Annotated in this window: 40 protein-coding genes, 9 tRNA genes, 6 rRNA genes, 1 pseudogene and 2 other annotated features (2 of these 58 running past the window's edge); of the genes and pseudogenes, 55 read left to right on the top strand and 1 reads right to left on the bottom strand. The window is 45.2% G+C overall.

What is annotated here, in order from left to right:
- From spoIIE to rplA, 50 genes and pseudogenes are all read left to right on the top strand, one after another.
- Nucleotides 1–1696 carry the 3' portion of a stage II sporulation protein E gene (spoIIE, locus tag Len3610_RS16155; protein ID WP_176448862.1) on the top strand. 767 nt of this gene lie to the left of the window's left edge, so the window shows 1696 of its 2463 coding nt (coding positions 768–2463); its start codon lies off the left edge, out of view; the stop codon is at nucleotides 1694–1696.
- A gap of 229 nt (nucleotides 1697–1925) precedes the next feature.
- Nucleotides 1926–2666 (top strand): VWA domain-containing protein, encoded by a 741-nt coding sequence (locus Len3610_RS16160; protein WP_176448863.1) that lies wholly within the window; start codon nucleotides 1926–1928, stop codon nucleotides 2664–2666.
- Nucleotides 2635–3567 (top strand): serine/threonine protein kinase, encoded by a 933-nt coding sequence (locus tag Len3610_RS16165; RefSeq protein WP_369693596.1) that lies wholly within the window; start codon nucleotides 2635–2637, stop codon nucleotides 3565–3567. Before Len3610_RS16160 ends, Len3610_RS16165 begins: the two co-directional genes overlap by 32 nt.
- A gap of 101 nt (nucleotides 3568–3668) precedes the next feature.
- Entirely contained in the window at nucleotides 3669–5072 is a 1404-nt protein-coding gene (gene tilS, locus Len3610_RS16170) for a tRNA lysidine(34) synthetase TilS (RefSeq protein WP_176448865.1), read from the top strand.
- Nucleotides 5065–5613, top strand: a complete 549-nt coding sequence (gene hpt, locus Len3610_RS16175; RefSeq protein WP_176448866.1) for a hypoxanthine phosphoribosyltransferase — start codon at nucleotides 5065–5067, stop codon at nucleotides 5611–5613. Before tilS ends, hpt begins: the two co-directional genes overlap by 8 nt.
- Nucleotides 5614–5797: 184 nt before the next feature.
- On the top strand, nucleotides 5798–7867 hold the full coding sequence (gene ftsH / locus Len3610_RS16180) for an ATP-dependent zinc metalloprotease FtsH (RefSeq protein WP_176448867.1): 2070 nt from the start codon (nucleotides 5798–5800) through the stop codon (nucleotides 7865–7867).
- A gap of 645 nt (nucleotides 7868–8512) precedes the next feature.
- Nucleotides 8513–9283: a type III pantothenate kinase gene (locus Len3610_RS16185; protein WP_176448868.1), complete on the top strand. Its 771-nt coding sequence runs from the start codon at nucleotides 8513–8515 to the stop codon at nucleotides 9281–9283.
- 47 nt (nucleotides 9284–9330) lie between these two features.
- Complete coding sequence (gene hslO / locus Len3610_RS16190; protein WP_176448869.1) at nucleotides 9331–10212, top strand: Hsp33 family molecular chaperone HslO; 882 nt, start codon at nucleotides 9331–9333, stop codon at nucleotides 10210–10212.
- A 17-nt stretch (nucleotides 10213–10229) separates the two neighbouring features.
- Entirely contained in the window at nucleotides 10230–11129 is a 900-nt protein-coding gene (locus tag Len3610_RS16195; RefSeq protein WP_176448870.1) for a peptidylprolyl isomerase, read from the top strand.
- 99 nt (nucleotides 11130–11228) lie between these two features.
- Nucleotides 11229–12155, top strand: coding sequence for a cysteine synthase A (cysK, locus tag Len3610_RS16200; protein WP_176448871.1), 927 nt, complete (start codon nucleotides 11229–11231; stop codon nucleotides 12153–12155).
- A gap of 282 nt (nucleotides 12156–12437) precedes the next feature.
- Nucleotides 12438–13271: a dihydropteroate synthase gene (gene folP / locus Len3610_RS16205; RefSeq protein WP_176449717.1), complete on the top strand. Its 834-nt coding sequence runs from the start codon at nucleotides 12438–12440 to the stop codon at nucleotides 13269–13271.
- Nucleotides 13264–13629 carry a dihydroneopterin aldolase gene (folB, locus tag Len3610_RS16210; protein WP_176448872.1) on the top strand — a complete coding sequence of 122 codons (366 nt, stop codon included), beginning with the start codon at nucleotides 13264–13266 and terminating at the stop codon, nucleotides 13627–13629. Before folP ends, folB begins: the two co-directional genes overlap by 8 nt.
- Nucleotides 13626–14138, top strand: coding sequence for a 2-amino-4-hydroxy-6-hydroxymethyldihydropteridine diphosphokinase (gene folK / locus Len3610_RS16215; RefSeq protein WP_176448873.1), 513 nt, complete (start codon nucleotides 13626–13628; stop codon nucleotides 14136–14138). Before folB ends, folK begins: the two co-directional genes overlap by 4 nt.
- On the top strand, nucleotides 14108–14335 hold the full coding sequence (locus Len3610_RS16220; protein WP_176448874.1) for a helix-turn-helix domain-containing protein: 228 nt from the start codon (nucleotides 14108–14110) through the stop codon (nucleotides 14333–14335). The genes folK and Len3610_RS16220 overlap by 31 nt, the downstream gene beginning before the upstream one ends.
- Nucleotides 14336–14338: 3 nt before the next feature.
- Nucleotides 14339–14597, top strand: a pseudogene (locus Len3610_RS16225) (tRNA-dihydrouridine synthase); the annotation flags it as partial.
- A gap of 92 nt (nucleotides 14598–14689) precedes the next feature.
- Nucleotides 14690–15697 (top strand): lysine--tRNA ligase, encoded by a 1008-nt coding sequence (gene lysS, locus Len3610_RS16230; RefSeq protein WP_255259662.1) that lies wholly within the window; start codon nucleotides 14690–14692, stop codon nucleotides 15695–15697.
- Nucleotides 15698–16812: 1115 nt separating this feature from the next.
- Nucleotides 16813–18376 (top strand): 16S ribosomal RNA (locus tag Len3610_RS16235).
- Nucleotides 18377–18535: 159 nt separating this feature from the next.
- Nucleotides 18536–21870: ribosomal RNA gene (locus Len3610_RS16240) — 23S ribosomal RNA — on the top strand.
- A gap of 136 nt (nucleotides 21871–22006) precedes the next feature.
- Nucleotides 22007–22122: ribosomal RNA gene (rrf, locus tag Len3610_RS16245) — 5S ribosomal RNA — on the top strand.
- Nucleotides 22123–22136: 14 nt separating this feature from the next.
- Nucleotides 22137–22212: transfer RNA gene (locus tag Len3610_RS16250), tRNA-Val, on the top strand.
- Between the two features lie 3 nt (nucleotides 22213–22215).
- A tRNA-Thr gene (locus Len3610_RS16255) sits at nucleotides 22216–22291 on the top strand.
- A 168-nt stretch (nucleotides 22292–22459) separates the two neighbouring features.
- A tRNA-Lys gene (locus tag Len3610_RS16260) sits at nucleotides 22460–22535 on the top strand.
- Between the two features lie 5 nt (nucleotides 22536–22540).
- Nucleotides 22541–22625: transfer RNA gene (locus Len3610_RS16265), tRNA-Leu, on the top strand.
- 24 nt (nucleotides 22626–22649) lie between these two features.
- Nucleotides 22650–22724, top strand: a tRNA-Gly gene (locus Len3610_RS16270).
- 21 nt (nucleotides 22725–22745) lie between these two features.
- Nucleotides 22746–22835 (top strand) — tRNA-Leu (locus Len3610_RS16275).
- 3 nt (nucleotides 22836–22838) lie between these two features.
- Nucleotides 22839–22915 (top strand) — tRNA-Arg (locus Len3610_RS16280).
- Nucleotides 22916–22921: 6 nt separating this feature from the next.
- Nucleotides 22922–22998: transfer RNA gene (locus Len3610_RS16285), tRNA-Pro, on the top strand.
- A gap of 3 nt (nucleotides 22999–23001) precedes the next feature.
- A tRNA-Ala gene (locus Len3610_RS16290) sits at nucleotides 23002–23077 on the top strand.
- A gap of 253 nt (nucleotides 23078–23330) precedes the next feature.
- Nucleotides 23331–24902: ribosomal RNA gene (locus Len3610_RS16295) — 16S ribosomal RNA — on the top strand.
- Nucleotides 24903–25060: 158 nt separating this feature from the next.
- A 23S ribosomal RNA gene (locus Len3610_RS16300) occupies nucleotides 25061–28405 on the top strand.
- A 134-nt stretch (nucleotides 28406–28539) separates the two neighbouring features.
- A 5S ribosomal RNA gene (gene rrf / locus Len3610_RS16305) occupies nucleotides 28540–28655 on the top strand.
- Together the 16S, 23S and 5S rRNA genes with 9 tRNA genes alongside form the textbook arrangement of a ribosomal RNA operon.
- Before the next feature lie 339 nt (nucleotides 28656–28994).
- Nucleotides 28995–29699 carry an MgtC/SapB family protein gene (locus Len3610_RS16310; RefSeq protein ID WP_176448875.1) on the top strand — a complete coding sequence of 235 codons (705 nt, stop codon included), beginning with the start codon at nucleotides 28995–28997 and terminating at the stop codon, nucleotides 29697–29699.
- Nucleotides 29700–30036: 337 nt separating this feature from the next.
- Nucleotides 30037–30501: a CtsR family transcriptional regulator gene (locus Len3610_RS16315; protein ID WP_176448876.1), complete on the top strand. Its 465-nt coding sequence runs from the start codon at nucleotides 30037–30039 to the stop codon at nucleotides 30499–30501.
- A 20-nt stretch (nucleotides 30502–30521) separates the two neighbouring features.
- Nucleotides 30522–31046: a protein-arginine kinase activator protein McsA gene (locus Len3610_RS16320; protein ID WP_176448877.1), complete on the top strand. Its 525-nt coding sequence runs from the start codon at nucleotides 30522–30524 to the stop codon at nucleotides 31044–31046.
- Nucleotides 31043–32107, top strand: coding sequence for a protein-arginine kinase McsB (locus tag Len3610_RS16325; protein ID WP_176448878.1), 1065 nt, complete (start codon nucleotides 31043–31045; stop codon nucleotides 32105–32107). Before Len3610_RS16320 ends, Len3610_RS16325 begins: the two co-directional genes overlap by 4 nt.
- A 17-nt stretch (nucleotides 32108–32124) precedes the next feature.
- Entirely contained in the window at nucleotides 32125–34554 is a 2430-nt protein-coding gene (clpC, locus tag Len3610_RS16330; protein ID WP_176448879.1) for an ATP-dependent protease ATP-binding subunit ClpC, read from the top strand.
- 829 nt (nucleotides 34555–35383) lie between these two features.
- Nucleotides 35384–36757 carry a DNA repair protein RadA gene (gene radA / locus Len3610_RS16335; RefSeq protein WP_176448880.1) on the top strand — a complete coding sequence of 458 codons (1374 nt, stop codon included), beginning with the start codon at nucleotides 35384–35386 and terminating at the stop codon, nucleotides 36755–36757.
- A 221-nt stretch (nucleotides 36758–36978) separates the two neighbouring features.
- On the top strand, nucleotides 36979–38082 hold the full coding sequence (locus tag Len3610_RS16340) for a PIN/TRAM domain-containing protein (RefSeq protein WP_176449718.1): 1104 nt from the start codon (nucleotides 36979–36981) through the stop codon (nucleotides 38080–38082).
- Nucleotides 38083–38192: 110 nt separating this feature from the next.
- Nucleotides 38193–39662: a glutamate--tRNA ligase gene (gene gltX, locus Len3610_RS16345; protein ID WP_176448881.1), complete on the top strand. Its 1470-nt coding sequence runs from the start codon at nucleotides 38193–38195 to the stop codon at nucleotides 39660–39662.
- 87 nt (nucleotides 39663–39749) lie between these two features.
- Nucleotides 39750–39967, top strand: a binding site (T-box leader).
- A 112-nt stretch (nucleotides 39968–40079) separates the two neighbouring features.
- A complete protein-coding gene (gene epsC / locus Len3610_RS16350) occupies nucleotides 40080–40748 on the top strand; it encodes a serine O-acetyltransferase EpsC (RefSeq protein ID WP_176448882.1) in 669 nt (222 codons plus the stop codon).
- A complete protein-coding gene (cysS, locus tag Len3610_RS16355) occupies nucleotides 40729–42141 on the top strand; it encodes a cysteine--tRNA ligase (RefSeq protein WP_176448883.1) in 1413 nt (470 codons plus the stop codon). The genes epsC and cysS overlap by 20 nt, the downstream gene beginning before the upstream one ends.
- Nucleotides 42131–42529, top strand: coding sequence for a Mini-ribonuclease 3 (locus tag Len3610_RS16360; protein WP_176448884.1), 399 nt, complete (start codon nucleotides 42131–42133; stop codon nucleotides 42527–42529). The genes cysS and Len3610_RS16360 overlap by 11 nt, the downstream gene beginning before the upstream one ends.
- 2 nt (nucleotides 42530–42531) lie before the next feature.
- On the top strand, nucleotides 42532–43275 hold the full coding sequence (gene rlmB, locus Len3610_RS16365; protein WP_176448885.1) for a 23S rRNA (guanosine(2251)-2'-O)-methyltransferase RlmB: 744 nt from the start codon (nucleotides 42532–42534) through the stop codon (nucleotides 43273–43275).
- Between the two features lie 2 nt (nucleotides 43276–43277).
- Nucleotides 43278–43787 (top strand): NYN domain-containing protein, encoded by a 510-nt coding sequence (locus tag Len3610_RS16370; protein WP_176448886.1) that lies wholly within the window; start codon nucleotides 43278–43280, stop codon nucleotides 43785–43787.
- A gap of 119 nt (nucleotides 43788–43906) precedes the next feature.
- Complete coding sequence (gene sigH, locus Len3610_RS16375; RefSeq protein ID WP_176448887.1) at nucleotides 43907–44560, top strand: RNA polymerase sporulation sigma factor SigH; 654 nt, start codon at nucleotides 43907–43909, stop codon at nucleotides 44558–44560.
- Nucleotides 44561–44628: 68 nt separating this feature from the next.
- The gene (gene rpmG / locus Len3610_RS16380; protein WP_176448888.1) at nucleotides 44629–44778 is read left to right on the top strand and encodes a 50S ribosomal protein L33; all 150 of its coding nucleotides are present in this window, start codon (nucleotides 44629–44631) and stop codon (nucleotides 44776–44778) included.
- A 34-nt stretch (nucleotides 44779–44812) separates the two neighbouring features.
- Entirely contained in the window at nucleotides 44813–44989 is a 177-nt protein-coding gene (gene secE, locus Len3610_RS16385; RefSeq protein WP_176448889.1) for a preprotein translocase subunit SecE, read from the top strand.
- Nucleotides 44990–45235: 246 nt separating this feature from the next.
- Nucleotides 45236–45769, top strand: coding sequence for a transcription termination/antitermination protein NusG (gene nusG / locus Len3610_RS16390; protein WP_176448890.1), 534 nt, complete (start codon nucleotides 45236–45238; stop codon nucleotides 45767–45769).
- An 836-nt stretch (nucleotides 45770–46605) separates the two neighbouring features.
- On the top strand, nucleotides 46606–47031 hold the full coding sequence (gene rplK, locus Len3610_RS16395) for a 50S ribosomal protein L11 (RefSeq protein ID WP_176448891.1): 426 nt from the start codon (nucleotides 46606–46608) through the stop codon (nucleotides 47029–47031).
- 191 nt (nucleotides 47032–47222) lie between these two features.
- On the top strand, nucleotides 47223–47918 hold the full coding sequence (gene rplA / locus Len3610_RS16400) for a 50S ribosomal protein L1 (RefSeq protein ID WP_176448892.1): 696 nt from the start codon (nucleotides 47223–47225) through the stop codon (nucleotides 47916–47918).
- A gap of 71 nt (nucleotides 47919–47989) precedes the next feature.
- Here rplA and Len3610_RS16405 read toward each other — a convergent pair whose 3' ends face one another.
- Nucleotides 47990–48130: a hypothetical protein gene (locus Len3610_RS16405; RefSeq protein ID WP_176448893.1), complete on the bottom strand. Its 141-nt coding sequence runs from the start codon at nucleotides 48128–48130 to the stop codon at nucleotides 47990–47992.
- Nucleotides 48021–48170, top strand: a sequence feature (ribosomal protein L10 leader region). (Overlaps the previous gene by 110 nt.)
- Nucleotides 48171–48202: 32 nt before the next feature.
- Between Len3610_RS16405 and rplJ the strand changes: the two genes are divergently transcribed.
- The 5 genes from rplJ to rpoC form a co-directional block, all read left to right on the top strand.
- Nucleotides 48203–48709, top strand: a complete 507-nt coding sequence (gene rplJ, locus Len3610_RS16410) for a 50S ribosomal protein L10 (RefSeq protein WP_176449719.1) — start codon at nucleotides 48203–48205, stop codon at nucleotides 48707–48709.
- Between the two features lie 75 nt (nucleotides 48710–48784).
- Nucleotides 48785–49153 carry a 50S ribosomal protein L7/L12 gene (gene rplL, locus Len3610_RS16415; RefSeq protein ID WP_176448894.1) on the top strand — a complete coding sequence of 123 codons (369 nt, stop codon included), beginning with the start codon at nucleotides 48785–48787 and terminating at the stop codon, nucleotides 49151–49153.
- 323 nt (nucleotides 49154–49476) lie between these two features.
- Nucleotides 49477–50076 carry a class I SAM-dependent methyltransferase gene (locus Len3610_RS16420; RefSeq protein ID WP_176448895.1) on the top strand — a complete coding sequence of 200 codons (600 nt, stop codon included), beginning with the start codon at nucleotides 49477–49479 and terminating at the stop codon, nucleotides 50074–50076.
- Between the two features lie 417 nt (nucleotides 50077–50493).
- Entirely contained in the window at nucleotides 50494–54030 is a 3537-nt protein-coding gene (rpoB, locus tag Len3610_RS16425; protein WP_176448896.1) for a DNA-directed RNA polymerase subunit beta, read from the top strand.
- A 115-nt stretch (nucleotides 54031–54145) separates the two neighbouring features.
- A protein-coding gene (rpoC, locus tag Len3610_RS16430) for a DNA-directed RNA polymerase subunit beta' (RefSeq protein WP_176448897.1) crosses the window boundary here: on the top strand, nucleotides 54146–57671 show its 5' portion. 86 nt of this gene lie beyond the right edge of the window; the window shows 3526 of its 3612 coding nt (coding positions 1–3526); the start codon lies at nucleotides 54146–54148; its stop codon lies beyond the right edge, outside the window.

Below are 57671 nucleotides of genomic sequence, written 5' to 3' on the forward strand. Positions count from 1 at the left end.
TTTGCTTGCTTTCTCCGGACTGCTTGGGGGGTTGCTCAAAGAAGGCAATAAGGTCGGTGTCAGCCTCGGACTTTTAGTCGGGACATTTCTGATTGCAATCTATGCTGATGCGGCCAATATTGTACCGTCACTTTTGGAAACGTCAATTGCGATTTGCTTGTTTTTGATCACGCCATCCGGCTGGATCAAAAAACTGTCCAGGTATATTCCGGGAACCGAAGAACATACGAATGAGCAGGAACAATACCTGCAAAAAGTCCGAAATGTAACAGCTAAACGTGTTGAGCAATTTTCCGATGTGTTTGAAGCCCTGTCGAAAAGCTTTTCAGCGGCGGAGGAAATGAAAGAAGATACTGTGAATGAGAGGCGCGAGACAGACTATTTTCTGAGCCAGGTGACGGAAAAAACGTGCCAGTCCTGTTTCATGAAAGAACGATGCTGGCAGCAGCAATTTGATAAAACCTACACCTTAATGGAAGATTTAAAGGATGACCTGGCTGAAGGGCAAGAACCAAATCGTAAATCAGTTCGTGAATTTGAAAATCATTGTGTCAAATCAAGGAAAGTCCTCGATACAATGAAAGAGGAGATTTCATTTTACGAAGCTAATAAAAAGTTAAAGAAACAAGTGATGGAAAGCAAACGGTTCGTATCCGATCAATTGCAGGGTGTTTCTGAAGTCATGGACGATTTTGCCAACGAAATACTTAAGGAGCGCCAGCATCATGAAAAACAGGAATTGCAAATTATGAACACATTAAAAAACATGGGCATTGTATTGGAAAAGCTCGACATTTATCGGCTGGAAAAAGGGAATGTTGACCTTGAGATGACACTGTCCTTTTATGATTACCGCGGGGAAGGTTCAAAGCTGATTGCCCCGGTTTTATCTGATATTTTAAATGAAATGATCATCGTGAAAAAAGAAGAAGTCTCGCCATTTCCGAATGGCTATTGTCAATTGGTGTTTGGCTCGGCAAAAGAATACGTCGTTGATGCAGGCATCGCGAATGCTGCGAAAGGCGGCGGGCTTATTTCCGGTGACAGTTACCGGACGATTGAACTTGGAGAAGGCAAATATGCAATGGCAATCAGTGATGGTATGGGAAATGGCAGACGGGCAAGTGAAGAAAGCGAAGAGACATTAAGACTATTGCAGCAAATTTTACAGACAGGCATCCCGGAGAGTGTAGCCATCAAATCCATTAATTCCATTCTTTCGTTAAGAACGACGGATGAAATGTATGCGACATTGGATCTGGCGGTTATCAATCTGCATAACGCGTTTGTAAGATTTTTGAAAATTGGTTCGACACCAAGCCTGATTAAACGGGGTGAGGAAATCATTAATGTTGAGGCGAGCAATCTGCCCATGGGAATCATACAGGAATTCGATGTCGATATTGTCGGGGAACAGCTGAAGTCGGGTGATATTTTAATCATGATGAGTGATGGTATTTTGGACGGGCCGAAACATATCGAAAATACAGATGTATGGCTTAAACGGAAACTTAGGGATATGAAAACGGATGATCCACAGGAAATGGCTGATTTAATACTGGAGGAGGTCGTCCGAACAAGAGAAGGGGCCATTGAGGATGATATGACAGTAGTGGTTGCCAAGGTTACGAAAAATTCACCACAATGGACATCGATCCCTATCGAAAACGCATTTTATGCAGAACAGGCGCTATGAAAGAGGACGACAGTGGCAGTGTATGCAACAGGGCAGTCCGCTGCAGCCATAGATATGCCTCATCCGGACTGCCGTTTTATGTAACCCGCAGCCCTCTTTTTCGTGCGAGGTTCAACTAATAATCAGATTGAGAGAGCGCCCTGTTGATTGAATTCACTTTTATGCGATGGTGTATATTATGCAAAGAATGTGGCGATGATGGTAATGGATCAGCAGGGAGGTATGTCATGTGAAAAAAGGAACATTAAAACAGATATTATTAATTACAGATGGCTGCTCAAACAAAGGTGAGGACCCGGAAGTGACGGCTGCTCTCGCAAAACAGCAAGGGATAACCGTTAACGTGATCGGGATTCTCGATGATGATCAGACAGAAGACCCCGAGGGACTGCAGGAAGTAGAAGATATAGCACTATCCGGGGGCGGTATCAGTCAGCTTGTTTATAAGCAGGCTTTAGCGCAAACCGTGCAAACTGTGACTAAACAAGCCATGACACAAACATTGCAAGGTTTTGTCAATCAGGAACTGAAGCAAATACTTGGCCCGGATCAGAGTCTTGAAGAAATTGAACCGGAAAAACGCGGCGAAATTATGGAAGTCGTGGAAGATATGGGTGAGACATGTGACTTGGAAGTGCTGGTTCTGACAGATACGAGTGCCAGCATGCATGATAAGCTGCCAACTGTTAAAGAGGCGCTAATTGACTTATCGATTAGTTTAAATGCCCGTATTGGCCGTAATCGGTTTTCTATTTTCAATTTCCCCGGAAAACGGAAAGATATTGAAAAAGTATTGGATTGGTCTCCGAAGCTCGATTCGATTTCCTCTATCTTTCCAAAGTTGACAAGTGGTGGAATTACACCAACAGGGCCGGCAATTCGTGAAGCTATGTATCAGTTTGGCAAGAAAGGCTTGTTACGGAACTTGAGGGATGAAGATGAACCAGGCATGGAAGAAGCAGGGTATTAATATAAAACCGGGAACAGTCATTACCGGTAAATGGCATCAGCGCCGTTATGTCATAAAGCGCAAACTCGGAAACGGTGCAGTTGGTACGGTCTATTTATGTGAACATAATGGGAAATATGCAGCCTTGAAAATCAGTGAAAACAATACATCGATGACGGTGGAAGTGAATGTCCTGAAATCGTTACAGAAGGCCCAAGCCAGTCGTCTTGGGCCTTCTTTGCTGGATGTGGATGACTGGGAGATCTCACGGAATATGACGTATTCCTTCTATGTGATGGAGTATTTACAAGGGGATTCGTTAGGCCATTTCATCAGCCGGAATGGCCACGAGTGGGTTGGTATTTTTATGCTGCAATTACTTGAAGACCTTGAGTACCTGCATCAATCCGGGTGGGTATTTGGTGATTTTAAGTCTGAAAATCTCATCGTACTGTCACAGCCACCGAAAATACGCTGGATTGATGTCGGAGGTACAACACAGATCGGCAGAGCAATCAAAGAGTATACGGAATTCTATGACCGGGGCTACTGGGGAATGGGCTCAAGGCGAGCAGAACCAGGCTATGATTTATTTGCATTAGTGATGGTGTTTTTACATATATACTATCCAAAGCGGTTTGAAAAAGGGCCGAACCCAAAGGCTACATTATTGAAAAAACTGCATGATGCCAGGCCATTGCGTTTATACAGGGAACCCCTGAAAAAAGCACTTCTGGGCAAATATCAATCGGCAGCAGACATGCGGAATGAATTATTAAATACAATTAACCGTGCGGGAATCACGGGGAGATCAGGTAAACCATCGAATCGCTCAGGTTCCGGTAAAGCACCACTGGCAGAGGGTAGCGGGATCGCACTTGTTGCACTGTTTTACTATCTTTTTTCGTTACTTCTGCCATAAGCTGTTTTTATATCATGACGCTTTGTCATGTATTAAAATTGTGGTAAAATGAAAAAGATGATAATGAAAGGAATCTTTCTTATAAACGAAAGGAACCTGCGATGGAAAATACAGTTCGCGCATTTATTAAACGTCATCAACTGATAAAGGAAAATTCTACTGTTTTAATTGCTGTTTCGGGCGGGCCGGATTCGATGGCACTGCTTCATTTTTTTTGGCGTATCATGCGAGAATGGAACTTGCGGCTGATTGCAGTTTCTGTCGACCATCAGCTCCGGGGCGGAGAGTCATTGGAAGACCTCGATTATGTCAAACAGATCTGCGGGAAGTGGGAGATTGAATTTGTCGGAACGTCGTTGGATGTCCCTGCTTATAAACAAGCAAAGCATACCGGGACACAGATCGCTGCAAGAGAACTCCGCTATCAATTTCTTGCCGAGCAGATGAACATGTATCATGCCGATTATCTTGCACTGGGGCATCACGGGGATGACCAAGCAGAGACAATGCTAATGGGATTCGTACACTCAGCCACCGTCAAGTCACTGGCCGGAATGCCATTAGAACGGAAATTTGCATCGGGAAAAATCATTAGACCTTTTTTGTGTGTCACAAAAGAAACCATCGAAAACTATTGCAGGGAAAATGCGATTACACCCAGGAGAGATCCATCCAACGAGGAAAATACATATACACGAAACTATTACCGGAACAGTGTACTTCCATTATTAAAAGAGAAGAATCAAAATCTGCATCAGACGACTCGGCATTTAAGCCAGGCACTTCAAGAAGATGAGGCGTTTTTAATACAGGAAGCTGAAAAGATGGCTGAACAGGTCGTGATATTCGACAACCCGGAAACGGCTGCGAGCTTTAACATTCATACATTTAAGACCTATCCGCGTTCTTTACAAAGGCGCTGCTTTCATCTAGTATTAAATTATCTGTACAATGAATACTCGCAACCAACGATTTCGTATGTACATGAGAATCAATTTTTTATAATGCTGGAGACGGATTATGGTAATAGCCGAATTGATTTTCCCCACAATTTAAAGTTAAAAAGATCGTATCAGACCATGGTGTTTTACTTCCCGGAAAATCACTCTCAAACCTTTTCGTATCACATGATTATGGAACTTCCAGGTGAGACGGTATTACCGAATGGGATGGTTATTTCAGCGGATATTACCAGCCATCCAGAGCTGCAGGGCGAGATGGCGTATGTTTGTCAAGAGGATACTGTGGCCCTGCCACTGCATATTAGGACACGAAAAGCTGGTGATCGCATGAGCTGGCCAGGGTTAAACGGAAGTAAAAAGGTGAAAGATATCTTTATTGATGCCAAAATTCCATTAAATGAAAGGGATACATGGCCTGTTATAACTGATAATAATGGTGAGATTCTATGGCTGCCCGGTTTAAAAAAAAGACTGCCGTCCGGAAAAACTCAAAAAGGGAATTATATTCAATTGACGTACGGGAAGGAGGAGAAGCATGCATAACGATATAAAAAAAATATTGATAACAGAAGATGAAATTGCCGCTAAATGCGCAGAACTCGGCGAGCAGCTGACGAAGGAATACGAAGGGAGATTCCCTTTGGCTGTAGGTGTTTTAAAAGGAGCGATGCCCTTTATGTCAGATGTGCTGCGGCATATTCACACGCATCTTGAGATGGATTTTATGGATGTATCAAGTTATGGCGGCGGCATGCGTTCATCAGGTGAAGTTAAAATTGTAAAAGATTTGGATACAAAGGTTGAGGGCCGTGATTTATTAATTATTGAAGATATTATTGACAGCGGTCTGACCTTAAGCTATTTAGTGGATTTATTTAAATATCGTAAAGCGAATTCGATAAAAATTGTTACGCTGCTTGATAAACCAACAGGAAGAACATCACATATCAAAGCAGACGTCATCGGGTTTGAAGTCCCTAATGAATTTGTTGTTGGTTATGGGTTGGATTATGAGGAACGCTATCGTAACTTGCCATATATCGGTGTGCTTAAGCCGGAGATTTATGGTGGGGAAGACATGTAATCAACGTAAAAGATAGAGACATATCCGTCATAAAAACGTCATAAATTCCTTGTGATGTATCCTTAACATAAATGTGATCATATTTGTGTTAAGATCATGAAAATGTAAGTATAATTAGTTGTGTTGGCACTTTTTAATATGGTACTATTGTTTGTAGTTTTTCCCGCTTGGGAGGAGGTAAGGAATGAACCGGATATTTCGAAATGTCATATTTTATTTACTCATATTCTTAGTCGTCATAGGCGTCATAGGAGTATTTAATGGACAAAATGACCAAAGAGAACAATATAATGTGCAGGAATTTATGAATGCATTAACGAATGGTGAAATTAATGAAATGACCATGCAGCCTGCCAACGGCATCATGCGTATCACCGGAGAATTGGGGGAAGGTGAACAATTTGTCGCTCAAGTCCCGGATACGAATGATTTTGTTACAGATATAACAAGACAGGCTCAAGAGCAAAGTCAGCTCAGTGTGGCGGAAGAGGAACAACCAAGCGGCTGGGTTACATTTCTGACGACGATTATACCATTTCTGATATTAGGGCTATTTTTCTTCTTTATTTTAAGTCAGGCTCAAGGCGGCGGTGGCGGCCGTGGCGTCATGAATTTTGGCAAGAATAAAGCGAAAATGGTCAGTGAAGATAATAAAAAAGTCCGATTTAGAGATGTCGCCGGGGCAGATGAGGAAAAACAGGAACTTGTTGAAGTTGTTGATTTCCTGAAAGACCCCCGCAAGTTCTCATCAGTTGGGGCAAAAATCCCTAAAGGGGTTCTTCTTGTAGGCCCTCCGGGGACAGGTAAAACATTACTTGCCCGTGCTGTTGCAGGGGAAGCAGGGACACCTTTCTTCTCTATCAGCGGTTCAGATTTCGTGGAGATGTTTGTAGGTGTTGGTGCATCCCGTGTGCGTGACCTATTTGAAAATGCCAAGAAAAATTCACCGTGTATCATTTTCATTGATGAAATTGATGCTGTCGGACGTCAGCGTGGTGCCGGACTTGGCGGCGGCCACGATGAACGTGAACAGACGTTGAACCAACTGCTCGTTGAGATGGATGGGTTTGGTGTTAACGAAGGAATTATCATTATTGCCGCAACCAACCGTCCGGATATTCTGGACCCGGCTCTGTTAAGACCGGGACGTTTTGACCGGCAGATTACGGTTAACCGTCCGGATGTCAAAGGCCGTCAGGAAGTCTTGAAGGTGCATGCGAGAGACAAACCATTGGCTGATACGGTTGACATGAAGACAATTGCTATGCGTACACCAGGCTTTTCCGGGGCTGACCTGGAGAACCTGCTGAATGAAGCGGCGCTTGTGGCAGCGCGTTTCGATAAGGAACAAATTGATATGGAAGATGTCGACGAAGCCATTGACCGGGTTATTGTTGGCCCTGCCAAGAAAAGTAAGGTTATTTCCGAGAAGGAACGCAACATTGTTGCCCATCACGAAAGTGGCCATACCATCATTGGCACGGTGCTGGAAAATGCGGATGAAGTCCATAAAGTGACGATTATCCCGCGTGGTCAGGCAGGCGGTTATGCTGTCATGCTGCCGAAAGAAGACCGGGCCTTCATTACCAAGCCGGAGCTGTTCGATAAGGTTACCGGGTTATTGGGCGGCCGTGTAGCTGAAGAAATTATGTTTGGTGAAGTGAGCACCGGCGCACATAATGACTTTCAGCAGGCAACCAATATTGTTCGTAAAATGATTACGGAATACGGCATGAGTGATAAAATTGGACCGCTGCAGTTTACGAGCGGCGGCGGCGAAGTTTTCCTCGGCCGTGATATTCAGAACGATCAGAATTACAGTGATGCAATTGCGCATGAGATTGACAAAGAAATGCAAAACTTCATCAATTATTGCTATGACCGAGCTAAGAATATACTTACTGAGCATAAAGATAAGCTCGAATTGATGGCACAGACATTGCTGGAAATTGAAACACTTGATAAAAGACAAATTAAATCACTGTTTGAACATGGCGTGCTTCCTGAACCAGAAGAAGATGACAGTGAGACGACGCAAACGACAAATTCTTCTGATTCAGAAAAACAGGATGAGGATGAAGATGTCAAAGTGAATATCCAATCCAAGCAAAATGAAGAAGCTCAGCCTGAATCATACGAGGAGGCCAAGGAAAAGGCCGATAAAAAACACAGAGAAGAAACGCAGGAAGAGCAGGAAGAAGAAGAGAAAGATAATAAAGATACATCCCCTGATCAGGATGACAAGAAAGATTAAGCACACTATACGCAATCAGCCTCTCATGAAATTGAGGGGCTTTTTTGTATAAGTTTGACTGTGTTTTTGCATAAAATCCATAAACTACGACATAACTTTTGGAATATCTTCCTCCCATTCTATCGGGGCCTGAGTGCTAGTTCATCGCTGCGGAAAAATACTCCCTTTCCGCGGGGAACGCTTCAGCCTCCTCGCTCGCAAAACCCGCTCGCTGCGGGGTCTTCAGACTGTTCCTTTCCCGCAGGAGTGTCGCATTTTTCCGCAGCTTCGTGTCGTGTTCTGTCTTAGTGAGAGAAACAGAAAGTCAACACCAGCGGAGCGTATTTCCGGAGCGGTGTCGTTGCACTCAAATTTTTCAGTGTGTCGTAGTTTATATCAACTCCGAGGGTTAAAGCGTATCAAAGGTTACGAAAAAAGTCTTTGTGTAATAGATCAATTTAAATTCAAGTTTTTCTATTCATGACAAAGCATCGTTTTATCCCGCATATAACGGGCAGTAACCCCCAACAAAAACCGGGAATTGCTGCCCTAAATCCCCCGATTCGGCTCAACTAACATTCAGCAGAGAAAAGCGTTCTGCTGAATGAAGTTTCGCTTTGTGCTATAGTAAAAACATAGAAACGGTATAGGAAGGTTTGGTTATAAATGCTTTTTGTGCTTGATGCAGGAAATACAAACACAGTTCTTGGTGTTTTTAAGGATGATACATTAATTCATGAATGGCGGATCAATACAGACCGGTATAAAACTGAGGATGAATTTGCTGTCCTTATGCAGTCTTTATTGGCGCATGAAGGTATTTCGTTTTCGGATATTAACGGAGTCATTATTTCTTCCGTCGTGCCTCCAATGATGTTTGCATTGGAAAAAATGTGCACGAAATATTTCCACCTGGAGCCGATGGTTATTGGAAAAGATTCGGTGCATTCATATTTGAACATGGTTTATCCAAACCCGGAGGAAATAGGGGCTGACCGGATAGTGAATGCGGCAGGAGCAATTGAAGAGTATGGTGCACCTCTGATTATTATTGATTTTGGAACAGCGACAACTTATTGTTATATTAATGATGATAAAGCTTATTATGGCGGTCTGATTGCTCCTGGTGTTCTGATTTCGATGGAAGCGCTCAATAGTAAGGCGTCAAAGCTGCCAAAAATTGAAATTCAGGCACCTGACAATGTGATAGGTCAATCAACAGTCGAAGCGATGCAATCGGGTGTTTTTTATGGCTATGTTGCACAAGTGGACGGGACAGTTAACCGGATGAAGCGGGAAACGACAACAGAGCCGACAGTCATAGCGACGGGTGGTTTGGCATCGCTCATTGCGGATGCATCCGAAACAATCGATTATGTTGATAAATATTTGACATTAAAAGGTCTTTATAAAATTTACCAAAAAAATATGCAATAGGAGTTCTGACTTGCTGAACATCCTCTGAAGGAGACGGAAACAATAATATGAAAGATTATCTGGTGAAAGCTACTGTGTATGACGGACAAGTTCGTGCATACGCGATCAGCTCGACAAATACAATCGACGAAGCTCGGAGAAGACAGGATACGTTGGCGACAGCTTCAGCTGCTCTCGGCCGGACGATAACAATCGGTGCAATGATGGGAGCGATGCTAAAAGGTGATGATACGCTGACCGTTAAACTTGAAGGGAATGGGCCGATTGGTGCGATTATTGCTGACAGTGATGCAACAGGTGATGTGAGGGGGTATGTCACGAACCCGTACGTTGATTTTGATTTAAATGAAAAAGGCAAGCTGGATGTCGCACGAGCAGTTGGTACGGAAGGGACGCTTAGTGTTGTAAAGGATTTAGGGCTAAAAGAGCAATTTACAGGACAGGTTCCGATTGTATCCGGTGAAGTTGGGGATGATTTCACCTATTATTTCGCAAACTCTGAACAGACGCCTTCTTCTGTAGGGGCTGGTGTGCTGGTTAACCCCGACCAGAGTATATCAGCTTCCGGCGGATTTATTGTACAAGTGATGCCTGGTGCTGATGAAGAAGTTATGACACGTCTTGAAGAAAAAATTCAGTCAATCCCGCCGATTTCAACGTTGATACGGGAAGGCAATGCACCGGAACAAATTTTGGAACGGCTTTTTGGGGATGAAGACGTCACCATTCAAGGACGGCTGCCTATCCGTTTTCAGTGCAAATGTTCCAAAGAACGTGTGGAGCGGGCAATTCTTGGGCTTGGAACCGAAGAAATCCAGAATATGATTGACGAGGATCACGGCGCAGAAGCCACATGTCATTTCTGTAATGAAGTTTATCAATTATCGGAACAGGAGCTGGAAATGCTTAAAGAATCAGCAGAAAACTAATGTGAAAGGAGCGCCTGATGAACAAAAAACTTCTCTGGGGTATGATTGTGGTTCTGCTTATAACGAATATTACCACACTTATTTTTTGGGGCCAGACAGGCATCGGCTCGATTGACGGCGGTAACATGGGAATTGATCAGACGGAGCCAGTTGCTTCTGTTGGTGATCAAACGATTTCGTATGATGAATGGATAACAGCATTACGTGAAAACAATGGGGAAAACCAATTGAAACATTTGATAAACCAACAGGTGGTGCAGCAGCTGGCTGATGCGAACAATGTAACGATTGATGAGAAAATCATTGCCCGGGAAATAGCACTTTTAACAACGATGCAGGGTGTCATGACTGAGGAAGAAACAAATCGAAAGGAGGCGGAATGGCGGGAAGATATTATTCACCGCTATCAATTGGAGGCCCTTCTCACAGCTGATGCCAATATACCGGACGAAGACATTCGCTCGTATTATGAGGATTACCGGGATCAGTATGACGTCCAGGCATCAACACAAATTTCCCATATTGTCGTGGATGGCTTTGAAACGGCAGAAAAAGTGCACACAGAACTCGAAAACGGTGCATCATTCAGTCTGTTGGCACAGGAATATTCGATAGATGATGAAACAAAAGATGAAGGCGGCTATTTCGGATTTTTAGTGAATACTAGCCAGTTTTGGCCTGCTGGCTACCTGGATAAAGTGGAAGAAATGGAAGAACGGACATATAGTGAACCTTTTCAAAGTAATGAGAATGTCGTTATTATTTATCTTCATCGCAAGCTTCCACCCATCACGTTTGATTATGAGGAAATGAAACCTTATGTAGAACGGGAGCTGGCAATGGATGAGCTGGATCAGTCATTGTCAGCGGAATCGTTATGGGACGAGCTGGACGTCGAATGGATGTATGAGGAGTAGAAATTTCTAATAATAATGTCTATTGATTGACATTTTAAACATTTAAACGTATATTGTGTATAAATCCTATGCAGATACTTGGAATTGGGAGGAATCAGAATGCGAGTTGCTGATAGTATTAACGGTCTTATTGGCGAAACACCCATTGTGAAGTTGAATCGTTCAGTTGAAAAGGATAGTGCTGATATTTATCTGAAATTGGAATTCATGAACCCCGGAAGTTCGGTTAAAGACAGGATTGCATTATCAATGGTCGAAGCTGCCGAAAAACAGGGTGAGTTAAAAGAGGGAGACACCATTATTGAGCCGACCAGTGGTAATACCGGAATTGGGTTGGCTATGGTTGCGGCTGCAAAAGGATATAAAACGGTATTGGTTATGCCCGACACGATGAGTAAGGAACGCCGTAATTTATTACGCGCTTATGGTGCTGAATTAGTATTGACACCTGGTGCAGATGCTATGAAGGGTGCTATTAAAAAGGCAGAGGAACTGAAAAAGGAACACGGCTATTTTATGCCGCAGCAATTCAGTAATGAAGCTAATACGGAAGTGCATGAACGCACAACCGGGCAGGAAATTGTCAAACAGATGGATGAAGGGCTTGATGCGTTTGTTTCCGGTATCGGGACCGGCGGAACGATTACCGGTGCCGGCAAAGTTTTAAAAGACCATTTTAAGGACATAAAACTCTATGCCGTTGAACCAGATGATTCTGCTGTTCTTTCCGGAGATTCACCGGGACCGCATAAGATTCAGGGGCTGGGCGCAGGTTTTGTTCCTGATATTCTGGACACGGATATTTATGAGGAAGCTATTCGCATATCCAATGATGAAGCCTTTCAGACAGCACGTGAAGTTGCTAAACAGGAAGGTATTCTGGGTGGCATTTCAGCAGGCGCCGCAGTAGCTGCAGCTCAAAAAGTTGCCAAACAATTGGGTGAAGGTAAAAAAGTGCTTGCAGTTATTCCTGATAATGGTGAACGTTATCTGTCCACACCGCTTTATCAATATGATGAAGAGTAAAATGACTCAGAACAAGGGAGGATTGGCACCGGATGTCTGGTGCTAGTCCTTTTTTTCATGCTGTGATAGGATAATATTTTAGAGGGAGTTCAATAAAGACTGGTGAAAACAACACGCCTAATTTCTTAGTTTGCTTATTCCCTTTTTGATAAGGTCAGAAAATATAACATTTCAGATGAAGACTTCAACCAATCCGACCTCTTACTTCTGACCTCTGGAAAGACGAGGCTAGACCTGAGTGTTTCTTATTACATACAATTGAGTTGCGAAAGAAGGTACATGATGGAATTAACAACGAATACTAAAACGTTTCACTTGGACGAACGGACGCATGTGATGGGAATTTTGAATGTGACGCCTGATTCTTTTTCGGATGGCGGAAGTTACACAACTGTTGAAAAAGCTGTGGAACAAGCCGTATATATGGAACAGCAAGGGGCGGATATGATTGACATAGGCGGTGAATCCACCAGGCCGGATCATGACCCTGTATCGCTGGATGAAGAACTTGAGCGTGTTTTGCCGATTATTCGGGCAGTTAAAGATAATGTAAACATTCCAATCTCCATTGACACATATAAAGCAGAAACAGCACGTCAGGCCGTTGAAGCCGGGGCTGACATTATAAACGATGTCTGGGGTGCGAAACGGGAACCTGATATAGCACGAGTTGCGGCTGCCAGTCATGTTCCGATTATATTAATGCACAACCGGCCGAATACGGATTATACATCGCTCATCCCTGATATGAAACAGGATTTGCAGGAGAGTATCGACATTGCACTTAAAGCAGGCGTATCACCAGCGAACATTGTGCTCGACCCTGGCGTCGGTTTTGCCAAAACGTCCGGTGATAATCTGACCGTTATGAATCATTTGGAAGAATTCAATGATTTTGGATATCCGATTCTGCTTGGAACATCCCGCAAATCATTTATCGGAAAAATTTTGGATCTGCCGGCGGATAAACGTGATAATGGCACGGGTGCCACAACGTGTCTCGGTATTTCAAAGGGCGTTCAGATTGTTCGTGTCCATAATGTGAAGCTGCACGTCGAACTTTCAAAGATGATGGATGCTATGCTTGGTAAGCAGGGAGGGAAGACTCTTGGATAAAATTTTGCTGAATCAAATGATGTTTTACGGATACCATGGCCTGTTTCCGGAAGAGAACAAACTCGGCCAGCGATTTTTGGTTGATACAGAGCTGATGCTGGATTTGAAAAAGTCCAGCCGTTCGGATGATATGCATGATTCGATTGATTATGGCGAAGTTTATCATGTCATCAAAGAGATTATGGAAGGCGAACCGAAAAATCTGGTTGAGGCGATTGCTGAGGCGATTGCTGATGAATTATTTCAATCGTTTAATTTACTAAAAGCTTGCAAATTAACGGTTACCAAGCCAGACCCTCCTATACCGGGACATTACCAGTCAGTTGCAGTCGAAATATACCGGGAGCGAAACGAATGAACAATATTTATCTGGCCTTAGGATCAAATATAGAGCCGCGGGATGACTATCTCTCAAAAGCACTGGAATCACTGAATACGCATCGGCAAATAACTGTACTCAGAAAATCTTCCATTTATAAAACGGCACCAGTCGGTTACACGGATCAGGATGATTTTTTGAATATGGTCATTGAACTGGATACGTCCCTTTTGCCATTAGAACTGCTTGATGTTTGCCAAAGCATTGAAAAACAATTAGGCAGAAGACGGGGGGTTCGCTTTGGGCCGCGCACGGTTGACCTTGACATTTTAATCTATAATCAGGAAAATAGAGAAACAGAACAATTGACGATTCCGCATCCACGCATGCTTGAACGGGCATTTGTGCTTATACCTTTGAGTGAATTAGCATCTGAATTAACCGTTGCGACAGCCCATAAAATGGTATCGGATTATATAGAGGAACTTCCCGAAAGCGATATAAAGGATGTAACGCTATGGACAGAGAAAGGCTCGGCAGAAGAATAAAAGCGTTTCGTAAATTAAAAGGGTATACACAGGTGGGTCTGGCTAAACAATTAGATATTCCGATTATAAACCTTGGTGATGTCGAACGAGGAGAGCGGCAGGCAACAACTGAATTGCTGGATCAAATAGCCGGCCAGCTGGAGATATCGAGACAGGAACTAACAGATGATGACCAGGGGGAAAAGAAGGAGGAATAATCAATGTTTCAAAACGGTGATATTACAATCCCGAATCGTGTTGTACTGGCACCGATGGCCGGAATATCCAACTATGCTTTCCGACCTGAGCGTAAAGGAGTTTGGTTCCGGACTTGTTTGTGCTGAAATGGTCAATGATAAAGGGCTTAACAATAAAAATGAAAAATCCATGAACATGCTGTATATTGATGAAGATGAGATGCCGATGAGTCTGCAAATTTTTGGCGGTAAAAAAGATTCATTGGTACAAGCAGCGCAATTTAGTCTTGTTGAGACCCGGAAAACAAGATACTGACTACTGAAAGCCAGGTTCCTCCAAAAAATGCGGAACCGGCCGGATAAAATGGAGTGATAATGGTGACAGAAGAATTAAATGATCATATGCGGGCGCGTCGGGAAAAGCTCGCATTTTATCAGGAAAAAAACGTGAAACCGTTCGGCGGCAAATTTGAAAGATCGCATTTTGCATCAGATTTGGTCAGCAAGTATGATCAATATTCCAAAGAGGAATTGGAAGAAAAGGATGATGACGTAACGATCGCCGGCCGTGTCATGACAAAGCGCGGCAAAGGGAAAGCGGGATTTGCCCACGTTCAGGATCTGAGTGGACAAATTCAGCTATATGTTCGGAAAGATATGATAGGTGAAGACGCCTACGAAATTTTCAAATCTGCTGATATGGGGGATATCGTTGGCGTGACAGGTGTTATGTTTAAGACAAAAGTCGGTGAGCTATCTGTAAAAGCAAGAGAGTTTACCTTATTAACCAAGTCATTGCGTCCATTGCCTGAAAAATATCATGGACTTAAGGACATCGAACAGCGTTATCGCCAACGCTATTTGGATTTGATCACCAATCCGGATAGTAAAGAGACTTTCATTCTGCGCAGTAAGATCATCCGATCGATGCGCCGTTATTTGGATGAACACGGTTTTCTCGAAGTGGAGACTCCAATGATGCATGGTATTCCGGGAGGAGCATCCGCCCGTCCGTTTGAAACATACCATAATGCACTGGAGATTCCATTATATATGCGGATCGCAATCGAACTTCATTTGAAACGATTGATTGTCGGCGGAATGGAAAAAGTGTATGAAATTGGGCGTGTCTTCCGTAATGAAGGAGTATCCACACGCCACAATCCGGAATTCACCATGATGGAATTATACGAGGCGTATGCCGATTTTCATGATGTCATGACGTTAACCGAAAACTTAATTTCACATATCGCTAATGACGTGCTTGACAGCATGAAGATTCAATATGATGAAAAAGAAATTAACCTGGAACCGGAATGGAAAAGGACACACATAGTTGACGCCGTAAAAGAATATACCGGTGTTGACTTCTGGCCGCAATAAGTGATGAAAGCCACGTGATCTGGCTGAGGAACATGGTGTTGAGTTCAGGATAATATGACTTATGGCCATATCCCTTAATGAATTTTGACAAGTTGAAGAAGAATTGATACAGCTACTTTCATTTACGGGCACCCGTCGAAATTTCGCCCGCTTGCCAAAGCGCAATGAAAGGACAAAAATTTACAGATCGTTTTGAGCTGTTTATTGTTGGCCGCGAACATGCGAATGTTTTAGTGAGTTAAAATGATCCAATTGATCAGCCGCAAACGGTTTGAGCAACAAGTAAAAGAGCGGGATGCCGGAAATGAACGAAGCACACTTAATGGAATGATGACTTTTAGAAGCATTGGAATAACGGAATGCTCCCAACCAGGGGACTGAATTGGAATCGACCGACTTGTTATGCTGTTGACTAACTCCCCCGTCCTATCCGGGATGTGCTGCTGTTCCCGCAAATGGCAAAAATAACTCGTAATTTAATGTATAACATCAGGTGAATCCAGTCCAGTATGTTTCATGCCTTGAACTTGACTGGTCATCTTTTATCCTTGTGTGACTGGCCAGCTGTCCATGAATTAATCAAAGATTCCACTCATTGGATGGAACAACAGTTTTACGGATTAAGTCCCCACTGATTGAAGTTTATGCAGTTATCGATCTCGTGTGAAATGAAAGTTAAACGGAAGAGGAGCTTCTAAGGCTGAACATGACGACAGTTGAATAGCGCAAGTGAGATACACCGTTCGTCAGCTTATTATAAACTGGATGAAATAACCAATAATTTTTTTGTTTAATCCTATTGATTCAGTGAAATAATCGTGGTAAATTATTATATGTCGCGCAAACAGATGCGGACCAACAACAAAACGTTAAAAAAGTTATTGACATAGTTGTTGGAAGATGGTATGTTAGTAAAGTCGCTTTTTTGAAGGCGACATTGAATTTGCTCTTTGAAAACTGAACAAAACAACCTGTATGATAAACAGATGTCAGAGGTAAGAGGTCGGAAATCGGATTGTTTTAATCCGAATGATGACACTTTAACCCTTGGAATCAATTTTTTTGAAGCTAAAGACATTGATAAGGTTGATCGGTGTCGACCTTATGGCAAACTTTTATTGGAGAGTTTGATCTTGGCTCAGGACGAACGCTGGCGGCGTGCCTAATACATGCAAGTCGTGCGCGGGAAGCAGGTGAACGCCCTTCGGGGCGTTTCATCTGTGGAACGAGCGGCGGACGGGTGAGTAACACGTGGCAACTGCCTGTAAGACCGGGATAACTCGCGGAAAACGCGAGCTAATACCGGATGACACTTTCGGTCGCATGACCGGCAGTTGAAAGGCGGCATTAAGCTGTCACTTACAGATGGGCCCGCGGCGCATTAGTTAGTTGGTGAGGTAAGAGCTCACCAAGGCGACGATGCGTAGCCGACCTGAGAGGGTGATCGGCCACACTGGGACTGAGACACGGCCCAGACTCCTACGGGAGGCAGCAGTAGGGAATCATCCGCCAATGGACGAAAGTCTGACGGTGCAACGCCGCGTGAGTGAAGAAGGTTTTCGGATTGTAAAACTCTGTTGTCAGGGAAGAACACGTTCTGTTCGAACAGGGCAGGACATTGACGGTACCTGACCAGAAAGCCCCGGCTAACTACGTGCCAGCAGCCGCGGTAATACGTAGGGGGCAAGCGTTGTCCGGAATTATTGGGCGTAAAGGGCACGCAGGCGGTCTTTTAAGTCTGATGTGAAATCCCGCAGCTTAACTGCGGGTGGTCATTGGAAACTGGAGGACTTGAGTACAGAAGAGGAGAGTGGAATTCCACGTGTAGCGGTGAAATGCGTAGAGATGTGGAGGAACACCAGTGGCGAAGGCGACTCTCTGGTCTGTCACTGACGCTGAGGTGCGAAAGCGTGGGTAGCGAACAGGATTAGATACCCTGGTAGTCCACGCCGTAAACGTTGAGTGCTAGGTGTTAGGGGGTTTCCACCCCTTAGTGCTGAAGTTAACGCAATAAGCACTCCGCCTGGGGATTACGGCCGCAAGGCTGAAACTCAAAAGAATTGACGGGGGCCCGCACAAGCGGTGGAGCATGTGGTTTAATTCGAAGCAACGCGAAGAACCTTACCAGGTCTTGACATCCTCTGATGGCGGTAGAGATACCGTGTTCCCTTCGGGGACAGAGTGACAGGTGGTGCATGGTTGTCGTCAGCTCGTGTCGTGAGATGTTGGGTTAAGTCCCGTAACGAGCGCAACCTGATCTAGTTGCCAGCATTAAGTTGGGCACTCTAAGGTGACTGCCGGTGACAAACCGGAGGAAGGCGGGGATGACGTCAAATCATCATGCCCCTTATGACCTGGGCTACACACGTGCTACAATGGATGGAACAAAGGGCAGCGAAGCCGTGAGGTGAAGCAAATCCCATAAAACCATTCCCAGTTCGGATTGCAGGCTGCAACTCGCCTGTATGAAGCCGGAATCGCTAGTAATCGCGGATCAGCATGCCGCGGTGAATACGTTCCCGGGCCTTGTACACACCGCCCGTCACACCACGAGAGTTGGCAACACCCGAAGTCGGTGAGGTAACCTTTCGGAGCCAGCCGCCGAAGGTGGGGCCAATGATTGGGGTGAAGTCGTAACAAGGTAGCCGTATCGGAAGGTGCGGCTGGATCACCTCCTTTCTAAGGATTTTTAAGGAAGTCATGCATGGTTGTTTGGTTCAGTTTTGAGGGAGCAAAATCCCTCGTGGTGGAGCGAAGTTTGGACCTTGAAAAACTAAATAAGAGCAAGACATTCAACGACATTGATTTAAAAACGTTCGTCAAACGACGCATGTTATTAGTTAAGTGACGATGGCGCACGGTGAATGCCTTGGCACCAGGAGCCGACGAAGGACGGACTAACACCGATATGCCCCGGTGAGTCGTAAGTAGACTGCGACCCGGGGATTTCCGAATGGGGCAACCCGCTGTCCGTAATGGGGCAGTACTTGTGTCTGAATTCATAGGGCACAAGAGGCACACCCGGGGAACTGAAACATCTCAGTACCCGGGAAGAGAAAGCAAACGCGATTTCCCGAGTAGCGGCGAGCGAAACGGAAACAGCCCAACCGGAAAGTTCCGGGGAGAAGGGACACGCCATGGGAGTTATCAAGAAAATGGCTTAGACGAATCGATCTGGAATGATCAGCCGAAGAAGTAAGAGCCCTGTAGTCGAAAAGCCATTTCCTCCGGTGTGGATCCTGAGTACGGCGGAACACGGGAAATTCCGTCGGAATCCGGGAGGACCATCTCCCAAGGCTAAATACTCCCTGGTGACCGATAGTGAACCAGTACCGTGTGAGGGGAAAGGTGAAAGCACCCCGGAAGGGAGTGAAACAGAAACCTGAAACGTGTGCCTGCAAGTAGTCGAAGCCCGTTAATGGGTGACGGCGTACCTTTGTAGAATGGACCGGCGAGTTGCGATTGTATGCAAGGTTAAGTGGCAAACACGGAGCCGAAGCGAAAGCGAGTCTGAATAGGGCGTAAACAGTATACGGTCGCAGACCCGAAACCGTGTGATCTACCCATGTCCAGGGTGAAGGTCAGGTAACACTGACTGGAGGCCCGAACCCACGTATGCTGAAAAATGCGGGGATGAGGTGTGGGTAGGGGTGAAATGCCAATCGAACACGGAGATAGCTGGTTCTCTCCGAAATAGCTTTAGGGCTAGCCTCAGGGAGAAGCGTTCTGGAGGTAGAGCACTGATTGGACTAGGGGCCCTCACCGGGTTACCGAATTCAGTCAAACTCCGAATGCCAGTAACGCAACCCTGGGAGTCAGACTATGGGTGATAAGGTTCATAGTCGAAAGGGAAACAGCCCGGACCGCCAGCTAAGGTCCCTAAGTATACGTTAAGTGGAAAAGGATGTGGAGTTGCCCAGACAACCAGTATGTTGGCTTAGAAGCAGCCATCATTTAAAGAGTGCGTAATAGCTCACTGGTCGAGTGACTCTGCGCCGAAAATGTACCGGGGCTAAACGTATCACCGAAGCTGCGGAAGCAGAGGTCAGATACCAGAGGTCGGAAGTCAGAAGTGAGGGAAGATAGTGATAAAACACTATAAGGATTTACGGATTTATCAACAGGCTTATGACCTTGCATTGAAAATTCATAAACTCACCTTGGAATTTCCTGACTTTGAAAAATATGAACTTGGTGCTCAACTGAGAAGAGCAGCCCTTTCTATTCCAGCAAATTGCTGAAGGATATGGAAGAAAGATTCTATTAATGACTTCAAGCGTTTTCTTAAAATATCACTTGGCTCCAATAATGAAGTCAAGGTTATGTTGGATTTTGCAAGAGATTTGACATATTTGGATGAACAGAAATACACCTATCTTTATCAACGGTATGAAGAGTTAGGTAAGCAAATTTATTCCTCTATACAAAAGTGGAAATAATCCGACTTCTGATTTCTGGCATCTGACCTCTGTTTGGTAGGAGAGCGTTCCAAATGCTGTGAAGTCAGACCGTGAGGACTGGTGGAGCGTTTGGAAGTGAGAATGCCGGTATGAGTAGCGAAAAAAGAGTGAGAATCTCTTTCACCGAAAGCCTAAGGTTTCCTGAGGAAGGCTCGTCCGCTCAGGGTTAGTCGGGACCTAAGCCGAGGCCGAAAGGCGTAGGCGATGGCCAACAGGCAGATATTCCTGTACCACCTCGTGAGCGTTTGAACGATGGGGGGACGCAGCAGGATAGGGAAAGCGCACTGTCGGAATTGTGCGCCCAAGCAGTGAGGGAGTTGGACAGGTAAATCCGTCTGACAATCCCAAGCTGTGACGGGGAGGGAAATTGAGTACCGAAGTTCCTGATTCCACACTGCCAAAGAAAGCCTCTAGTGAGTTCCACAGGTGCCCGTACGCAAACGACACAGGTAGGGAGGAGAGATCCTAAGGTGATCGGGAGAACTCTCGTTAAGGAAACTCGGCAAAATGAACCCCGTAACTTCGGGAGAAGGGGTGCTCACACCGAGTGAGCCGCAGTGAATAGGCCCAAGCGACTGTTTACCAAAAACACAGGTCTCTGCGAAGCCGAAAGGCGAAGTATAGGGGCTGACACCTGCCCGGTGCTGGAAGGTTAAGGGGACGCGTTAGCGTGCTTGTCACGCGAAGCGCCAAACCGAAGCCCCAGTAAACGGCGGCCGTAACTATAACGGTCCTAAGGTAGCGAAATTCCTTGTCGGGTAAGTTCCGACCCGCACGAAAGGTGCAACGACTTGGGCACTGTCTCAACGAGAGACCCGGTGAAATTATACTATGCGTGAAGATGCGCATTACCCGCGACTGGACGGAAAGACCCCGTGGAGCTTTACTGCACCTTGATATTGAATGTTGTACAGGCTTTGTACAGGATAGGTGGGAGCCGTCGAAACGTGAGGCGCCAGCTTACGTGGAGGCACCCCGTGGGATACCACCCTGGCTGTACGAACATTCTTAACCCAGGACCGTAATCCGGTCCGGAGACAGTGTCAGGCAGGCAGTTTGACTGGGGCGGTCGCCTCCCAAAAGGTAACGGAGGCGCCCAAAGGTTCCCTCAGAATGGTTGGAAATCATTCGCAGAGTGCAAAGGCAGAAGGGAGCTTGACTGCGAGACCTACAAGTCGAGCAGGGACGAAAGTCGGGCTTAGTGATCCGGTGGTCCCGCATGGAAGGGCCATCGCTCAACGGATAAAAGCTACCCCGGGGATAACAGGCTTATCTCCCCCAAGAGTTCACATCGACGGGGAGGTTTGGCACCTCGATGTCGGCTCATCGCATCCTGGGGCTGTAGTCGGTCCCAAGGGTTGGGCTGTTCGCCCATTAAAGCGGTACGCGAGCTGGTTCAGAAACGTCGTGAGAACAGTTCGGTCCCTATCCGTCGTGGGCGCTGGAAGTCTGAGAGGAGCTGTCCTTAGTACGAGAGGACCGGGATGGACACACCGCTGGTGTACCAGTTGTTCCGCCAGGAGCACAGCTGGGTAGCTACGTGTGGCAAGGATAAGTGCTGAAAGCATCTAAGCATGAAGCCCCCCTCAAGATGAAACTTCCCATCACTTTAAGTGAGTAAGATCCCTCAGAGACGATGAGGTGGATAGGTCCGAGGTGGAAGCGTGGCGACACGTGGAGCTGACGGATACTATCGATCGAGGACTTAACTAAACCATATGTGGTTGAATGGAACTCTTATTTAGTTTTCAGGGTGCAAATTCCTGAAAAACCCCTTGCATTTTTCGTCAAAAATGGCTATAATGATTCTTGTCCTTAATAAAGGAATCGACACACAAAATGAAAAAGGTCTGGTAGCGATAGCGGAGAGGTCACACCTGTTCCCATGCCGAACACAGCAGTTAAGCTCTCCAGCGCCGATGGTAGTTGGGGTTTAACCCCTGCAAGAGTAGGACGCCGCCAGGCAGTATATATGTGTGGGAGGATTAGCTCAGTTGGGAGAGCACTTGCCTTACAAGCAAGGGGTCGCTGGTTCGAGCCCAGCATCCTCCACCATTTGCCGGCCTAGCTCAATTGGCAGAGCAACTGACTTGTAATCAGTAGGTTGGGGGTTCAAGTCCTCTGGCCGGCACCACTTTAATATGAAATCAACCTACGATAAATCATTAAATTCTGATCCGCCAGTTAACTGCTCGCTTCATAAGTGACTGTGGCTGTCTTTAGGATTGATGGGAGTGCAGCATTCCGTATTATCCAGGGATTATTCAATACACAACTATAAAGTGAAAAAGCATTATGATATGAGCCATTAGCTCAGTTGGCAGAGCATCTGACTTTTAATCAGAGGGTCGGAGGTTCGAATCCTCCATGGCTCACCATTTTTGCGGGTGTGGCGGAATTGGCAGACGCGCTAGATTTAGGATCTAGTGTCTCGCGACGTGGGGGTTCAAGTCCCTCCACCCGCACCATCACAAACTTTATAAACCTCTTGTGCGGAAGTAGTTCAGTGGTAGAACACCACCTTGCCAAGGTGGGGGTCGCGGGTTCGAATCCCGTCTTCCGCTCCATTATTGCTATGCCTATCCAATGCCGGGGTGGCGGAATTGGCAGACGCACAGGACTTAAAATCCTGCGGTAGGTCACCTACCGTGCCGGTTCGAGTCCGGCCCTCGGCACCAGTAGCGCCCGTAGCTCAATTGGATAGAGCGTCTGACTACGGATCAGAAGGTTAGGGGTTCGACTCCTCTCGGGCGCGCCAAATCATCGGGAAGTAGCTCAGCTTGGTAGAGCACATGGTTTGGGACCATGGGGTCGCAGGTTCAAATCCTGTCTTCCCGACCATTTGGGGCCTTAGCTCAGCTGGGAGAGCGCCTGCTTTGCACGCAGGAGGTCAGCGGTTCGATCCCGCTAGGCTCCACCAAATATTTATTTTTAAAAAGTTATTGACATAGTTGTTGGAAGATGGTATATTAATAAAGTCGCTTTTTTGAAGGCGACATTGAATTTGCTCTTTGAAAACTGAACAAAACAACCTGTATGATAAACAGATGTCAGAGGTAAGAGGTCGGAAATCGGATTGTTTTAATCCGAATGATGACACTTTAACCCCTGGAATCAATTTTTGAAGCTAAGACATTGATAAGGTTGATCGGTGTCGACCTTATGGCAAACTTTTATTGGAGAGTTTGATCTTGGCTCAGGACGAACGCTGGCGGCGTGCCTAATACATGCAAGTCGTGCGCGGGAAGCAGGTGAACGCCCTTCGGGGCGTTTCATCTGTGGAACGAGCGGCGGACGGGTGAGTAACACGTGGGCAACCTGCCTGTAAGACCGGGATAACTCGCGGAAACGCGAGCTAATACCGGATGACACTTTCGGTCGCATGACCGGCAGTTGAAAGGCGGCATTAAGCTGTCACTTACAGATGGGCCCGCGGCGCATTAGTTAGTTGGTGAGGTAAGAGCTCACCAAGGCGACGATGCCGTAGCCGACCTGAGAGTGATCGGCCACACTGGGACTGAGACACGGCCAGACTCCTACGGGAGGCAGCAGTAGGGAATCATCCGCAATGGACGAAAGTCTGACGGTGCCAACGCCGCGTGAGTGAAGAAGGTTTTCCGGATCGTAAAACTCTGTTGTCAGGGAAAGAACACGTTCTGTTCGAACAGGGCAGGACATGACGGTACCTGACCAGAAAGCCCCGGCTAACTACGTGCCAGCAGCCGCGGTAATACGTAGGGGGCAAGCGTTGTCCGGAATTATTGGGCGTAAAGGGCACGCAGGCGGTCTTTTAAGTCTGATGTGAAATCCCGCAGCTTAACTGCGGGTGGTCATTGGAAACTGAGACTGGTAGAGGATTGAGTACAGAAGAGGAGAGTGGAATTCCACGTGTAGCGGTGAAATGCGTAGAGATGTGGAGGAACACCAGTGGCGAAGGCGACTCTCTGGTCTGTCACTGACGCTGAGGTGCGAAAGCGTGGGTAGCGAACAGGATTAGATACCCTGGTAGTCCACGCCGTAAACGTTGAGTGCTAGGTGTTAGGGGGTTTCCACCCCTTAGTGCTGAAGTTAACGCAATAAGCACTCCGCCTGGGGATTACGGCCGCAAGGCTGAAACTCAAAAGAATTGACGGGGGCCCGCACAAGCGGTGGAGCATGTGGTTTAATTCGAAGCAACGCGAAGAACCTTACCAGGTCTTGACATCCTCTGGATGGCGGTAGAGATACCGTGTTCCTCGGGGACAGAGTGACAGTGTGCATGGTTGTCGTCAGCTCGTGTCGTGAGATGTTGGGTTAAGTCCCGTAACGAGCGCAACCCTTGATCTTAGTTGCCAGCATTAAGTTGGGCACTCTAAGGTGACTGCCGGTGACAAACCGGAGGAAGGCGGGGATGACGTCAAATCATCATGCCCCTTATGACCTGGGCTACACACGTGCTACAATGGATGGAACAAAGGGCAGCGAAGCCGTGAGGTGAAGCAAATCCCATAAAACCATTCCCAGTTCGGATTGCAGGCTGCAAACTCGCCTGTATGAAGCCGAATCGCTAGTAATCGCGGATCAGCATGCCGCGGTGAATACGTTCCCGGGCCTTGTACACACCGCCCGTCACACCACGAGAGTTGGCAACACCCGAAGTCGGTGAGGTAACCTTTCGGAGCCAGCCGCCGAAGGTGGGGCCAATGATTGGGGTGAAGTCGTAACAAGGTAGCCGTATCGGAAGGTGCGGCTGGATCACCTCCTTTCTAAGGATTTTTAAGGAAGTCATGCATGGTTGTTTGGTTCAGTTTTGAGGGAGCAAAATCCCTCGTGTGGAAGCGAAGTTTGGACCTTGAAAACTAAATAAGAGCAAGACATTCAACGACATTGATTTAAAAACGTTCGTCAAACGAACGCATGTATTAGTTAAGTGAACGATGGCGCACGGTGAATGCCTTGGCACCAGGAGCCGACGAAGGACGGGACTAACACCGATATGCCCCGGTGAGTCGTAAGTAGACTGCGACCCGGGGATTTCCGAATGGGGCAACCCGCTGTCCGTAATGGGGCAGTACTTGTGTCTGAATTCATAGGGCACAAGAGGCACACCCGGGGAACTGAAACATCTCAGTACCCGGAGGAAGAGAAAGCAAACGCGATTTCCCGAGTAGCGGCGAGCGAAACGGAAACAGCCCAAACCGGAAAGCTATGCTTTCCGGGGTAGAAGGACACGCCATGGGAGTTATCAAGAAATGGCTTAGACGAATCGATCTGGAATGATCAGCCGAAGAAGGTAAGAGCCCTGTAGTCGAAAAGCCATTTCCTCCGGTGTGGATCCTGAGTACGGCGGAACACGGGAAATTCCGTCGGAATCCGGGAGGACCATCTCCCAAGGCTAAATACTCCCTGGTGACCGATAGTGAACCAGTACCGTGAGGGAAAGGTGAAAAGCACCCCGGAAGGGGAGTGAAACAGAACCTGAAACCGTGTGCCTGCAAGTAGTCGAAGCCCGTTAATGGGTGACGGCGTACCTTTTGTAGAATGGACCGGCGAGTTGCGATTGTATGCAAGGTTAAGTGGCAAACACGGAGCCGAAGCGAAAGCGAGTCTGAATAGGGCCGTAAACAGTATACGTCGCAGACCCGAAACCGTGTGATCTACCCATGTCCAGGGTGAAGTCAGGTAACACTGACTGGAGGCCCGAACCCACGTTATGCTGAAAAAATGCGGATGAGGTGTGGGTAGGGGTGAAATGCCAATCGAACACGGAGATAGCTGGTTCTCTCCGAAATAGCTTTAGGGCTAGCCTCAGGGAGAAGCGTTCTGGAGGTAGAGCACTGATTGGACTAGGGGCCCTCACCGGGTTACCGAATTCAGTCAAACTCCGAATGCCAGTAACGCAACCCTGGGAGTCAGACTATGGGTGATAAGGTTCATAGTCGAAAGGGAAACAGCCCGGACCGCCAGCTAAGGTCCCTAAGTATACGTTAAGTGGAAAAGGATGTGGAGTTGCCCAGACAACCAGTATGTTGGCTTAGAAGCAGCCATCATTTAAAGAGTGCGTAATAGCTCACTGGTCGAGTGACTCTGCGCCGAAAATGTACCGGGGCTAAACGTATCACCGAAGCTGCGGAAGCAGAGGTCAGATACCAGAGGTCGGAAGTCAGAAGTGAGGGAAGATAGTGATAAAACACTATAAGGATTTACGGATTTATCAACAGGCTTATGACCTTGCATTGAAAATTCATAAACTCACCTTGGAATTTCCTGACTTTGAAAAATATGAACTTGGTGCTCAACTGAGAAGAGCAGCCCTTTCTATTCCAGCAAATATTGCTGAAGGATATGGAAAGAAAGATTCTATTAATGACTTCAAGCGTTTTCTTAAAATATCACTTGGCTCCAATAATGAAGTCAAGGTTATGTTGGATTTTGCAAGAGATTTGACATATTTGGATGAACAGAAATACACCTATCTTTATCAACGGTATGAAGAGTTTAGGTAAGCAAATTTATTCTCTATACAAAAGTGGAAATAATCCGACTTCTGATTTCTGGCATCTGACCTCTGTTTGGTAGGAGAGCGTTCCAAATGCTGTGAAGTCAGACCGTGAGGACTGGTGGAGCGTTTGGAAGTGAGAATGCCGGTATGAGTAGCGAAAAAAGAGTGAGAATCTCTTTCACCGAAAGCCTAAGGTTTCCTGAGGAAGGCTCGTCCGCTCAGGGTTAGTCGGGACCTAAGCCGAGGCCGAAAGGCGTAGGCGATGGCCAACAGGCAGATATTCCTGTACCACCTCGTGAGCGTTTGAACGATGGGGGGACGCAGCAGGATAGGGAAAGCGCACTGTCGGAATTGTGCGCCCAAGCAGTGAGGGAGTTGGACAGGTAAATCCGTCTGACAATCCCAAGCTGTGACGGGGAGGGAAATTGAGTACCGAAGTTCCTGATTCCACACTGCCAAGAAAAGCCTCTAGTGAGTTCACAGGTGCCCGTACCGCAAACCGACACAGGTAGGCGAGGAGAGAATCCTAAGGTGATCGGGAGAACTCTCGTTAAGGAACTCGGCAAAATGACCCCGTAACTTCGGGAGAAGGGGTGCTCACACCGAGTGAGCCGCAGTGAATAGGCCCAAGCGACTGTTTACCAAAAACACAGGTCTCTGCGAAGCCGAAAGGCGAAGTATAGGGGCTGACACCTGCCCGGTGCTGGAAGGTTAAGGACGCGTTAGCGTGCTTGTCACGGCGAAGCGCCAAAAACCGAAGCCCCAGTAAACGGCGGCGTAACTATAACGTCCTAAGGTAGCGAAATTCCTTGTCGGGTAAGTTCCGACCCGCACGAAAGGTGCAACGACTTGGGCACTGTCTCAACGAGAGACCCGGTGAAATTATACTATGCGTGAAGATGCGCATTACCCGCGACTGGACGGAAAGACCCCGTGGAGCTTTACTGCACCTTGATATTGAATGTTGGTACAGCTTGTACAGGATAGGTGGGAGCCGTCGAAACGTGAGCGCCAGCTTACGTGGAGGCACCCGTGGGATACCACCCTGGCTGTACGAACATTCTAACCCAGGACCGTAATCCGGTCCGGAGACAGTGTCAGGCAGGCAGTTTGACTGGGGCGGTCGCCTCCCAAAAGTAACGGAGGCGCCAAAAAGGTCCCTCAAATGGTTGGAAATCATCGCCAGAGTGGCAAAGGCAGAAGGGAGCTTGACTGCGAGACCTACAAGTCGAGCAGGGACGAAAGTCGGGCTTAGTGATCCGGTGGTCCCGCATGGAAGGGCCATCGCTCAACGGATAAAAGCTACCCCGGGGATAACAGGCTTATCTCCCCCAAGAGTTCACATCGACGGGGAGGTTTGGCACCTCGATGTCGGCTCATCGCATCCTGGGGCTGTAGTCGGTCCCAAGGGTTGGGCTGTTCGCCCATTAAAGCGGGTACGCGAAGCTGGGTTCAGAACGTCGTGAGACAGTTCGGTCCCTATCCGTCGTGGGCGCTGGAAGTCTGAGAGGAGCTGTCCTTAGTACGAGAGGACCGGGATGGACACACCGCTGGTGTACCAGTTGTTCCGCCAGGAGCACAGCTGGGTAGCTACGTGTGGCAAGGATAAGTGCTGAAAGCATCTAAGCATGAAGCCCCCCTCAAGATGAAACTTCCCATCACTTTAAGTGAGTAAGATCCCTCAGAGACGATGAGGTGGATAGGTCCGAGGTGGAAGCGTGGCGACACGTGGAGCTGACGGATACTAATCGATCGAGACTTAACTAAACCATATGTGTGAATGGAAACTCTATTTAGTTTTCAGGGTGCAAATTCCTGAAAAACCCCTTGCATTTTTCGTCAAAAATGGCTATAATGATTCTTGTCCTTAATAAAGGAATCGACACACAAAATGAAAAAGGTCTGGTAGCGATAGCGGAGAGGTCACACCTGTTCCCATGCCGAACACAGCAGTTAAGCTCTCCAGCGCCGATGGTAGTTGGGGTTTAACCCCTGCAAGAGTAGGACGCCGCCAGGCAGTATAAAAGAGGCTGATTTCAAATTAAATGGGATCAGCCTCTTTGTTTTATTATGCAGACGTAATTGTGCTGTCTTTACAAGCTTTGAAGTGCTTTAGCTGTATCGATATATCCGGCAGTTAAGCCGCAGCATTACTTAAATTGAATTTTTAAACTAAAGCAAATAAATTTACAATATAGCTACTTTGGTAATAGAATGTTTTTCAACTTGGCTGTTTATCGCATATAGCATTCTCCCCATAAGAATGTTGTATTCTTGTAAGGCAAACGGAATTCAATTTGTAACATTTAAATTAATATAAACGGATATATATAGAAGTGAAGGGAGTGTTGGATAGATGATGGAATATCTGGATTATTTGGATGAACTTGTCGGGGACAATTTCACCATTATTATGGTACGTATATTAATTGCACTAATACTATCCGGACTCATTGGGTTTGAGCGGGAATTGAAAAACCATTCGGCTGGTTTCAGGACGCATATATTGGTGGGGGTTGGTGCATGTCTGATGATGCTTTTGTCTTTATACGGCTTTGAAAGCTTTATTGAATCATATGATAATATCCGATTCGATCCATCGCGCATTCCTTCTTATGTTATAAGCGGCATCGGTTTTCTGGGTGCAGGTACCATTATTGTTAATGGGATGACGATCCGTGGGCTGACAACCGCAGCTTCCATTTGGACGGTTGCCGGGCTTGGTCTTGTTACAGGTGCTGGTATGTATGCCCCAGCAGTATTCACAACGTTTATCATTCTGTTGAGTCTTGTCTTTTTAAATAATTTCGAGAAACTATTCAGGAAAGGTCGGTCTCATTCGATTGAAATAACGGCACTGCCGGGCTTGAAAATTAATAATGTCATTTCGATTCTTGAGTCATATCCAATAGTGATTAAACAGTTGGAAATCGAACGAGTTGATGATGATTTACGTAATATTGCCGTCAAAATTGAACCGGATAAAAGTTTGGATCAGATAGCGTTGTTTGAAGATATATCAAAAATAGAGTATGTCAAAAATATTTCAGAACGAAAGTAGAATTCAGCCTTGCACTCCGCGAACTGTGCAGGGCTTTTTGATTGAAAAAGTTAAGTCAGGTAAAAGCCTTTCCGATCAATGTCAGGAAGTGGACTCGGCATCTCATCAACCATGGCAAGTGGTTCATAGAAGTTTAATAATGGGTCTTTGGATGTTCAGCAGCATGTTTCATTTTATTTGAAGTTGTCTAAAATAGGGATAGACTACACTTGCATCTTTGTACATATATCGTATAATATAAGTATAGTCAAAGTTAGTCAAAGTCAAAATAAATGAATGTTTTCATAAACATGATGAAGATAGACGAATACTCATATGATGGAGAGGAGGAGGGCACATGCGTAACATCTCAGATATTATTGAGCAGCATATAAAGCAGATTTTAGAAGCCGCTGGGAAAGATACGATTGATATCAAACGAAGCGAGCTTGCTGAAGAATTTCAGTGTGTGCCATCACAAATCAATTATGTGATTAAAACACGTTTCACTGTGGAAAAAGGATATATAGTGGAAAGTAAACGAGGCGGCGGCGGGTATATCCGGATTATGAGAATTAAACATCGGGATGAAGCAGAATTAATCGATGATATCATTGAAATGATTAACCCGGTTGTTTCGCAGCAATCAGCAATGGATGTGCTTGAGCGGCTGCTGGAAGAGGAATTGGTCACCGAGCGTGAAGCAAAGATTATGCTGAGTGCTATTCAAAGAGGCACGCTGGCTTTTCAGCTGCCTTTGCGCGATGAAGTTCGTGCGCGGATTTTAACATCAATGCTGACAACGCTAAAGTATTTAAATTAATCATCAAGGGGGGGAACGTTATGGATTGCCAGGAATGCCATAAACGCCCGGCTGCACTTCACTTCACCCAGGTTATTAATGGTGAGAAAACAGAAGTGTATGTTTGTGAAGTCTGTGCAAAAGAAAAAGGCTATATGACATATCAAGAAGATGGCTATTCGTTACACCATTTATTGTCCGAATTGCTTAATTCAACCTTTGAAAGCTCAAAAGGCACGTCCGAACAAACACAAGAGTTGCAATGCCCGCAGTGTGAAATGACCTTACCGGAGTTTAAGCGAATCGGAAAATTTGGCTGTTCAATGTGTTATGAGACATTCTCTGAGCACCTGGACCCCATTTTCCGCCGCGTTCACAGTGGTAATAAAACACATCATGGGAAAATTCCTGCACGTATTGGCGGCGATATGCGTATTAAAAAACAGCTTGATTCATACAAAGAAGAATTACAACATTTAATTAACAATGAAGCCTTTGAAGAAGCTGCCACAGTTCGTGATAAAATTAAGGAATTGGAAGAACAAATGCGGGGTGATGACACATGACGTTGCAACACTTTATGAACGAGGCGATAAGCCCATGGATGCGCGAGGAAGGACCTGACAGCGATATTGTGTTAAGTACAAGGATTCGATTGGCACGAAACTTTGCTCAATATTCATTTCCAATCCTTGCTAATGAGAAAGACCTTCAGCATATAAGTTCATTCATCCAGCAGGAATATGAGAACCAATCATTCCAGGATTACCGTGATTTTTCATTCGTTCCTATTCAGGATCTGACCCCTGTTGAAAGACGTGTTCTGGTTGAAAAACATTTAATAAGTCCGCATTTGGCAGAGAAAAATCATTCATCAGCAGTACTTATTTCTAAAAATGAGCAAGTTTCAATTATGGTAAATGAGGAAGATCATTTGCGGCTGCAGCTTTATTTTCCCGGGCTTCAGTTGAATCATGCACTGCAAAAGGTGTTTGAGCTCGATGATTGGCTGGAAGAGAACATTGATTACGCATTTGATGAAAAACGGGGCTATCTGACTGGCTGTCCAACTAATGTCGGGACCGGTATGCGGGCATCGGTTATGATGCATTTACCCGCCCTTTCCTGGACCCAGCAAATCAACCGTATGATACCTGCGATTAACCAGCTTGGCCTGGTCGTCCGTGGTATTTATGGGGAAGGCAGTCAAGCGACGGGCAACATTTTTCAGATATCCAACCAAATTACGCTTGGAAAGTCTGAAGAAGACATTGTGGAGGACTTGCAAAGCGTTGTCCGCGGGCTGATTGACCACGAGCGGAAGGCAAGACATTATATTATGAAACAGTCAAGTAAACGACTGGAAGACCGGATTTATCGTTCGTATGGTATATTGGCTTATAGCCGGATCATCGAATCCAAAGAAGCGGCAAAATGTTTATCTGATGTCCGGTTAGGTATCGATTTAGAAATTATTGAAAATGTATCACGTAATATATTAAACGAGTTAATGGTACTGACACAGCCCGGATTTTTGCAGCAATATGCGAAGAAAACATTGACTCCGAGTGAACGGGATGTACTAAGAGCATCACTCATTCGAGAACGAATACAATTAGAGACTTAGGTAGGAGGCAAAAATATATGATGTTTGGACGCTTTACAGAGCGAGCACAAAAAGTATTGGCATTATCCCAGGAGGAAGCGGTAAGACTTGGCCATAATAATATCGGAACAGAACATATATTGCTTGGCCTTGTACGTGAAGGAAATGGGATTGCGGCCAAAGCACTCGAATCATTAGGTTTGGAAGTATCTAAAATCCAACAGGAAGTGGAAAAATTAATTGGAACCGGCAAACAACCGATGCAAACCATTCATTATACACCGCGCGCCAAAAAGGTTGTCGAGTTATCACAGGATGAAGCACGTAAACTTGGGCATTCATATGTTGGGACAGAGCATATCCTGTTAGGTCTGATCCGTGAAGGTGAAGGTGTTGCAGCACGTGTCTTGAATAATCTTGGTGTGAGTCTTAATAAAGCCCGTCAGCAAGTGCTTCAACTGCTGGGAAGTAATGAATCTCAAGCAGGACGGCAGGGGCGCGGCGCTCAGTCATCTAATGCCAACACCCCGACACTTGATTCACTGGCACGTGACTTGACCGCAAGTGCCAAAGAGGGAAACGTTGACCCTGTAATAGGCCGAAGCGGGGAGATTGAACGGGTGGTAGAAGTACTAAGCCGCCGTACGAAAAACAATCCGGTTTTAATCGGTGAGCCAGGGGTCGGTAAAACAGCTGTGGCAGAAGGTCTTGCACAGCAAATAGTGAATAATGAAATTCCCGAGATATTACGCGATAAACGGGTTATGACACTGGATATGGGAACGGTTGTCGCCGGAACGAAATACCGTGGTGAGTTCGAGGACCGTCTTAAAAAAGTGATGGAAGAAATCCGTCAGGCCTCGAATATTATTCTGTTTATTGATGAATTGCATACATTGATTGGAGCAGGCGGAGCAGAAGGTGCCATTGATGCCTCTAATATTCTGAAGCCGGCGTTGTCCCGTGGTGAACTGCAATGTATCGGGGCGACGACACTTGATGAATATCGTAAATATATCGAAAAAGATGCTGCACTTGAGCGCAGGTTCCAGCCTATCCAGGTAGATGAGCCGGCGCTGGAAGAAACAATCCAGGTTTTAAAAGGTCTGCGTGACCGGTATGAGGCTCATCACCGCGTAACAATTACTGATGAAGCCATTGAAGCGGCCACCCATTTATCTGATCGCTATATTACAGACCGTTTCCTGCCGGATAAAGCAATCGACTTGATTGATGAGGCCGGTTCAAAAGTACGTCTGCGCTCTTATACGGTTCCACCGAACTTAAAAGAATTGGAGCAGAAGCTTGAGGATGTGCGGAAAGAAAAAGATTCCGCTGTTCAAGGTCAGGAATTTGAAAAAGCTGCCTCATTACGTGATTCTGAGCAGCGTCTTCGTGAAGAAGTGGAAGAAACGAAGAATGAATGGAAAGAAAAACAGGGACAGGAGGATTCCGAAGTAACGGTAGAAGATATTGCAAAAGTTGTTTCCGTATGGACGGGTGTACCTGTATCCCGGCTGACTAAAGATGAAAGTGAGCGCCTGCTGAACCTGGAAGACACGCTGCATAATCGGGTGATCGGCCAGGAAGAAGCCGTCAATGCGGTAGCAAAGGCCATTCGCCGTGCTCGTGCCGGATTAAAGGATCCAAAACGTCCAATCGGTTCGTTTATTTTCCTTGGCCCAACCGGCGTCGGGAAAACAGAGCTTGCCAGGGCGTTGGCAGAGGCAATGTTTGCGGATGAGGAAGCCATGATTCGAATTGATATGTCGGAGTATATGGAGAGACACGCCACTTCCCGGCTGGTAGGTTCGCCGCCAGGATATGTCGGTTATGATGAAGGCGGACAACTCACTGAAAAAGTCCGTACAAAACCTTACTCAGTGGTACTGCTTGACGAAGTGGAAAAAGCACATCCTGAAGTGTTTAACATTTTACTGCAAGTGCTTGAGGATGGACGTCTGACGGATGCAAAGGGCCGTGTTGTCGATTTCCGAAACACTGTTCTGATTATGACATCAAACGTAGGGGCAAATGAGCTTAAACGGAACAAATACGTTGGATTTACACTGGATGACGAAGAACAGGATTATCAGAGCATGAAGACGAAAGTGACCGACGAATTGAAAAAAGCGTTCCGTCCTGAATTTTTAAACCGTATCGATGAAACCATTGTTTTCCACTCATTAGAGAGAAAACATATGAAATATATTGTTAATCTCATGATCAAACAGCTGCAAGAACGCTTGAAAGAACAGGAGATTGAGTTCACCTTGACGGATAAGGCAGTTGAAAAGATTGCCAATGAAGGGTTTGATCCGGAGTATGGGGCGCGTCCTTTACGCAGGTCAATCCAGAAAAATATTGAGGATATGCTTTCCGAAGAATTGCTTAAAGAAAGTATTGAAAAAGGTGAAAAGGTAAAAATCGGCTTAAATAATAAAGGAGAATTTATTATTCTGCCGTAGAAAAATAGTATTAGGAAATAATGTGTGTTCAAAAAGCTGAAAGGGCGTGTCCTTTCAGCTTTTTGGCTTATTACGGAGAAGACAGGCGCATGTTATAATTGTTTTGTGAAGTTTTTAAAAGGCTGTTTACTCAAAGATTGTTGTTTTTACCGAAAATCCATAAACTGCGACGCAACTTTTGGAATGTCTTCCTCCAATTCTATCGGTGCCTGAGTACTAGTTCATTCGCTGCGGAAAAATACTCCATTTCCGCGGGGAACGCTTCAGCCTCCTCGCTCGCGGGGCAACACGATGTTGGTCGCGGGAGGCGTTGGCTATTGACGTGGCGAATTTAGCCTTTGTTCCTTGAACGCTCGCTGCGGGGTCTTCAGACTGTTCCTTTCCCGCAGGAGTGTCGTATTTTTCCGCAGCTTAGTGTCGTGTTCTGTCCCTAATGAGAGAAAACCACCCTAATATTTAATATTCAGAACTTCACTATCAGCGTAGGCAATATACGAAGACTCCTATGGGAATAGCACGTCTCGTGACGCCCCCGCAGGAAAGCGGTCTTTGCTTTCCGAGAAGGCTGAGGCCGTGCCCATGGAAAGCGGGTTTTATTGCCGGAGCGTCTCTTAGCACTTAGCAGTAATCAGAATGGCATAAGTCTCTATATGAAAATTTTCGTTACGTCGCAGTTTATATCAAATACGCGGTTAAAAAGCAGCAATCTCTGTAATAAGTGCTTTGTGGAATAAATATGGAACTTTTTTTATGGAAATGATAGATTGCTGTAACTTTCATGTGATGTCAATCGTATATAATAGAGAATATAGCGAGGGGAAGGGTTATAGTGGCTAAACGAAAGATGAAGTACGTTTGTCAGGAATGTGGCTATGAATCTGCTAAATGGATGGGCAAATGCCCCGGATGCAACAGCTGGAACACACTGGTGGAGGAAATGGAAGCATCTTCTGTAAGTAATCGGCATACAATGAGCAGGGATACAAAATCGGTGGGTCAGCCTGAAAGCATCACAGCGGTCGAAATACAGAAAGAGCATCGCATTACAACATCGATGGATGAATTCAACCGCGTGCTTGGGGGCGGCATTGTGCCAGGATCACTTGCATTGATTGGTGGCGATCCGGGAATAGGGAAGTCAACACTGCTGCTCCAAATATCTTCTCAATTAGCCGATAAGCACTTGCCCGTTCTTTATATCTCCGGTGAAGAATCAATCCGGCAAACCAAACTGCGGGCGGACCGTCTTGGTGTCACGTCAGATTTATTGTATGTATTATCTGAAACCAATTTATTTGATATCGTCAATCACATTGAGCAAACGAAGCCTGCATTTGTTGTGATTGACTCCATACAGACAATTTATCGTGAAGAAGTGTCGAGTGCTCCGGGCAGTGTGTCTCAGGTACGTGAAAGTACAAGTGAACTCATGCGCGTTGCCAAATCGAACGGGACCCCTGTTTTTATTGTCGGGCATGTGACCAAAGAAGGTGCCATTGCCGGACCACGGATGCTGGAGCATATGGTTGATGCCGTTCTTTATTTTGAAGGGGAACGTCATCATACATACCGGATCGTGCGCAGTGTTAAAAATCGGTTTGGCAGTACGCATGAGATGGGTATTTTTGAAATGAAAGAAGAGGGTTTAAAAGAAGTTATGAATCCCTCTGAAATCTTTTTGGAAGAACGTTCACAGGGAGCAGCAGGATCGACGGTTGTGGCCTCGATGGAGGGAACACGTCCTGTTCTCGTTGAAATACAAGCATTGATATCGCCAACCAGTTTTGGCAATCCAAGGCGAATGGCAACAGGGATAGACACAAACCGGGTGCCGCTTTTAATGGCGGTTTTAGAAAAGCGTGTTGGACTAATGCTGCAAAATCAGGATGCCTATATCAAAGTAGCGGGCGGGGTGAAACTCGATGAGCCGGCAATTGATCTGGCTATAGCTGTCAGCATTGCATCCAGCTTCCGGAATCAGCCGACTAAGCCAGAAGACATTGTCATTGGTGAAGTTGGGCTGACCGGTGAAATCAGACGGGTGGCACGAATTGAGCAACGTGTACAGGAAGCGGCAAAATTGGGATTCAAACGCGTTATATGTCCCCAGAAAAATCTGGAAGGCTGGACACCGCCTGAATCGATTCAGGTAATTGGTGTCAACAGTGTACAGGAAGCCTTGGAGGAAGGGTTAATGCGATAAATGATTATGCTTCATATAACGGAAATACGGATCTTTAAACCGCAGTGAGCAGAATTAATAGATTGACATCATAATAAAAAGTGTGATAATATATATAGTTTCATAAATTGACTCATTTTTACAGTTATGGTAGGCTTTTATTATTACAACATATTTTATCTGGTTAAACATGGTTATTATATAGAAAATGGGTAATAATAAACGGTAGGAGGTGAACAGTGGTGCTAAAAAAGATTGTCCATTTATTTTTCATTATTAGTGGAGGTACCATTGGGTATTTATATATACCGGATATTGTCAACATGTTAGATTTTACTGACGCGACATGGGCTGCATCCCCTTATTTAGGCATGGCCTTAGGTGCAATTATATTATTTGTTTTTTCTTACTTTGTGGCGGGTTATATCGTTGGATTTTTAAGGTGGATTGAAGAAGGACTGATTAAAGTTCCGGTAGGTGATTTGTTTTCTGGCAGCTTTGGCTTGATTGGCGGTTTGGTTATTGCGTATTTAGTGAATATCCCTTTAACCGACATTAACATTTATCTTGTGTCACAGGTTCTACCGCTCTTTATAACAATTTTGCTTGGTTACTTAGGGTTTCAGGTTGGTTTCAGGCGGCGGGATGAATTAATGGGTCTCTTTAATTTTAATCGGAAAGAACGGGAGAAAAAACGTGCTTCTGATTCTGAAGGAGAGGTAACACAGAAACCACAGCCAAAATCCAAAATTTTGGATACAAGTGTCATCATTGATGGCCGCATTGCTGATATATGCCAGACGAATTTCCTTGAAGGAACCATTGTCATCCCGCAATTTGTCCTGGGAGAACTGCAGCACATTGCCGATTCATCCGACGTACTGAAACGGAATCGCGGTCGTCGCGGGCTTGATGTGCTCAATCGCATTCAAAAGGAACTGCCGGTAAATGTTGAGATTTATGAAGGTGATTTTGAAGATATTCCGGAAGTAGACAGCAAACTGATTAAACTGGCGAAAGTAATCGATGGAATCGTTGTTACAAATGATTTTAATTTAAATAAAGTTTGTGATCTGCAGGAAGTCCCTGTTCTGAACATTAATGATCTGGCGAATGCCGTTAAACCGGTTGTACTGCCTGGAGAGGAATTGTCGGTACACGTGATTAAAGATGGCAAGGAGCATAATCAGGGTATCGCTTATCTTGATGATGGGACGATGATTGTTGTCGAGGAAGGGCACGATTATATCGGCAAGAAAATCGATGTACTCATTACAAGTGTTCTGCAAACGTCAGCCGGAAGAATGATTTTTGCAAAACCAAAATTACTTGAAAAAGCTCAGTAAAAGCGGTATAACTTATAGAGGAAACAAAAAGTGATAACGTCCGATGTTATCACTTTTTATACGTATGATTAAATTTGTCAGTGAATGATATAAAGAAAGGGGCACCATCCATGACAGATCAGGTTCGTGTACGTTATGCACCGAGTCCGACGGGGCAATTGCACATCGGGAACGCACGTACAGCGTTATTTAATTATTTATATGCGAAACATTTTGATGGAAAGTTTATTATCCGGGTGGAAGATACCGATGATAAGCGGAATGTTGCCGGTGGCGAAGAAAGTCAAATGATGTATTTAAAATGGCTCGGCATTGAGTGGGATGAAGGTGCTGATGTTGGCGGCGATTATGGACCATACCGCCAGATGGAGCGGCTGGACATCTACCGGGAGTATGTGGATGAGCTGCTTGAAAGAGGTTTGGCTTATAAATGCTATATGACCGAAGAGGAATTGGAGCAGGAACGACAAGAGCAGCGTGCTAAGGGACAAGTTCCAAAATACTCCGGTGCTCATCGTCATTTGACATCGGAAGAAATCGGGGCGTTTGAACAGGAAGGACGCAAGCCAAGCATCCGCATGCGCGTCCCTGATAATAAGACGTATACCTTCCGTGATATTGTACGGGGAAATATCACATTTGAATCGAGTGATTTTGGGGACTGGGTCATCGTTAAGAAAAATGGGACGCCGACGTATAACTTTGCTGTCTCGGTTGATGACCACTTGATGGGAATCACGGATGTTCTGCGCGGAGAGGAGCATATTTCAAACACGCCAAAACAGATGATGGTTTATGAGGCCTTTGGCTGGGAGCCGCCGAACTTTGGCCATATGACATTGATTCTGAATGAAGAGCGCAAAAAGCTCAGCAAACGGGACGAGCATATTTTGCAATTCATTGAGCAATATCGTAATTTAGGTTATTTGCCTGAAGCATTGTTTAATTTTATAACACTGCTTGGCTGGTCGCCGGTTGGTGAGGAGGAAATTTTCAGCCAGGATAAATTAATCGAGATTTTTGACCCTGATCGCTTGTCGACATCGCCAGCCATTTTTGACCAGCACAAACTGAAGTGGATGAATAACGAATACATTAAAAATACCGAAACTGAAAGAGTTATTGAACTGGCCATGCCGCATCTGATTGAAGCAGGCAAATTGCCTGACAATATGGATGCAGCAACAAGGGAATGGGCCGAGAAAATCATTGCGTTGTATCAGGAACAATTACGGTACGGAGCAGAGATTGTTGAATTGACAGAGTTGTTCTTCAATGAATCCATAAGTTATGATGAAGGTGCCATGGATGTGCTGCAGCAAGAGCAGGTACCGGAAATTTTACAAGTCTTAACTGATAAATTAATTCACTTGGACAGCTTTGATAAAGATACCATTAAGCAGCAAATCAAAGCGACACAAAAGGAAACAGGTCACCGCGGGAAAAAGCTGTTCATGCCTATTCGTGTTGCAACGACCGGGCAGGCTCACGGACCGGAACTGCCTATGGCGATTGAACTCCTGGGCAAAGAAACGGTATTGTCGCGTCTGGACAATTTGTTAAAACAGCTTGGAGCTTAATAATTCACATTTGCTGTTAAATGTAATATAGTGATAACACAATCAACACGTTTTCAGTAAACAACTCAATTTCAGTTGCAACTTCAATATGGAGCATTGACAAGGAGAAGTAGGAGGCGCCCTGCTTATTCAGAGAGAATCATCACCGGCTGAGAGTGATTCTAAGCACCGTTTTTGAAATGCACCTTGGAGCCCGTTATGGAAGCCGAGTATATAACGGCGGTACTCAACCGTTAACAGAGTATAAGTTGGGAGAAAGTAAATTTCTTCAAACAGAGTGGAACCACGTCATAAGCGTCTCTGTGTAATGATTACACAGAGACGCTTATTTTTTTATATGAGGATAGTTTTTAAAATGATGACCTAAATGCTTTTGGACTTATCGCTATAAAACGAAGAGGGGAGGAAAACATCACAATGGGGTTTTTTAAGCGAATGAAAGAGGATATGGATGTTGTTTTTGAACAGGACCCGGCAGCTCGCTCTTATATCGAAGTGTTCCTGACTTATTCCGGATTACACGCGATATGGTCACATCGCGTTGCACATTTTTTCTTTAACCGCCGTATGTTTTTTATAGCACGTTCGATTTCACAAATCAGCCGTTTTTTTACCGGTATCGAGATTCACCCGGGTGCACAAATCGGCAGGAAACTCTTTATCGATCACGGCATGGGGGTTGTCATCGGTGAAACATGTGAAATAGGTGACAATGTTACTTTATTTCAGGGTGTGACTCTTGGCGGGACCGGTAAAGAGAAAGGAAAACGTCACCCAACCGTGAAAGACAATGCCATGATTACGACTGGTGCCAAAGTATTGGGGAATATTACGATCGGCAACAGTTCCAAAGTTGGCGCCCAGTCGGTTGTGTTAAAAGATATACCCGAACACTCAACGGTTGTAGGTGTGCCGGGTAAGGTTGTTGTTCAAAACGGCGAAAAAATACGCAAAAATCTTGATCACTATAAACTCCCTGATCCTGTTGCTGACCGCTGTGAACATTTGCAGCAGGAAATTGATATGCTTAAAGAGGAAATTGAAAAGTTAAAGGAAGTGAAACAGGATGGCAATCACGATCTATAATACACTGACACAGGAAAAAGAAGCGTTTAAACCACTTGAAGAAGGCAAAGTAAGCATGTATGTATGCGGCCCAACGGTCTATAATTATATTCATATCGGCAACGCCCGCCCTGCCATCGTCTTTGATACGGTCAGACGCTACTTCGAGTATAAAGGCTACCAGGTTGACTATGTACTAAACTTTACCGATGTTGACGACAAGATTATAAAAGCGGCCAATGAGCTGGGTGAGGAAGTTCCTGATGTGGCCAATCGCTTTATTGATGCATATTTGGACGACATAGGAGCGCTTGGCGTCAAGAAGGCCACCTATAATCCGCGTGTTACGGAAACGATGGATGACATCATAGAATTTATAGACAATTTGATCGATAAAGGGTATGCCTATGAAGTCGACGGTGATGTCTATTTCAAGCCGCGTTCGTTTGATGGATACGGGAAATTATCGCACCAATCGATTGACGAATTACGGTCCGGTGCACGTATTCAAGTTGGTGAGAAAAAGGAAGACCCGCTTGATTTTGCTTTATGGAAACAAGCGAAAGATGGTGAAATTGCATGGGGTTCACCATGGGGAGAAGGACGTCCGGGCTGGCATATCGAATGTTCCGCAATGGTCAGGAAATATCTCGGTGATACCATTGATATCCATGCGGGCGGACAGGATTTAACCTTCCCGCACCACGAAAACGAAATTGCCCAATCGGAAGCGATGAATGAACAGTCGTTTGCTAATTACTGGATGCATAACGGCTATATTAATATTGACAATGAAAAAATGTCCAAATCACTTGGCAATTTTGTCCTGACGAAAGATATTATAGCTATGCACGACCCGCAAGTCATCCGATTTTTCATGCTGAGTGTTCATTACCGTAATCCAATCAATTTTACCGAGGAACTGCTGCAAGGCGCCAAAAACAGTCTTGATCGGATTAAAAATGCCTATATGAATCTGGAGCACCGCAAGAAGGCAAGTATGAACCTTGAGAGGACATCTGAAGAATGGCTGGAAACGATAAATGAACTAAAGCGACAATTTGAAGACGCGATGGATGACGACTTAAATACAGCGAATGCGATTTCGGTTTTATTCGAATTGACAAAAGAAGCCAATCGCTACCTCGAGGAAAAGCAAACATCGACACAGGTTATCGAGTCATTTCAGGAAAGTATTGATTCCATACTTAATGTGCTGGGTATCCAGATCGAGCAGGAGGAGGAACTGCTGGATGAAGAAATCGAGGATTTGATCAGGGAGCGGGTTGAAGCGAGAAAGAACCGCAATTTTAACCGGGCAGATGAAATACGTGATCGTCTAAAGGAGAAAAAAATTATCCTGGAAGATACACCTCAAGGCACTCGGTGGAAACGAGCGGACAATGAGTCTTGATGTGAAACAGATGAAAAGTCTGGCACTTGCGTATATGGGGGATGCTGTTTATGAAGTTCATGTGAGGGAACATCTGTTGAGAATCGGCAATGTGAAACCGAACCAGCTGCATAAGGAAGCTGTTACATTTGTTTCAGGAAAAGCACAAGCAGCTATTATTCTGCATTGGCTGGAGATGGACTATTTGAGCCATGAAGAAGAAGGAATCGTTGCCCGGGGCCGCAATGCGAAATCCGGGACCATCCCCAAAAACACAAGTGTCCAGACGTATCGTTACAGCACAGCTTTTGAAGCACTGATCGGCTACCACCATTTGCTGGGAAATCAGGAACGGTTAACTGAACTGATGCGGGCGGCTGTGGCGTTCGTCGAAGGGAGGAAGACGTAACAATGGATCAAGAAATAATTATCGGAAAGAATCCCGTTATAGAAGCGCTGGAATCAGGCAGACCAGTCAATAAAGTATTTGTATCCGAGCATTTGAATAAATCCTTATCCGGAAAGCTTCAGCGATTAAGCAGAAATGCCGGAACGATTTTACAAAAAACGCCCAAGACGAAGCTTGATAAACTGTCATCCGGAAACCATCAGGGTGTTGTTGCCTATGTTGCCTCCTATACCTATGCTTCACTTGAAGATTTGTTTGCGAAAGCAGAAAACAGACATGAAGCTCCCTTTTTTATTGTCCTGGACCAGCTGGAAGATCCGCATAATTTAGGGTCGATCCTGCGAAGCGCGGATGCTGCAGGAGCCCACGGCGTGATTATCCCCAAACGGCGGTCAGTTGGTTTAACAGGAGCGGTAGCCAAAACGGCTGCAGGGGCTTTGGAACACATTCCGGTCGCCCGTGTGACCAACCTTGCAAGTACAATTGATGAATTAAAAGATCGTCATGTTTGGGTTGTTGGAACGGAAGCGGATGGGTCCGAGGATTACCGGTCGCTTGATGGCACATTGCCGATCGCACTTGTGATTGGCAATGAAGGTAAAGGGATAAGCAGATTGGTAAAAGATAAATGTGATTGGACCCTCAGCCTCCCAATGCGGGGTCATGTTTCATCTCTGAATGCGTCTGTAGCCTGCAGTTTGTTGATGTATGAGGTATATCGCAAAAGGTTTCCGGCTGGTGAATAGCTATGAATGTTCTAGTGGTTGATGGCTACAATATTATAGGGGCGTGGGATGAATTAAAGCGAATAAAACAATCAAGCATTGGACAGGCTCGTGACCGCTTGATTGAACTCCTGGCTGAATACCAGGCATATACCGGTATGCGTGTGATTGTGGTATTTGATGCCTATTATGTAAAAGGCATTGAAAGCAAACTGAAGGAATATCAAGTTGAAATTATTTATACCAAAGAAAAGGAAACAGCTGATGAATGTATTGAACGGATTGTTAAAGGCTTGAAAAATGTGATCAATCAAGTTTATGTGGCAACCTCAGATTATGCGGAACAACGGACAATTTTCAGCCGGGGCGCACTAAGGATATCTGCACGGGAACTTTATATTGAATTGAAAGATATTGATAGGGAGATTGAGCAGCAAGTCGAACAGCATAAGAAAGTCAAGCCGCAAACAAAGATTCCGTTGGACGAGCATGTTTTGGAAAAGTTTGAAAAGTGGCGGCGGGGGGACACATGAACCTTTCGTTCAGGTGTACAGGGGCGGTCCTGCTTTTCGGGCTCTATGTTGACTATTAGGAAACGCTTACTGTATAATACCGTTAAATTGACTGCAGTGTAGTCGGGGGGTCTTTTCAGGTGAGTGTCAAGCTGGCAGAGGCAGATAATCGAAGCTTTGAATTGCTTGATGATGATGACATTATTCGTTTTATTCATCAGGGAAATAGTCATGCACTGGATTTTTTAATACATAAATATATTAATTATGTGCGGGCAAAAGCGCGAACATACTTTATCATTGGTGCTGATAAAGAGGATATAATCCAGGAGGGTATGATTGGACTCTATAAGGCAATTCGTGATTATGACGGGGACAAGCTCTCCTCGTTTAAAGCATTTGCCGAACTGTGTGTCACCAGGCAGATTATTACCGCCATTAAAACCGCTACAAGGCAAAAGCATACACCGCTTAATTCGTATGTATCACTCGATAAACCAATTTATGATGAGGAATCTGACCGTACGCTATTAGATGTCATAGGCGGATCACAATCTTTTGATCCTCAGGAATTGCTTCTTAATAGAGAGAAATTTTTTGATATGGAAGGGAAATTAGCGGAATTGCTGAGCAGTTTGGAAAAAGAAGTGCTGCGTTTATATATGGACGGATGTACCTATCAGGAAATTTCAGTCAAGTTAAAGCGTCATGTTAAATCGATTGATAATGCCTTGCAGCGTATAAAACGAAAACTGGAACAGCTGCTTGAAACAAACGAAACAGGGGCACCATGAGCCGTTGACACATCATTAGTTGCATGCTACATTAGTGTGAGTGAAAAACCCTTTGATGGGGTGATACGGTGAATAAGAAGGTCGTTCTGGCATGTACAATATGTGCAAGCCGAAATTATACGACAAGTAACAATCAGGCCAAGCAGCCAGAGCGGTTGGAAGTGCGGAAATATTGCAAAACATGTGGCAGGCATACATGCCACCGTGAGACAAAGTAACAGGCATTCTTTGGCAGAGTGGAGGGGACAAGCAGTGAAAATTGTTAAATTCTTCAAGAATGTTTCAAGAGAGATGAAGAAGGTCAGCTGGCCAAAAGGTCGTGAATTAACAAGTTACACCATCACTGTATTGACAACAGTAGCTTTTGTAGCAGTGTTTTTTGCCATTGTCGATCTTGGTATTTCACAAATCTTAAATTTATTTTTTTAACCGCAATTATTGAATAAATAGGATATAATTATGCTATAATGGAATATGATATATTTTTGACCAAAAACCCGGGCTTGTCGGGTTTTTTAATATGGGATGATTTTTGAACGGCTGGTTTCGCAAAGTTTGTTGCTGGTAAGGTACTATAAAAACAATCTTTTGGAAAGCGGCTTTAGGTATCAATGCATCTTCAGTATCAAGTTTTAAAATAAGGGAGGGAAGGGCAAGACAATTTGTCCTGTTCACATGGAAAAAAACTGGTATGCCATTCATACTTATTCAGGTTATGAAAATAAGGTGCAAACAAATCTGCAAAAACGCGTGGAAACAATGGATATGGAGGATAAAATCTTCCGCGTGCTTGTTCCGGAAGACGAAGAAACGGAAATTAAAAACGGCAAGAAAAAAGTCGTTAAAAAGAAATTTTTCCCCGGCTATGTTCTGGCAGAAATGATCATGACGGATGATTCGTGGTATGTCGTGCGTAATACGCCTGGAGTGACCGGATTCGTGGGATCAAGCGGCCACGGGACAAAACCCACCCCGCTGTTGCCTGATGAGGTCGATTCTGTATTAAAACGCATGGGCATAGCAGATAAGACACCGCAAATTGATTTTGAATTAAAAGAGAATGTGCAGGTGACAGACGGACCATTCAGCGGATTTACAGGTACAATTGAACACATTGACGCAGATAAACAGAAAGTAAAGGTTCATGTGAATATGTTCGGCCGTGAAACCCCGGTTGAACTGGAATTCCCGCAAATTGAAAAATTATAGGAAAAAGTGAAACGACTGTCATTTTGCCGATTATTTTCTGATTCCAGGCAGCAAAATTCATAAAGTGCGACGTAACTATCGGAAAATCTTTATCCCATTCTACCGGGGCCTGAGTGCTAGTTCATCGCTGCGGAAAAATACTCCCTTTCCGCGGGGAACGCTTCAGCCTACTCGCTCGCGGGCCAACACGATGTTGGTCACAAAGGCGTTGCCACAGGACGTGGCGTTCTTAGCCTTTGTTCCTTAGCGCCCGCTGCGGGGTCTTCAGACTGTTCCTTTCCCGCAGGAGTGTCGCATTTTTCCGCAGCTCAGTGTTCTGTTCTATCCTAGTGAGAAAAAGCCCACTAGACACTTTATTTTGAGTTTCAACATTCAAAATGCAGAACGAACGTCAATACCAGCGGAGGAAATACGCGGAGACTCCTGCGGGAACAGTGACCAACGTGAGACCCCACAGGGACGAGCGATACATCCACCGAGTCCGCTACGAGTTGTGAGGAGTGCTGCTTCACCGAACACACTTGCAACACGACGAGCACACCGAATGCCCGAGGAGGCTCACGGGGCACCCTAAGGGGCGCGGAGCGTATTTCCGGAGCGGTATCATTGCACACACTTTTTTTCAGTGTGTCGCAGTCTATCTCAACTATGAAGTTAAAAAGCATCAAAATTCACGAAAAGAGCCTAAAATTTCAATCCAATCCTTGCATAATTTCATAATACATGCTAAAATTCTTTTGTTATTTACGTCTCCGGAATGAGCGGGGATTGGTAATGCCTGAGTGGGAGGGGTATCACCCTATTACCACATCACGGACTTTAAGGAGGTGTGTCTCGTGGCTAAAAAAGTTATTAAAGTTGTTAAATTGCAGATTGAAGCTGGAAAAGCAAACCCGGCACCGCCAGTGGGACCTGCGTTGGGGCAAGCTGGTGTTAATATCATGGGCTTCTGCAAGGAATTTAACGCAGAAACGCAGGATCAGGCCGGCATGATTATTCCTGTTGAAATTACGGTTTTTGAAGACCGTTCATTTACATTTATTACGAAAACCCCGCCTGCCGCTGTATTATTGAAAAAGGCAGCAGGAATTGAAACGGCATCAGGTGAACCAAACCGTAACAAAATTGCATCCGTTAAACGTGATCAAGTACGGGAAATTGCAGAAACAAAAATGCCTGACCTGGATGCGGCTGACCTGGATGCTGCTGAACGTATGGTTGAAGGAACCGCACGCAGCATGGGTATTTCGATTGAAGACTAATGTGATTTGAACATTAATGAATACAGGTTGCGTTAATGGATTCCATGTTCGCAACTTTTTTCATGAAAAATGTATGGGCTTTGTGTTCAAACAGAATGGCCGAGTCATGGCCATGACTTTGAATGACGCTTACAGCATTTTTCGAGTGGGAGGTCTTACCGCTATAAACCACAACCTGAGGAGGAAACAAAATGGCAAAAAGAAGTAAAAAATATCAAGAAGCTGCCCAGCTTGTTGATCGTTCAAAAGCATATGATGCCGAAGAAGCAGTTGCTTTATTGAAGGAAACCGCAAAGGCTAACTTTGATGAAACAGTTGAAGCTGCTTTCCGTCTGGGTGTTGACCCTAAGAAAGCTGACCAGCAGATTCGCGGTGCTTTTGTGTTACCGCACGGAACGGGAAAAACACAGCGCGTATTGGTATTTGCGAAAGGCGAAAAGGCAACAGAAGCTGAAAACGCCGGAGCAGATTATGTAGGCGAGCAAGACCTTATCAACAGAATCAATCAAGGCTGGTTTGATTTTGATGTCGTTGTTGCGACACCGGACATGATGGCCGAAGTTGGTAAACTTGGCCGTGTTTTAGGACCCAAAGGGCTAATGCCTAACCCTAAGACAGGTACCGTGACATTCGAGATTGAAAAAGCCGTTAACGAGATTAAAGCTGGTAAAGTGGAATACCGTGTTGATAAATCCGCAAATATTCATGTTCCGCTTGGAAAAATCTCATTTGATAATGAAAAATTAGTTGAGAACTTTGAGGCTATTGCGGATACGCTTGTTAAAGCAAAACCACAGGCATCAAAAGGTGTCTACATGCGTAATGCTTCAATCACTTCCACAATGGGACCTGGCATAAGAGTGGATGTTTCACCTTATCGCAACTAAGGAGCATGAAGTACCCGATTAATGCGTATGGCCGGATGTAACGCGTTGGTTAAGTTTTCCGGTTGACTTATTCAGGACAATCGGGTATAATGATTTGAGTCATAAGATGAATACGTTATACCGTAGACAGCAGGTGCAAGGTATTGCTTAATTTCCTGCCGAGGTGTTTGATTAATGATTACTAAGCCCGCAACCGGGTTGTCATTTGTCATGAAGCCTCCATGTCTCTATGGAGGCTTTATTAATAGGAACGGTATGATGAAACATCAATAGGAGGTGGAATGATGGCCAATAGCAATATTGTTGAGCAAAAAAGGCAGCATGTTCAGGACATTGCTGATAAATTTCGCAACAGCCAATCAACGGTGCTTGTAGATTATCGCGGTCTTGATGTTGCTGAAGTAAATGAATTGCGTAAACAACTGCGTGAAGCGAACATCGAATTTAAAGTCTATAAGAATACGATGACACGCCGGGCAGTTGAAGCTGTAGAGTTAGGTGAGCTTTCCGATACATTGGTTGGGCCGACTGCAGTGGCATTCAGTAATGATGATGTGGTGGCACCGGCTAAAATTTTGAATAACTTTGCCAAAGAGCATGATGCATTGGAAATTAAAGGCGGCGTCATTGAAGGTGAAATTGCAACGCTTGAACAAATCAAAGAGCTGGCGGACCTGCCAAATTACGAAGGCATGGTATCGATGCTGCTTAGCGTATTGCAAGCACCTGTACGGAACTTTGCATACGCTGCAAAAGCTATTGCAGATAAACAGGAAGAACAAGGTGCATAAATTAATCGATGGATACCCCGGCGATGCGGATAATTAAAGAACAACCACTTAAAATGATAAAATGGAGGAATAACAATGGATAATCAGCAAATTATTGATGCGATTAAAGAAATGTCTGTTTTGGAATTAAATGATTTAGTAAAAGCAATTGAAGAAGAATTTGGCGTAACTGCCGCAGCACCGGTTGCTGTTGCAGGCGGCGGAGAAGGCGGCGGAGAAGCTGCTGAAGAACAAACTGAATTTGATGTCGAACTTCAGGACGCTGGCGATTCAAAAATTAAAGTCGTTAAAGCAGTTCGTGAAATTACCGGTCTTGGTCTTAAAGATGCAAAAGAAATGGTAGATAACGCTCCTAAAGCTGTTAAAGAAGGTGCTACCAAAGAAGAAGCTGAAGAAATCAAAGGACAACTGGAAGAAGCAGGTGCAACTGTAGAACTTAAGTAGTTTGACAATAAAGTGAAACTGCATTCAGTGGGACGCTTTTCCCCACTGAATGTTAGTTGAACAGAATCGGGCATTTATGGACAGTTAGCCGCCGTTCTTGGGCGGGTTACTGTCCGTTAGATGCGGGATAAAGTGAAACTGCATTCAGTGGGACGCTTTTCCCCACTGAATGTTAGTTGAACAGAATCGGGCATTTATGGACAGTTAGCCGCCGTTCTTGGGCGGGTTACTGTCCGTTAGATGCGGGAAAAAGCTCGTCGGCATTGCGGCGGGCTTTCTATATATTAGGTTCTTTTCATATTACTCACAAAGCAGGTGCACAAATGTCTGATCATTACTTTTCACAAAATCCTCTATCCAAACGTTCACCTAAGACATGGCAATACAAACTGCGAGGCAAAAATTTCACATTTGAGACTGATCATGGTGTATTCTCCAAAAATGAAGTGGATTACGGAACCCGTTTTTTGATCGAAAAATTTGAAGAGCCATCTGTTCCAGGTGACTTTCTCGACCTCGGCTGTGGCTATGGACCAATCGGACTGGCTGTTGCGCATTGTTATCAAAGCCGCAATGTTGTGATGGCAGACATAAACGAGCGGGCAATCGAGCTGGCCCGGAAAAATGCGCATTATAATGAAATCGCTAATGTTGAATTTTCATCAGGCGACCGGTTCAATCATCTTGAGGGCCGCTCTTTTGCTGCCATTCTTGCCAATCCGCCTATCCGGGCCGGTAAAACGATTGTTCATCAAATGTTTGAGGAGAGTCAGAATGCTTTAAAGGAAAACGGCAGCTTTTGGGTGGTCATTCAAAAAAAGCAGGGGGCTCCATCTGCTATGAAAAAATTGAAAAGTCTGTTTGGAAATGTTAAGGTGGTTGACCGCAGTAAAGGTTATTATCTACTGATGACCATTAAATGATTGACCTTATACAATACTTGTGTTAATATAGTAAAATGCTAAGATGGGACTTCCTTTGTCAAGATGAAATTTCCCAATATATAACATGTATAATTCACTGATAATCGGAGACACTAATAGAATCGACAAAATAATGACAGGTTTTTTGCAGATAAACTTGTCTGGGTCCCCTTGTGTGATAGGATTCTCATCAGTGTTAATGTTTGCAGTTGTTTGACTGCAGGATTTGTTTAAATATATTTTTCAGACAGTAGTACGTGTGCTATTGTTATTTTGCATCTATACTGTCATTGGATTTAAAACAGCTGGTATTTTAAATGGTATATCAGTTTGTTTTTTCTAAATATATGAGTCATTTTTCACAGCAGCAGTATGTGAATAATCTATGAAAAATGCTTGATTTGAGGGGTGAAGCTGTTGACAGGTCAACTAGTTCAGTATGGACGGCACCGCCAACGCAGAAGCTATGCACGTATCAGTGAAGTGTTGGAACTGCCAAATCTAATCGAAATTCAAACCGCTTCCTATGATTGGTTTTTAAGGGAAGGTTTGCGGGAGATGTTCCAGGATATATCCCCGATTGAGGATTTTGCGGGTAACTTATCACTGGAATTTATTGATTACAGTCTTGGGGAACCTAAATATCCCGTAGGAGAGTCAAAAGACCGGGATGTCACATATAATGCCCCGCTTCGTGTAAAGGTTCGCCTGATTAATAATGAGACCGGTGAGGTAAAAGAGCAGGAAGTATTCATGGGTGACTTCCCGCTGATGACCGATACAGGCACATTTATTATTAATGGTGCTGAACGTGTCATCGTTTCACAGCTTGTGCGCTCGCCAAGTGTCTATTACAGCGAGAAATTTGATAAAAATGGCAAACGTGGTATCACGGCAACTGTTATTCCAAACCGAGGCGCTTGGCTTGAATTTGAGACAGATGCCAAAGATGTCGCATACGTAAGAATCGACCGCACACGTAAATTGCCGATAACGGTACTTTTGCGTGCACTTGGATTTGGTACAGATCAGGAAATTATCGACCTTATTGGCGACAATGAGTACTTAAAAAACACCCTGGAAAAAGATAACACAGAAACAACCGAAAAAGCGCTGCTGGAAATTTATGAACGCCTGAGACCGGGTGAACCGCCAACCGTTGAAAATGCCAAAAGCCTGATGGTTTCCCGTTTCTTTGACCCGAGACGCTATGATTTGGCACGTGTTGGCCGGTACAAAATGAATAAAAAATTGGATATTAAAAACCGCCTGTTCAATCAAGTATTAGCTGAGCCTGTGGTTGATCCTGAAACCGGAGAAGTTCTGGCTCAAAAAGGCGATAAGTTAGAACGGAAATTGCTGAATAAAATTATTCCTTATCTGGAAAATCAGGAAGATATGCTGGGCGAAAAACACGTTGAACCTAATGAAGGTGTCTTGGATGATGCCATTCGTCTGCAATCCGTGAAAATCATTGATCCGACAGACCCTGATGGTGAACGGGTGCTTGATGTTATCGGCAATGCGGGTGTTGACCATGACGTTAAGCATATTACACCGGCAGATATTATCTCGTCGCTCAGCTATTTCTTTAATTTGCTGCATCGCGTCGGCGGAACGGATGACATTGACCATTTGGGCAACCGCCGCCTGCGTTCTGTCGGAGAATTGATGCAGAACCAATTCCGCATTGGGCTGTCCCGCATGGAACGTGTTGTGCGTGAACGTATGTCAATTCAGGATACATCAAGTATCACGCCACAGCAGTTGATTAATATACGACCTGTTATTGCGTCAATCAAAGAATTCTTTGGAAGTTCGCAGCTATCACAGTTTATGGATCAGACAAATCCGTTAGGGGAATTGACCCATAAGCGGCGCCTTTCTGCTCTTGGACCCGGGGGATTAACACGTGAACGTGCCGGGTTTGAAGTGCGTGACGTTCACTATTCCCACTACGGTCGCATGTGTCCGATTGAGACACCGGAAGGGCCGAATATTGGTCTGATTAACTCGTTATCCAGTTATGCGAAAGTTAATGCATTCGGGTTCATCGAGACACCTTATCGCCGAGTTGACCCTGAAACAGGACGCGTGACAGGGGAAACAGATTACCTGACTGCAGATGAAGAAGATAATTATATTGTTGCGCAGGCTAACGCCCGATTAAATGAAGACGGCACCTTCGCAGATGAAGAAGTGATTGCACGTTTTCGCGGTGACAACACAGTTGTGCCACGCGAAAAACTCGACTACATGGACGTGTCGCCAAAACAGGTTGTTTCGGCCGCAACGGCATGCATTCCGTTTTTGGAAAACGATGACTCCAACCGTGCGTTAATGGGTGCGAACATGCAGCGGCAGGCAGTACCATTGATGGAACCTGAAGCACCGATTGTCGGAACGGGCATGGAATATGTGTCCGGCAAGGATTCAGGTGCTGCCATTATCTGTCAGAATGAAGGCGTCGTTGAGCATGTCGAAGCAAAAGAAGTCCGCGTCCGCCGTATTTCTGAGGTCGACGGTAAAGAAGTGCAAGGCGACCTGGATGTTTATCGCATGCAGAAATATATCCGCTCCAATCAGGGAACCTGTTATAACCAGCGCCCGATTGTCTCGAAAGGAGATCGTGTGACAAAGGGTGAGATCCTCGCTGACGGTCCATCCATGGAAGATGGCGAATTGGCACTGGGCCGTAATGCATTGGTCGGATTTATGGCGTGGGAAGGCTATAACTATGAAGACGCGGTCATCATGAGTGAACGTATGGTGAAAGATGATGACTTTACGTCAATTCATATTGAGGAATACGAATCAGAGGCCCGGGATACAAAACTCGGACCAGAGGAGATCACACGGGATATCCCGAACGTCGGTGAAGATGCTCTGAAGAACCTTAATGAAAATGGCATTATCCGCATCGGTGCCGAAGTAACAGACGGCGATATTCTGGTGGGCAAAGTAACACCTAAAGGGGTAACTGAACTATCAGCTGAAGAGCGGCTGCTCCATGCCATTTTTGGTGAGAAGGCACGGGAAGTGCGCGACACATCCCTGAAAGTTCCGCATGGCGCCGGTGGCATTGTACTGGAAGTCAAGGTTTTCAACCGTGAAGACGGGGATGAGCTGCCACCAGGTGTGAACCAGCTCGTACGGGTATATATCGTTCAGAAACGGAAGATTTCAGAAGGGGATAAAATGGCGGGAAGACACGGTAACAAAGGTGTTATTTCCAAAATTTTACCTGAAGAAGATATGCCATTCCTGCCTGATGGAACACCTATTGACATGATGCTTAACCCATTGGGTGTGCCATCACGAATGAACATCGGACAGGTGTTTGAACTTCATCTGGGCATGGCGGCCAGAGAGCTTGGACTGCACGTGGCAACACCGGTGTTTGATGGCGCGTCGGAAGAAGATGTATTTGAAACATTGCAGGAAGCAGGCATGTCGCGGGATGCCAAATCAATTCTTTATGATGGCCGGTCGGGTGAGCCATTTGATAACCGGGTGTCTGTCGGTGTCATGTACATGATTAAACTGGCACACATGGTTGATGATAAGCTGCACGCTCGCTCAACTGGTCCATACTCACTTGTAACCCAGCAGCCATTGGGCGGTAAAGCACAATTTGGCGGACAGCGTTTTGGTGAAATGGAAGTTTGGGCACTCGAAGCTTATGGTGCTGCCTATACACTCCAGGAAATTCTGACAGTCAAATCAGACGATGTTGTAGGTCGTGTTAAAGCCTATGAATCAATCGTTAAAGGTGATAATGTAACAGAGCCTGGCGTACCGGAATCGTTTAAAGTTCTGATTAAGGAACTTCAAAGTCTCGGACTTGATGTCAAAATGCTCTCCAGTGATGAGTCAGAGATTGAAATGCGCGAGTTGGAGGAAGAAGAGACACAATCAGCAAGCAAGTTAAACCTGGAAACTGAAGAAAGTTAACAGCATATATGACGCTTGGAGCAGACTGATAACAATGGTTGGATCAGATGAAATCACACGAGACGCCGGTTTCATCTGATCCGTAAATTCGCACATTAATAAGGGAGGTAGGCCCTTGCTGGATGTAAATAATTTTGAGTATATGAAAATCGGGCTGGCATCATCAGAAAAAATTCGCTCATGGTCTTATGGCGAAGTTAAAAAACCGGAGACGATCAACTACCGTACTTTGAAACCGGAAAAAGACGGGCTTTTTTGCGAACGGATATTTGGACCGCAAAAGGACTGGGAGTGCCATTGCGGAAAATATAAACGGGTCCGCTATAAAGGCGTTGTATGTGACCGGTGCGGGGTTGAGGTAACAAAGGCTAAAGTTCGCCGCGAACGTATGGGTCATATTGAATTGGCGGCACCTATATCACACATTTGGTATTTCAAAGGGATTCCAAGTCGTATGGGCCTCGCATTGGATATGTCACCGCGTGCTTTGGAAGAAGTTATTTACTTTGCCGCATACATTGTGACCGAAACGGGTGATACACCGTTAGAAAAGAAACAGCTTCTTTCCGAAAAAGAATACCGTGCCTATTACGAAAAATATGGTAATACATTTAAAGCTCAAATGGGAGCGGAGGCTATCCGCAAACTTCTGCAGGATATCGATCTTGAAAAAGAAGTTGATAGCTTAAAAGAAGAACTGAAAACAGCACAAGGACAGCGCAGAACACGGGCCATTAAACGATTGGAAGTATTAGAGTCATTCCGGAATTCAGGTAATGACACATCCTGGATGGTTCTTGATGTCCTGCCGGTTATACCACCGGAAATTCGCCCAATGGTACAGCTTGACGGTGGACGTTTCGCGACGTCAGACTTGAACGACCTTTATCGGCGCGTCATTAACCGTAATAATCGCCTGAAACGTTTACTGGATCTTGGCGCACCAAGTATCATTGTTCAAAATGAAAAGCGTATGCTGCAGGAATCAGTTGATGCGTTAATCGATAATGGTCGCCGTGGACGTCCGGTGACAGGTCCGGGAAATCGCCCATTGAAGTCTTTGTCACATATGCTGAAAGGAAAACAAGGCCGTTTCCGTCAGAACTTGCTTGGTAAACGTGTCGATTATTCCGGACGTTCTGTTATCGTTGTTGGTCCAAGTCTGAAAATGTATCAATGCGGACTGCCGAAAGAAATGGCGCTGGAATTATTTAAACCGTTTATTATGAAGGTCCTTGTTGAGAAAGGATTTGCCCATAACATCAAATCTGCCAAACGTAAAATTGAACGGGTACACCCCGAAGTATGGGATGTTCTGGAAGAAGTCATCAAAGAACATCCGGTTCTCTTAAACCGTGCACCGACATTGCACCGCTTGGGTATCCAGGCGTTCGAACCAGTCCTTGTTGAGGGTCGTGCTATCCGTCTGCATCCGCTGGTATGTACGGCTTATAACGCTGACTTTGATGGCGACCAAATGGCAGTACACGTACCACTTTCCGCAGAGGCTCAGGCCGAAGCACGCGTTCTGATGCTCGCTGCACAGAACATCCTTAATCCAAAAGATGGCAAGCCGGTTGTAACACCATCACAGGATATGGTTCTGGGTAACTATTATTTGACATTGGAACGCGAGAATGCAATTGGCGAAGGAAGCCGATTTAAGGATACTGATGAAGCGCTGATGGCTTATCAGAATGGCTATGTCCATTTACACTCACGTATTGGAATCAAGGCATCAAGCTTAAATAAAAAGTCGTTTACTGCAGAACAACAAGATCAAATGCTATTGACCACAGTCGGTAAATTGATTTTTAACGAGATTTTGCCGGATTCTTTTCCATATATTAACGAGCCGACCAATGATAATTTGGAAATGGAAACACCGGATAAATATTTTGTTAAGAAGGCAACGAATATTAAGGAAGAGCTGGAAGAGCGCGAACTGGTCTCTCCATTTAAAAAAGGTATATTGGGGGATATCATCGCGGAAGTATTTAAACGGTTCAAGATCAGCGAAACGTCCAAAATGCTTGACCGCATGAAGGACCTCGGCTTCAGGTACTCTACAAAAGCAGGTATGACAGTCGGTGTCTCTGACATTGTCGTGCTGAAAGAGAAAGAAGAGATCCTGGAAGACGCTCAAGCTCAAGTGGATAAAGTATCGAAACAGTTCAGACGTGGTTTAATCACGGATGACGAGCGATATGACAGGGTTATCTCAATATGGTCACAAGCCAAAGACGATATTCAGGAGCGCCTGATGGAATCACTGGATGCACGCAATCCGATCTTTATGATGAGTGACTCAGGGGCAAGGGGTAACGCATCCAACTTCACTCAGTTAGCCGGAATGCGCGGACTGATGGCTAATCCATCAGGTGAAATTATGGAATTGCCGATCAAGTCCAGTTTCCGTGAAGGTCTGACCGTATTAGAGTACTTCATTTCAACACACGGCGCCCGTAAAGGTCTTGCCGATACAGCTCTGAAAACGGCTGACTCCGGCTACTTGACACGTCGTCTTGTTGATGTGGCTCAGGATGTCATTATTCGTGAAGATGACTGTGGCACAGATCGCGGTTTGACGGTTTCAGCATTAAAAGACGGCACTGAAATGATTGAGCCGTTGCTTGACCGCTTAGTCGGACGTACAGTCTTTGAAAACGTAAGTCATCCTGAAACCGGCAGCGTCATGGTCTCGAAGAACGAAATTATTTCTGAAGATCAGGCAAAACAAATCATCGAAGCAGGCATTGAAGAGGTTATCATCCGATCTGCATTCACATGTAATACAAAACATGGCGTCTGCAAAAAATGCTATGGCCGTAATCTGGCTACCGGTGATGAGGTGGAAGTTGGCGAAGCAGTCGGTATTATTGCTGCACAATCCATTGGTGAGCCTGGTACACAGTTAACGATGCGTACCTTCCATACCGGCGGGGTTGCAGGTGATGATATCACACAAGGTCTGCCGCGTATCCAGGAGCTGTTTGAAGCACGTAATCCAAAAGGTCAGTCCGTGATCAGTGAAATCCACGGAACTGTTCAGGAAATAAAAGAAGTGAAAGATAAACAAGAAGTCGTCATCCAGGGTGATGTGGAACAGCGTGCATATCCTGTACCTTATAATGCACGCATGAAAATATCCGAGGGTGATGAAGTAATTGCCGGCCAAGCACTGACAGAAGGTTCTATTGATCCTAAAGAACTCCTCCGTGTGCAAGGCATCGAAGGGGTACAGCAATACCTGCTGCGTGAAGTCCAAAAAGTATATCGTATGCAAGGTGTTGAAATTGGAGATAAACACGTAGAAGTTATGGTACGGCAAATGATGCGCAAAGTTCGTGTTGCCGAATCCGGTGATACGGATGAACTTCCGGGATCATTACTGGAAATTCACCAGTTCAGAGATGCAAACCAGAATATATTGCAGGAAGGAAAACAACCCGCAATCGGCCAACCGGTATTGCTTGGTATTACAAAAGCATCACTGGAAACAGATTCATTCTTATCTGCCGCATCCTTCCAGGAAACGACACGTGTCCTGACAGATGCCGCCATTAAAGGTAAGCGCGATGAATTGCTGGGACTGAAGGAAAATGTTATTATCGGTAAATTGGTTCCTGCTGGTACAGGAA

This window comes from Lentibacillus sp. CBA3610 (assembly GCF_013373365.1).
GTDB lineage: Bacteria > Bacillota > Bacilli > Bacillales > Amphibacillaceae > Lentibacillus.

What these genes read in the sequence shown, in the direction of transcription:
- rplJ (WP_176449719.1), top strand. Translation starts at nt 48,203, where the DNA reads ATGGCCAATAGCAATATTGTTGAGCAAAAAAGGCAGCATGTTCAGGAC.
- cysK (WP_176448871.1), top strand. Translation starts at nt 11,229, where the DNA reads ATGCGAGTTGCTGATAGTATTAACGGTCTTATTGGCGAAACACCCATT.
- gltX (WP_176448881.1), top strand. Translation starts at nt 38,193, where the DNA reads ATGACAGATCAGGTTCGTGTACGTTATGCACCGAGTCCGACGGGGCAA.
- lysS (WP_255259662.1), top strand. Translation starts at nt 14,690, where the DNA reads ATGGTGACAGAAGAATTAAATGATCATATGCGGGCGCGTCGGGAAAAG.
- nusG (WP_176448890.1), top strand. Translation starts at nt 45,236, where the DNA reads ATGGAAAAAAACTGGTATGCCATTCATACTTATTCAGGTTATGAAAAT.
- cysS (WP_176448883.1), top strand. Translation starts at nt 40,729, where the DNA reads ATGGCAATCACGATCTATAATACACTGACACAGGAAAAAGAAGCGTTT.
- Len3610_RS16420 (WP_176448895.1), top strand. Translation starts at nt 49,477, where the DNA reads ATGTCTGATCATTACTTTTCACAAAATCCTCTATCCAAACGTTCACCT.
- clpC (WP_176448879.1), top strand. Translation starts at nt 32,125, where the DNA reads ATGATGTTTGGACGCTTTACAGAGCGAGCACAAAAAGTATTGGCATTA.
- epsC (WP_176448882.1), top strand. Translation starts at nt 40,080, where the DNA reads ATGGGGTTTTTTAAGCGAATGAAAGAGGATATGGATGTTGTTTTTGAA.
- ftsH (WP_176448867.1), top strand. Translation starts at nt 5,798, where the DNA reads ATGAACCGGATATTTCGAAATGTCATATTTTATTTACTCATATTCTTA.
- Len3610_RS16320 (WP_176448877.1), top strand. Translation starts at nt 30,522, where the DNA reads ATGGATTGCCAGGAATGCCATAAACGCCCGGCTGCACTTCACTTCACC.
- Len3610_RS16370 (WP_176448886.1), top strand. Translation starts at nt 43,278, where the DNA reads ATGAATGTTCTAGTGGTTGATGGCTACAATATTATAGGGGCGTGGGAT.
- Len3610_RS16360 (WP_176448884.1), top strand. Translation starts at nt 42,131, where the DNA reads ATGAGTCTTGATGTGAAACAGATGAAAAGTCTGGCACTTGCGTATATG.
- Len3610_RS16220 (WP_176448874.1), top strand. Translation starts at nt 14,108, where the DNA reads ATGGACAGAGAAAGGCTCGGCAGAAGAATAAAAGCGTTTCGTAAATTA.
- hpt (WP_176448866.1), top strand. Translation starts at nt 5,065, where the DNA reads ATGCATAACGATATAAAAAAAATATTGATAACAGAAGATGAAATTGCC.
- Len3610_RS16315 (WP_176448876.1), top strand. Translation starts at nt 30,037, where the DNA reads ATGCGTAACATCTCAGATATTATTGAGCAGCATATAAAGCAGATTTTA.
- tilS (WP_176448865.1), top strand. Translation starts at nt 3,669, where the DNA reads ATGGAAAATACAGTTCGCGCATTTATTAAACGTCATCAACTGATAAAG.
- Len3610_RS16165 (WP_369693596.1), top strand. Translation starts at nt 2,635, where the DNA reads ATGAACCAGGCATGGAAGAAGCAGGGTATTAATATAAAACCGGGAACA.
- rlmB (WP_176448885.1), top strand. Translation starts at nt 42,532, where the DNA reads ATGGATCAAGAAATAATTATCGGAAAGAATCCCGTTATAGAAGCGCTG.
- folP (WP_176449717.1), top strand. Translation starts at nt 12,438, where the DNA reads ATGGAATTAACAACGAATACTAAAACGTTTCACTTGGACGAACGGACG.
- Len3610_RS16310 (WP_176448875.1), top strand. Translation starts at nt 28,995, where the DNA reads ATGATGGAATATCTGGATTATTTGGATGAACTTGTCGGGGACAATTTC.
- Len3610_RS16405 (WP_176448893.1), bottom strand. Translation starts at nt 48,130, where the DNA reads ATGACAAATGACAACCCGGTTGCGGGCTTAGTAATCATTAATCAAACA.
- Len3610_RS16325 (WP_176448878.1), top strand. Translation starts at nt 31,043, where the DNA reads ATGACGTTGCAACACTTTATGAACGAGGCGATAAGCCCATGGATGCGC.
- folK (WP_176448873.1), top strand. Translation starts at nt 13,626, where the DNA reads ATGAACAATATTTATCTGGCCTTAGGATCAAATATAGAGCCGCGGGAT.
- hslO (WP_176448869.1), top strand. Translation starts at nt 9,331, where the DNA reads ATGAAAGATTATCTGGTGAAAGCTACTGTGTATGACGGACAAGTTCGT.
- rplA (WP_176448892.1), top strand. Translation starts at nt 47,223, where the DNA reads ATGGCAAAAAGAAGTAAAAAATATCAAGAAGCTGCCCAGCTTGTTGAT.
- Len3610_RS16195 (WP_176448870.1), top strand. Translation starts at nt 10,230, where the DNA reads ATGAACAAAAAACTTCTCTGGGGTATGATTGTGGTTCTGCTTATAACG.
- Len3610_RS16185 (WP_176448868.1), top strand. Translation starts at nt 8,513, where the DNA reads ATGCTTTTTGTGCTTGATGCAGGAAATACAAACACAGTTCTTGGTGTT.
- rplL (WP_176448894.1), top strand. Translation starts at nt 48,785, where the DNA reads ATGGATAATCAGCAAATTATTGATGCGATTAAAGAAATGTCTGTTTTG.